At 69.2% G+C, this 55502-nt stretch carries 52 protein-coding genes and 1 pseudogene (1 of these 53 only partly in view); 32 read left to right on the forward strand and 21 right to left on the reverse strand.

The features are described from left to right. A protein-coding gene (locus RTA_RS12695) for an amidohydrolase family protein (RefSeq protein ID WP_013901810.1) crosses the window boundary here: on the reverse strand, positions 1-273 show its 5' portion. Its footprint begins 756 nt before the window's first position; the window shows 273 of its 1029 coding nt (coding positions 1-273); it begins with the start codon at positions 271-273; its stop codon lies beyond the left edge, outside the window. Between the two features lie 24 nt (positions 274-297). Then, entirely contained in the window at positions 298-957 is a 660-nt protein-coding gene (locus RTA_RS12700) for a substrate-binding domain-containing protein (protein ID WP_013901811.1), read from the reverse strand. A 130-nt stretch (positions 958-1087) separates the two neighbouring features. Here RTA_RS12700 and RTA_RS12705 point away from each other — a divergent pair, with 130 nt between their 5' ends. The 6 genes from RTA_RS12705 to RTA_RS12730 all read left to right on the forward strand — a co-directional run bounded on the left by RTA_RS12705 (position 1088) and on the right by RTA_RS12730 (position 6941). Further along, positions 1088-1993, forward strand: coding sequence for a LysR substrate-binding domain-containing protein (locus RTA_RS12705; RefSeq protein ID WP_041675510.1), 906 nt, complete (start codon positions 1088-1090; stop codon positions 1991-1993). Positions 1994-2169: 176 nt separating this feature from the next. After that, positions 2170-2943, forward strand: coding sequence for a glucose-1-phosphate cytidylyltransferase (rfbF, locus tag RTA_RS12710; protein WP_041675513.1), 774 nt, complete (start codon positions 2170-2172; stop codon positions 2941-2943). A 13-nt stretch (positions 2944-2956) separates the two neighbouring features. After that, positions 2957-3496, forward strand: a complete 540-nt coding sequence (gene rfbC / locus RTA_RS12715; RefSeq protein WP_013901814.1) for a dTDP-4-dehydrorhamnose 3,5-epimerase — start codon at positions 2957-2959, stop codon at positions 3494-3496. Next, complete coding sequence (locus RTA_RS12720; RefSeq protein WP_013901815.1) at positions 3493-4821, forward strand: NAD(P)H-dependent oxidoreductase; 1329 nt, start codon at positions 3493-3495, stop codon at positions 4819-4821. Before rfbC ends, RTA_RS12720 begins: the two co-directional genes overlap by 4 nt. Further along, the gene (locus RTA_RS12725; protein ID WP_013901816.1) at positions 4818-5855 is read left to right on the forward strand and encodes an NAD-dependent epimerase/dehydratase family protein; all 1038 of its coding nucleotides are present in this window, start codon (positions 4818-4820) and stop codon (positions 5853-5855) included. Before RTA_RS12720 ends, RTA_RS12725 begins: the two co-directional genes overlap by 4 nt. 33 nt (positions 5856-5888) lie before the next feature. Beyond that, positions 5889-6941 carry a core-2/I-branching beta-1,6-N-acetylglucosaminyltransferase family protein gene (locus RTA_RS12730; protein ID WP_041675515.1) on the forward strand — a complete coding sequence of 351 codons (1053 nt, stop codon included), beginning with the start codon at positions 5889-5891 and terminating at the stop codon, positions 6939-6941. On the opposite strand, the gene RTA_RS12735 is transcribed toward RTA_RS12730, so the two are convergent. Genes RTA_RS12735 through RTA_RS12755 form a run of 5 tightly spaced genes read right to left on the reverse strand, consistent with a single transcriptional unit; the run spans position 6938 to position 11674 of the window. Beyond that, a complete protein-coding gene (locus tag RTA_RS12735) occupies positions 6938-7891 on the reverse strand; it encodes an AEC family transporter (RefSeq protein WP_013901818.1) in 954 nt (317 codons plus the stop codon). The genes RTA_RS12730 and RTA_RS12735 overlap by 4 nt on opposite strands. Continuing rightward, positions 7891-8790 (reverse strand): NAD(P)-dependent oxidoreductase, encoded by a 900-nt coding sequence (locus tag RTA_RS12740; protein ID WP_013901819.1) that lies wholly within the window; start codon positions 8788-8790, stop codon positions 7891-7893. The genes RTA_RS12735 and RTA_RS12740 overlap by 1 nt, the downstream gene beginning before the upstream one ends. A gap of 16 nt (positions 8791-8806) precedes the next feature. Further along, a complete protein-coding gene (locus tag RTA_RS12745) occupies positions 8807-10132 on the reverse strand; it encodes a TRAP transporter large permease (protein WP_013901820.1) in 1326 nt (441 codons plus the stop codon). Then, on the reverse strand, positions 10129-10626 hold the full coding sequence (locus RTA_RS12750; RefSeq protein ID WP_013901821.1) for a TRAP transporter small permease: 498 nt from the start codon (positions 10624-10626) through the stop codon (positions 10129-10131). The genes RTA_RS12745 and RTA_RS12750 overlap by 4 nt, the downstream gene beginning before the upstream one ends. Positions 10627-10639: 13 nt before the next feature. Beyond that, positions 10640-11674: a TRAP transporter substrate-binding protein gene (locus RTA_RS12755; protein ID WP_013901822.1), complete on the reverse strand. Its 1035-nt coding sequence runs from the start codon at positions 11672-11674 to the stop codon at positions 10640-10642. A 145-nt stretch (positions 11675-11819) separates the two neighbouring features. On the opposite strand from RTA_RS12755, the gene RTA_RS12760 reads away from it, so the two are divergent. Together RTA_RS12760 and RTA_RS12765 are read left to right on the forward strand one after the other, a co-directional pair. After that, positions 11820-12932, forward strand: coding sequence for a 5-methyltetrahydropteroyltriglutamate--homocysteine S-methyltransferase (locus RTA_RS12760; RefSeq protein ID WP_013901823.1), 1113 nt, complete (start codon positions 11820-11822; stop codon positions 12930-12932). Then, a complete protein-coding gene (locus RTA_RS12765; RefSeq protein ID WP_013901824.1) occupies positions 12925-15027 on the forward strand; it encodes a GAF domain-containing hybrid sensor histidine kinase/response regulator in 2103 nt (700 codons plus the stop codon). Before RTA_RS12760 ends, RTA_RS12765 begins: the two co-directional genes overlap by 8 nt. A gap of 17 nt (positions 15028-15044) precedes the next feature. Here the strand turns inward: RTA_RS12765 and RTA_RS12770 are convergent, their stop codons facing one another. Genes RTA_RS12770 through RTA_RS12780 form a run of 3 tightly spaced genes read right to left on the reverse strand, consistent with a single transcriptional unit; the run spans position 15045 to position 19827 of the window. Continuing rightward, a complete protein-coding gene (locus tag RTA_RS12770) occupies positions 15045-16571 on the reverse strand; it encodes a SpoVR family protein (RefSeq protein WP_013901825.1) in 1527 nt (508 codons plus the stop codon). Position 16572: 1 nt separating this feature from the next. After that, complete coding sequence (locus RTA_RS12775) at positions 16573-17880, reverse strand: YeaH/YhbH family protein (protein ID WP_013901826.1); 1308 nt, start codon at positions 17878-17880, stop codon at positions 16573-16575. A 24-nt stretch (positions 17881-17904) separates the two neighbouring features. Continuing rightward, the gene (locus tag RTA_RS12780) at positions 17905-19827 is read right to left on the reverse strand and encodes a PrkA family serine protein kinase (protein ID WP_013901827.1); all 1923 of its coding nucleotides are present in this window, start codon (positions 19825-19827) and stop codon (positions 17905-17907) included. Between the two features lie 697 nt (positions 19828-20524). Here RTA_RS12780 and RTA_RS12785 point away from each other — a divergent pair. Beyond that, a complete protein-coding gene (locus tag RTA_RS12785; protein ID WP_013901828.1) occupies positions 20525-21703 on the forward strand; it encodes a sensor histidine kinase in 1179 nt (392 codons plus the stop codon). A 6-nt stretch (positions 21704-21709) separates the two neighbouring features. On the opposite strand, the gene RTA_RS12790 is transcribed toward RTA_RS12785, so the two are convergent. Next, entirely contained in the window at positions 21710-22570 is an 861-nt protein-coding gene (locus tag RTA_RS12790; protein ID WP_013901829.1) for a 4-hydroxyphenyl-beta-ketoacyl-CoA hydrolase, read from the reverse strand. A 93-nt stretch (positions 22571-22663) separates the two neighbouring features. On the opposite strand from RTA_RS12790, the gene RTA_RS12795 reads away from it, so the two are divergent. The 11 genes from RTA_RS12795 to RTA_RS12845 all read left to right on the forward strand — a co-directional run bounded on the left by RTA_RS12795 (position 22664) and on the right by RTA_RS12845 (position 33751). Further along, positions 22664-23449, forward strand: coding sequence for a crotonase/enoyl-CoA hydratase family protein (locus RTA_RS12795; protein ID WP_041675518.1), 786 nt, complete (start codon positions 22664-22666; stop codon positions 23447-23449). Continuing rightward, positions 23446-25326: a feruloyl-CoA synthase gene (locus RTA_RS12800; RefSeq protein WP_013901831.1), complete on the forward strand. Its 1881-nt coding sequence runs from the start codon at positions 23446-23448 to the stop codon at positions 25324-25326. Before RTA_RS12795 ends, RTA_RS12800 begins: the two co-directional genes overlap by 4 nt. A gap of 46 nt (positions 25327-25372) precedes the next feature. Continuing rightward, a complete protein-coding gene (locus RTA_RS12805; protein ID WP_013901832.1) occupies positions 25373-26362 on the forward strand; it encodes a Bug family tripartite tricarboxylate transporter substrate binding protein in 990 nt (329 codons plus the stop codon). Next, positions 26359-26892, forward strand: a complete 534-nt coding sequence (locus tag RTA_RS12810) for a MarR family winged helix-turn-helix transcriptional regulator (RefSeq protein WP_081466272.1) — start codon at positions 26359-26361, stop codon at positions 26890-26892. Before RTA_RS12805 ends, RTA_RS12810 begins: the two co-directional genes overlap by 4 nt. Before the next feature lie 163 nt (positions 26893-27055). Next, positions 27056-27364, forward strand: coding sequence for a winged helix-turn-helix transcriptional regulator (locus RTA_RS12815; protein ID WP_013901834.1), 309 nt, complete (start codon positions 27056-27058; stop codon positions 27362-27364). A gap of 13 nt (positions 27365-27377) precedes the next feature. Next, a complete protein-coding gene (locus RTA_RS12820; RefSeq protein WP_013901835.1) occupies positions 27378-28571 on the forward strand; it encodes a fumarylacetoacetate hydrolase family protein in 1194 nt (397 codons plus the stop codon). A 72-nt stretch (positions 28572-28643) separates the two neighbouring features. Further along, the gene (locus RTA_RS12825) at positions 28644-28994 is read left to right on the forward strand and encodes an FKBP-type peptidyl-prolyl cis-trans isomerase (RefSeq protein WP_013901836.1); all 351 of its coding nucleotides are present in this window, start codon (positions 28644-28646) and stop codon (positions 28992-28994) included. A gap of 188 nt (positions 28995-29182) precedes the next feature. After that, the gene (grpE, locus tag RTA_RS12830) at positions 29183-29776 is read left to right on the forward strand and encodes a nucleotide exchange factor GrpE (RefSeq protein WP_013901837.1); all 594 of its coding nucleotides are present in this window, start codon (positions 29183-29185) and stop codon (positions 29774-29776) included. A 91-nt stretch (positions 29777-29867) separates the two neighbouring features. Further along, positions 29868-31826: a molecular chaperone DnaK gene (dnaK, locus tag RTA_RS12835; protein WP_013901838.1), complete on the forward strand. Its 1959-nt coding sequence runs from the start codon at positions 29868-29870 to the stop codon at positions 31824-31826. Positions 31827-31922: 96 nt separating this feature from the next. Further along, entirely contained in the window at positions 31923-33068 is a 1146-nt protein-coding gene (gene dnaJ, locus RTA_RS12840; protein ID WP_041676396.1) for a molecular chaperone DnaJ, read from the forward strand. A gap of 110 nt (positions 33069-33178) precedes the next feature. Then, positions 33179-33751, forward strand: a complete 573-nt coding sequence (locus RTA_RS12845; RefSeq protein WP_013901840.1) for a phosphoethanolamine transferase domain-containing protein — start codon at positions 33179-33181, stop codon at positions 33749-33751. A 13-nt stretch (positions 33752-33764) separates the two neighbouring features. Here RTA_RS12845 and RTA_RS12850 read toward each other — a convergent pair whose 3' ends face one another. Then, entirely contained in the window at positions 33765-34844 is a 1080-nt protein-coding gene (locus tag RTA_RS12850) for a PA0069 family radical SAM protein (protein WP_013901841.1), read from the reverse strand. 121 nt (positions 34845-34965) lie between these two features. On the opposite strand from RTA_RS12850, the gene RTA_RS12855 reads away from it, so the two are divergent. The 4 genes from RTA_RS12855 to RTA_RS12870 all read left to right on the forward strand — a co-directional run bounded on the left by RTA_RS12855 (position 34966) and on the right by RTA_RS12870 (position 39291). Continuing rightward, the gene (locus tag RTA_RS12855) at positions 34966-36147 is read left to right on the forward strand and encodes an adenylate/guanylate cyclase domain-containing protein (protein WP_013901842.1); all 1182 of its coding nucleotides are present in this window, start codon (positions 34966-34968) and stop codon (positions 36145-36147) included. A gap of 68 nt (positions 36148-36215) precedes the next feature. Further along, complete coding sequence (locus RTA_RS12860) at positions 36216-36794, forward strand: GbsR/MarR family transcriptional regulator (RefSeq protein ID WP_013901843.1); 579 nt, start codon at positions 36216-36218, stop codon at positions 36792-36794. Positions 36795-36797: 3 nt separating this feature from the next. Next, entirely contained in the window at positions 36798-38225 is a 1428-nt protein-coding gene (locus RTA_RS12865) for a cytochrome ubiquinol oxidase subunit I (protein ID WP_013901844.1), read from the forward strand. 25 nt (positions 38226-38250) lie between these two features. Beyond that, the gene (locus RTA_RS12870) at positions 38251-39291 is read left to right on the forward strand and encodes a cytochrome d ubiquinol oxidase subunit II (protein WP_438865672.1); all 1041 of its coding nucleotides are present in this window, start codon (positions 38251-38253) and stop codon (positions 39289-39291) included. 651 nt (positions 39292-39942) lie between these two features. Here RTA_RS12870 and RTA_RS12875 read toward each other — a convergent pair. From RTA_RS12875 to RTA_RS12900, 6 genes are all read right to left on the reverse strand, one after another. After that, on the reverse strand, positions 39943-40902 hold the full coding sequence (locus RTA_RS12875) for an NAD(P)H-dependent flavin oxidoreductase (RefSeq protein WP_013901846.1): 960 nt from the start codon (positions 40900-40902) through the stop codon (positions 39943-39945). An 8-nt stretch (positions 40903-40910) separates the two neighbouring features. Next, positions 40911-42701, reverse strand: a complete 1791-nt coding sequence (locus RTA_RS12880; RefSeq protein WP_013901847.1) for an acyl-CoA dehydrogenase — start codon at positions 42699-42701, stop codon at positions 40911-40913. A gap of 46 nt (positions 42702-42747) precedes the next feature. Next, complete coding sequence (locus RTA_RS12885; RefSeq protein WP_013901848.1) at positions 42748-43680, reverse strand: electron transfer flavoprotein subunit alpha/FixB family protein; 933 nt, start codon at positions 43678-43680, stop codon at positions 42748-42750. Then, a complete protein-coding gene (locus RTA_RS12890; protein WP_013901849.1) occupies positions 43681-44430 on the reverse strand; it encodes an electron transfer flavoprotein subunit beta/FixA family protein in 750 nt (249 codons plus the stop codon). Positions 44431-44628: 198 nt separating this feature from the next. Then, positions 44629-45918: a mechanosensitive ion channel family protein gene (locus tag RTA_RS12895; RefSeq protein WP_013901850.1), complete on the reverse strand. Its 1290-nt coding sequence runs from the start codon at positions 45916-45918 to the stop codon at positions 44629-44631. Beyond that, the gene (locus tag RTA_RS12900) at positions 45918-46877 is read right to left on the reverse strand and encodes a histone deacetylase family protein (protein WP_041675522.1); all 960 of its coding nucleotides are present in this window, start codon (positions 46875-46877) and stop codon (positions 45918-45920) included. Before RTA_RS12900 ends, RTA_RS12895 begins: the two co-directional genes overlap by 1 nt. Positions 46878-46916: 39 nt before the next feature. On the opposite strand from RTA_RS12900, the gene RTA_RS12905 reads away from it, so the two are divergent. The 8 genes and pseudogenes from RTA_RS12905 (at position 46917) to RTA_RS12940 (ending at position 54442) form a co-directional block, all read left to right on the forward strand. Further along, the gene (locus tag RTA_RS12905; protein ID WP_041675524.1) at positions 46917-47837 is read left to right on the forward strand and encodes an AAA family ATPase; all 921 of its coding nucleotides are present in this window, start codon (positions 46917-46919) and stop codon (positions 47835-47837) included. Between the two features lie 2 nt (positions 47838-47839). Then, on the forward strand, positions 47840-48892 hold the full coding sequence (locus RTA_RS12910) for a DUF58 domain-containing protein (RefSeq protein ID WP_041676400.1): 1053 nt from the start codon (positions 47840-47842) through the stop codon (positions 48890-48892). A 17-nt stretch (positions 48893-48909) separates the two neighbouring features. Beyond that, a complete protein-coding gene (locus RTA_RS12915; protein ID WP_041676401.1) occupies positions 48910-50922 on the forward strand; it encodes a transglutaminase TgpA family protein in 2013 nt (670 codons plus the stop codon). Continuing rightward, a complete protein-coding gene (gene mltB, locus RTA_RS12920; protein WP_041675526.1) occupies positions 50922-51986 on the forward strand; it encodes a lytic murein transglycosylase B in 1065 nt (354 codons plus the stop codon). The genes RTA_RS12915 and mltB overlap by 1 nt, the downstream gene beginning before the upstream one ends. Before the next feature lie 53 nt (positions 51987-52039). Then, positions 52040-52210 (forward strand): hypothetical protein, encoded by a 171-nt coding sequence (locus RTA_RS21000; protein ID WP_013901856.1) that lies wholly within the window; start codon positions 52040-52042, stop codon positions 52208-52210. Positions 52211-52237: 27 nt separating this feature from the next. Continuing rightward, a pseudogene (locus RTA_RS20350) lies at positions 52238-52957 on the forward strand (cbb3-type cytochrome c oxidase subunit I); the annotation flags it as partial. Between the two features lie 196 nt (positions 52958-53153). Further along, positions 53154-53858 (forward strand): succinate dehydrogenase iron-sulfur subunit, encoded by a 705-nt coding sequence (locus RTA_RS12935; protein WP_013901857.1) that lies wholly within the window; start codon positions 53154-53156, stop codon positions 53856-53858. A gap of 116 nt (positions 53859-53974) precedes the next feature. Further along, entirely contained in the window at positions 53975-54442 is a 468-nt protein-coding gene (locus RTA_RS12940) for a DUF485 domain-containing protein (RefSeq protein WP_013901858.1), read from the forward strand. A gap of 19 nt (positions 54443-54461) precedes the next feature. Here RTA_RS12940 and RTA_RS12945 read toward each other — a convergent pair whose 3' ends face one another. The 3 genes from RTA_RS12945 to RTA_RS12955 form a co-directional block, all read right to left on the reverse strand. Continuing rightward, the gene (locus RTA_RS12945; protein WP_013901859.1) at positions 54462-54869 is read right to left on the reverse strand and encodes a PaaI family thioesterase; all 408 of its coding nucleotides are present in this window, start codon (positions 54867-54869) and stop codon (positions 54462-54464) included. Positions 54870-54897: 28 nt separating this feature from the next. Then, entirely contained in the window at positions 54898-55059 is a 162-nt protein-coding gene (locus RTA_RS21115; RefSeq protein WP_013901860.1) for a hypothetical protein, read from the reverse strand. Positions 55060-55234: 175 nt separating this feature from the next. After that, the gene (locus RTA_RS12955) at positions 55235-55489 is read right to left on the reverse strand and encodes a hypothetical protein (protein WP_041675530.1); all 255 of its coding nucleotides are present in this window, start codon (positions 55487-55489) and stop codon (positions 55235-55237) included. Positions 55490-55502: the final 13 nt, after the last annotated feature.

The raw sequence follows: 55502 nt of genomic DNA on the forward strand, positions 1-55502 counted from the left end.
GATCGCGGCCCAGGTGGACGAGACCTGGAAGTCGCCGATGTGGTGGGCCATGAAGCTGGCGCGCGGCGAGAACAGCGTCAGGTCGCTGCCGCGCTCCTTCATCAGCCGCAGCTGGTTGGCTTCGATGGATTCGCGCAGCTCGTCGTCGCTGATCCTCAGCTCGGCGGCCTTGGGCATGGCCGCCGGGTCCTGGATGCCGGCGATCTGGCGGTTGCGCCAGTTCTCCAGCGCCTTGGGGGCGGTGGTGTAGTGGCCGTGGCAGTCGATGATCATGGTGGCGGGTTCCTCGTTGTGTCTTCAGGCCGGTTCCATGCCGTGGCGGCGCTTGACCTGGTCGGCTTGCGGTGACGCCATGAAGTCCAGCATCCGCCGCACCGCCTCGGCCCGGGCCGAGCCGGCGCACACCGCGCCCGAAAAGATGGTGACGATCCGAAGCGGGCCGGGCATGGGGCCGAGCACCTCGATGCCGTCCAGGTGCATCAGTTCGCTGAGCTGCTGGAAGCCCAGCGCCACCTCGCCGCGCGCCACCAGCGTGCCCACCGGCACGCCGGGCGGCGCCTGCACCGTGCGCTGCCGCACCTCGGCCGCGATGCCCCAGCGATCGAACAGCTGCATCAGGGCCATGCCGCTGGGCCCGGTGGAATAGCCGACGCTGGCGGCGGCCTGCACGGCGCGGCGCAGGGCCGCCTCGGAGCCGATGTCGGGGCGCGGCGCACCGGCGCGCACGGCGATGGCCACGCCCGAGCGGACCAGGTCGACCCGGCTGCCGGCCACCGCATGGCCGCCAGCCACCAGCTTGTCGATGGCATCGGCGGCCAGCACCACCGCGTCGAACGGCTCGCCCCCCTGCACGCGGCGGGCCGCGTCCACGCCGCCCACGGACTCGATGGAAACAGTGCAGCCCGTCAGGCGCTGGTGCTCGGCAGCCAGCTCGGCCAGGAGCTGGCGCGTGGCCATGGATGAAATCGCCTTGATCACGCCGGCATTCTGCGGGCCGGCCGGTGCCAGCGGAAGGCCGGGGCTGCGCTACCAGCTAGAACAAACGCGCATAGCCGGGTGAATGCTATCCATCTACTTAGAATCCGGCATGGACCTGCGGCAGCTGGAGTATTTCGTCCGGGTGGCCGAGCTGGGCAGCTTCACGCGCGCCTCGGTGGCGCTGGACGTGGCGCAGCCCGCTCTCAGCCGGCAGGTACGCCTGCTGGAGGTGGAGCTGCGCCAGGCCCTGCTGGTGCGCAACGGCCGCGGCGCCGTCCCCACCGAAGCCGGCAAGTTGCTGCTGGAACACGGGCGCGGCATCCTGCACCAGGTCGAGCGCGCCCGCGAGGAACTGGGCCGCGTGCGCGGTTCGCTGGCCGGCCGGGTGGCCATCGGCCTGCCGCCCAGCATCGCCAAGGTGCTCGCCGTCCCGCTGATCCGGGCCTTCCGCGAGCAGCTGCCGCAAGCCAGCCTGTCGATCAGCGAGGGCCTGTCGGCCGGCATGCAGGAGTCGCTGATGCAGGGCCGGCTCGACATCGCCCTGCTCTACAACGCTGCCGCTTCCGCGGAGATCGAGCTGTCCGCCCTGCTCGAGGAAGAGCTATTCCTGGTACAGGCGCAGCGCAGTGCGCGGACTCCGGCAGCCAAGCGCCCGGTCAGCCTGCGCGAGCTGGCGGCCCTGCCCCTGGTCATCCCCAGCCGTCCCAACGCCATCCGCATGCTGGTCGAAGCCGAACTGGCCCGCCAGGGCCTGCGGGCGGACATCGCCTGGGAGGTCGACGGCGTCGCCGCCATCCTGGAGCTGGTGGCCGACGGCATGGGCAGCGCCGTGCTGTCGCGCAACGCGGTGCAAACCTCCGGGCGGCCCCTGGCCTTCACCATGCGGCCCATCGGTTCGCCGCGCCTGCGCAGCCAGCTGTCCATGGCGGTGAGCTCGCAGCGGCCGGCCACACTGACCCAGCAGGCAACGCTGGACCTGATCCGCTTTACCGCAGCGTCTTTCTTCACGGCATGAGGCACCCTGCGCAACGACCGTGTCCGCCTTGTCTGACAAAGCGGCGGGCAGCGCACCCACATCCGACTCCTCCCTGGTCGGGCGAAGATGTAAGCAAAGGGAACAGGAAAGGGTGGATGTGAACAATACTTTCTTCAAGAACCAGGCCGTGCGCCTTGCGCCAAGTGGCCGCTGACATGCAGGTCGTCATCCTCGCAGGCGGCTTCGGCACCCGCATCAGCGAAGAGAGCGCCGTGCGCCCCAAGCCCATGGTGGAGATCGGCGGCCGGCCGATCCTCTGGCACATCATGAAGATGTACTTGGCCCATGGGCTGAACGACTTCGTGATCTGCTGCGGCTACAAGGGCCACCTGATCAAGCAGTTCTTCCGCGACTACGCACTGGACGGGGCGGACGTGCGCTTCGACATGCGCGAGAACACCACCACGCTGCTGCGCACTTCCAGCGAACCGTGGCGGGTGACCCTGGTCGACACCGGGCTGGACGCGATGACCGGCGGGCGCATCCGCCAGGCGGCGCGCTACCTGAACGACGGCCCGTTCTGCTGCACCTATGGCGACGGCGTGAGCGACGTCGACATCACCCGGCTGCTGGAGTTCCACCGCGCGCACGGCAAGCGCGCCACGGTCACGGCGGTCCAGCCGCCCGGCCGCTTCGGCGCTTTCACCCTGCACGCCGACGATGTCCGGGTGCCCAGCTTCAAGGAAAAGCCCGGCGGCGACGGCGCCTGGATCAATGGCGGCTTCTTCGTGCTCGACCGCTCGGTGATCGACCTGATCCAGGACAACCAGACCGTCTGGGAGCGCGAGCCGCTGGAGGCGCTGGCCGCGTCGGGCGACCTCATGGCCTGGCGGCACGAAGGCTTCTGGCAACCCATGGACACCCTGCGCGACAAGCAGACGCTGGAAGGCCTGTGGGAGTCCGGCAAGGCCCCCTGGAAACAGTGGTAAAGGAAGCCCGTCCATGAAATTCACCCCCACCGAGCTGGCCGGCGCCTTCATCGTCGATCTGGAGCGCCGCCAGGACGAGCGCGGCTGGTTCGCCCGCACCTACTGCGCCAACGAATTCCAGGCACACGGCCTGCCCACCCACATGGTGCAGACCAATATGTCGCTGACCCGCCGCGCCGGCACCCTGCGCGGCATGCACTACCAGCTGGCCCCCCATGCCGAGGACAAGCTGGTGCGCTGCGTTCGCGGCGCCATCTGGGACGCCATCGTCGACATCCGTCCGCAGTCGCCCACCTACTGCCAATGGATCGGCGTGGAGCTGAGCGAGGAGAACGGCCGGGCGCTGCTGGTGCCGCAGGGCTTCGCCCACGGCTTCGTGACGCTGACCGACGACGCGGCCGTCACCTACCAGGTGTCGGCCTTCTACACCCCGGGTGCCGAGCGCGGCGCGCGCCACGACGATCCGGCCTTCGGCATCCGCTGGCCGGTGGCAGTGCAGGATCTGTCGGACAAGGACGCCGCATGGCCCGACTTCGTGAAGGAGGCGCGATGATCATCGTCGACACCGCCCTGGCCCGGCGCGCCGCCGAGGGCAAACCCATCCGCATCGGCCTGGTCGGGGCCGGCTTCATGGCCCGCGGCGTCGCGCTGCAGGTGGTGCAAAGCGTGCCCGGCATGCGCGTGGCGGCCATCGCCAACCGCACCCTGGCCAACGCCAGGCGGGCCTACCGCGAAGCCGGCCTGGAGGAGATGCGCACGGTGGAGTCACAGGCCCAGCTCGAGCAGGCCGTGGCGGCCGGCGTCCCGGCCGTGACCGAGGATGCGCTGCTGCTGTGCCGCGCCGAAGGCATAGACGCCATCGTGGAGGTCACCGGCACCATCGAGCTGGCGGCCGCCGTCACGCTGGAGGCGATCGCCCACGGCAAGCACGTGGTGCTGATGAACGCCGAGGTCGACGGCACCATCGGCCCCATCCTCAAGACCTACGCCGACCGCGCCGGCGTGGTGCTGACCAGCGCCGACGGCGACCAGCCCGGCGTGATGATGAACCTGTGGCGCTTCGTGCGCGGCATCGGCGTCAAACCGGTGCTGTGCGGCAACATCAAGGGCCTGCACGATCCCTACCGCAACCCGACCACGCAGGCCGGCTTCGCCAGGCAGTGGGGGCAGAACCCGCAGATGGTGACCTCGTTCGCCGACGGCACCAAGATCTCGTTCGAGAACGCCATCGTGGCCAACGGCACCGGCATGCGCGTCGGACAGCGCGGCATGTTCGGCCCCACCGTGCCGGCCGGCACGCCGATCCAGCAGGTGGCCAGCCTGTACCCCGTGGACGCGCTGCTCGAAGGGCCCGGCATCGTCGACTACGTGGTGGGCGCCATGCCCGGCCCCGGCGTGTACGTGCTGGGCACGCACGACCATCCGCAGCAGCGGCACTACCTCAACCTCTACAAGCTGGGCGAGGGGCCGCTGTACTGCTTCTACACGCCCTACCACCTGTGCCACTTCGAGGTGCCCAACACCGTTGCGCGCGCCGTGCTGTTCCAGGACGCCGCGCTGGCGCCGCTGGCCGGGCCGCTGGTCGAGGTCGTCGCGACCGCCAAGACCGACCTGAAGGCCGGCGACACCCTCGACGGGCTGGGCGGCTACCTGACCTACGGCCTGGCCGAGAACGCGCCCCTGGCCCGCGAGCAGGACCTGCTGCCCATCGGCCTGGCCGAGGGCTGCACGCTCAGGCGCGACGTCGCCAAGGACGCGGTGCTCACCTTCGCCGACGTCACGCTGCCGGCCGGCCGGCTGTGCGACCGCCTCTGGGCCGAGCAGATGCGGCGCTTCTGGCCCCGGCATTCCACCACCACCCAAGGACCCACGGCATGAAACTGCTCGTCACCGGCGTCGAAGGCTACATCGGCTGCCTGCTCGCCCCCTATCTGCAGCAACGCGGGCACGATCTCGTCGGCCTGGACACCGGCTACTACCGCGACGGCTGGCTGTTCAGCGACCGGGCGCTGGTCCCGGGCTTCCCGCGCACCGTCAACCGGGACATCCGGCAGATCGAGGCCAAGGACCTGGAGGGCGTGGACGCGGTGGTCCACATGGCCGAGCTGTCCAACGACCCGCTGGGCGAGAACGACCCCGACCTCACCTTCCAGATCAACCACCAGGCCTCGGTGCGGCTGGCGCAGCTGGCCAAGGAAGCCGGCGTCAGGCGCTTCGTCTACACCTCGTCGTGCAGCGTGTACGGCGTGGCCGACGGGGCCGAGCCGATGACCGAGCAGTCGCCCACCAACCCGCAGACCGCCTATGCCAAGTGCAAGACGCTGGTCGAGCGCGACGTCGCGCCCATGGCCTCGGCCGGCTTCTCGCCCACTTTCCTGCGCAACGCGACGGCCTACGGCGCGTCGCCGCGCATGCGCTTCGACATCGTGCTCAACAACCTGTGCGGCATCGCCGCCACCACCGGGCGCATCGTCATGACCAGCGACGGCACGCCCTGGCGCCCGCTGGTGCACGTGCTGGACATCTGCCAGGCCATTGCCTGCGCGCTCGAAGCGCCGCGCGACGCCGTCCACGGCGAGATCTTCAACGTGGGGCATGACGCCGACAACTACCAGGTGCGCGAGATCGCGCAGATCGTGGCCGGCGTCTACCCCGGCTGCGAGCTCAGCTTCGGCCAGGCCGGCGCCGACAACCGCAGCTACAAGGTGAGCTTCGCCAAGATCCGCGATCGGCTGCCGGGCTTCGCCTGCCAGTGGGACGCACGCAAGGGCGCCCGCCAGCTGCACGGCATCTTCGAGCGCATCGGGCTGGACGCGGCCGTGTTCGACGCCCGGCCCTTCACCCGGCTCAAGCAGCTGAAGTACCTCAGCGGCACCGGACAGCTGGACGAGCGGCTGTTCTGGACCTGCTGACGAATCGTGCGGCCCCGCATCGTTTTCGTCGTCATGTCGGCGGTGACCCCGCCGGAAACCGTGGACCAGCTGGCGCGCGCGCTGGCGCCGCACACCGTGCTGGTCCACCACGACTTCTCGCAGACACCCGACTTCCCCCTCACGTCGGGCAATGTGCGTTTCGTGCCCCATCCCGTGCGCACCGGTTGGGCCACCTTCGGCTTCGTCGAAGGCATCTTCCACGCCCTGGCGCATGCGCTGGAACGGCTGGAGTTCGACTACCTGCAGCTGCTCAGCCCCACCTGCCTGCCGATCAAGCCGATGGCGCAGTTCGAGGCGCATGTGACCGGGCCGGCGGAGGCGCACTTCAGCTGCATCGACCTGCTGGCCGACCCGGACTGCCTGATGTGGGTGGGCTACCGCGCCTTCACGCCCGACGGCTCGTTCCGGCATCGCGTGCTGCGCCGGCTGTCGACGGACTACTTCCGCGGGCTGACGGGGCGCCGTGACGAGGCCGGCGTCTGGCTGCGCAGCGGCCGAGGCCACGGGCTGCAGGCGCTGGCCGCGCGCGCCGTGGTGCGCGCGTTCTCCCAGCCCTGGATCGGCCGCCATCCTTTCGGCGAGGGATTCCGGCCTTACTACGGTTCGGTCTGGTTCGGCGCGCGGCGCCATGTGGTGCGCAAGCTGGTCGACGGCTTCCGGCAGCCGGGCGTGCGTGACTACTTCAGCCGCCTGCGCATCGCCGAGGAGTTCCTGGTGCCCACCCTGCTGATGCGGCACACCCGCACCCGCGGGCCGCTGAACCACTACATCAACCGTTTCATCGAGGCCCATCCCAGCAAGATCGACGTGGACGAGATTGGGCTGCTGCGCGCCATGCCGGCGTTCTTCGCGCGCAAGTTCCCGAACGAGCCGGAGCACCCGGCGCGGCTGCGGGTGCTGCACGAGCTGGTGCAGGGCGCCCCCGCCACACCGCCGACCGTGAGCACGGCCACGGCTGGGGAACCTGCCGTAAGGCCGGCGCCCGAGCTTGCCAGCGGTGTGGTGTTCACTGCGTCCATGGGGCTGCCGCCACTAAGCGCCACCCAAGGCCGGACCCGGCCCTAGCGCAGCACCCAGAGCAGGGCCGTCAACGTCACGAACGACGCGACGGTGGTGCCCAGCTGGGCCGCCGCCGCCATGGTGTCGTGCCCGTGCTTCTGCGCCAGGATGGGGTAGATGCCCAGCATGGGCACGGCGGCCATGATCACCACGGCGGTCTGCAGCTCGCGCGCCATGGGCGGCAGCAGCCACACCGCCGCCAGCACCGCCAGCGGATGCAGCAGCAGCTTGCCGGCCGCGACGGCGGTCACGTCGTGCGCCATGCCGCGCGCGGCGATGCCCACCAGCGAGCCGCCGATGACGAACAGCGAGATCGCCGCGCAGGAAGCCGCGAACAGGTTGACGGCCCGGGCCGCGGCCTCGGGCAGGCGCCAGCCCAGCAGGGCGAACAGGAAGCCGGCGGCGATGCCGTGGATCATGGGGTTGCGCACCACGCCGCGCAGCGACTGCGCCAGCGCCGTCCGCCAGCGCGCCGCCCGGCCCTGCGCGGCGGCGCCCTCGCCCAGGTCGCCGTCGGCGATGGCCAGGGCCAGCGGCAGCAGCAGGAAGTTCTCCACCACCATGGCCAGGGCCAGGCCCACCCCTGCCGTGCCCGCGCCAAATACCTGGGCCACCAGCGGGAAGCCGATGAAACCGCTGTTGGAGCAGGACATGCCCATGCCGACGATGGCGCTGGCCGACAGCGGCTTGCCGGCCACGCGCCGCGCCCACAGGATGCCGGCGGCCATGGCCACCAGCGAACCCAGCGCGTAGGCGGCCGCGAACACCGGGTTGAGCACCTCGGCCACGCTGCGCTGGGACAGCGCGTTGAACAGCAGCGCCGGCAGCGCCAGGTGGATCACGTACTTGCCGAACACCCGCATCTCGGCGCGGGAGAACAAACCCCAGCGGGTGGCCAGCCAGCCGGCGGCGATCACCAGGTAGATCGGGCCGGTGACGGCCAGCACCTGCAGCATCAGCGCCGGCGCGCGGCGACCAGCCGGTCGGCGTAGGCCTGCCAGGGCGCATCCTTGGGCAGCCCGTCGAACACGCCGGCAGCGGCCTGGTCGGCCACCCACTGCTGCTTGGCGGCGATGGCGGCGGCCATGAAGGGCTCGAAGCCGGCCTCGCGCACGGTATGGGCCGACTCGCGCATCTCCTCGGCGCGGCGCTTGCCGTGCTGCACCACGCGGCTGAAGAAGTAGGCGCCCTGCCGGGGCCAGTCGATGCCCGGGAAGGTCTCGGCCAGCGTGGGCAGCACCTGGTCCTCCACGCCGTACTGGCGTGCCGTGGCGTAGCTCTCGATCACCAGCGCCTCCAGGCCCTTGATCATCACGCTGCGGCACATCTTGATGGCGCTGGCCACGCCCAGCCGCTCGGACACGGGCTTGGCATCCATGCCCCAGGCCGCCAGCACCTGTGCCAGCGCGGCCGCCCGGGCGCCGCCCAGCAGCATGGGCACGCGGATGCCGTAGGGCGGCACCGAGGTCATGACGCCAGCCTCCACGTAGTGGGCGCCGCGGCCGTCCACCAGGGCGGCGGCCTGCTGCTTGGTGCCCGGCGAGGCGGAGTTGAGGTCCAGGAACAGCGTGCCGGGCTGCAGGTGCGCCGCGGCTTCCTGGGCGACGGCCAAGGTGTTGGAGGCGGTGACGGCCGAGATCACCAGGTCGCTGGCTTCGCACAGCGCCTGCATGGAGGGCTGCGGCGCGATGCCGGCGGCGCGCGCCTGCGCCGCCTCGCGCTCGCGCGTGGCGAGGTCGGCGAACCTGAGGTCCCAGGCGCTCACGGCGGTGACGCCCGGCTGGCCGAGCAGCCCGGCGCCGAAGATCCTGCCCACTTCCCCATGGCCGATCAGGCCGATGCGACGGATGTCCATCCCGTGCTTTCCCATCTCAAAAGAAAACGCCGACCAGCCACAGCGTGACGGCCGGGAAGAACAGCAGCAGCGTGACGCGCAGCACATCCCAGGCCAGGAAGGGGAACACGCCCTTGTAGGTCTCGGCCATGGGCACCTCGCGCGCCAGGTTGTTGACCACGTACACGTTCAGGCCCACCGGCGGCGCGATCAGGCCTATGCCCACGGTCACCAGCACCAGGATGCCGAACCAGATCGCCTTGAGGTCCGGCGGCAGGCCCCACAGGTCCAGCGCCATCACCGCCGGGAAGATGACGGGGATGGTGAGCAGCAGCATGGACAGCTCGTCCATGACGCAGCCCAGCACCACGTACAGCAGCAGCACCGCGGTGACGACGGCCAGCGGCGGCACCGGCAGCTGCGTCACCCAGTCCGCGATGCGCGCCGGCATCTCGGTCAGCGCCAGGGAGGCGTTCATCATGTCGGCGCCCAGGAAGATCATGAACACCATGGCGCTGGTCTCGGCGGTGGCCACCAGGGCCCGCGCCAGCCCGGCGCCACCCAGCTCGCCCCGCGCCAGCCCGACGCAGAAGGTGAGCAGCGCGCCGATGGCCGCGCCTTCGGTGGGCGAGAAGAGGCCGCCGTAGATGCCGCCGAACACCACGACGAAGATGCCGACGATGGGCCAGATGGCGGCCAGGGCCCGCAGGCGCGCGCCCCAGGGCACCGGCACGCTGGGCCTGGCGAACTCCGGGCGGGCGCGGCAGTACAGCGCAACCACGGCCAGGTAGCCGGCCGTGGCCAGCAGCCCCGGCACCATGGCCGCGGCGAACAGCTTGGCGATGTTCTGCTCGGTCAGGATGGCATACACCACCAGGGGCACCGAGGGCGGGATCAGGATGCCCAGCGTACCGCCGGTGGCCAGCGTCGCGGTCGACAGCCGCCCGTGGTAGCCGTGGGCCTTCATCTCCGGATAGGCCACCTGGGTGATGGTGGCCGAGGTGGCCACGGACGAGCCGCACACCGCGCCGAAGGCCGCCGCGCTCAGGATGGCCGCCATCGCCAGGCCGCCGCGGATGTGGCCGACCAGGGCCGCCGCTGCGCGGAACAGGTCGCGGCTGAGGCCGCCCTGGGTGGCGAACTGGCCCATCAGCAGGAACAGCGGGATCACGCTGAGCTCGTAGACCGTCAGGCGCGCGACGGCGCTGCCCTTGAGCAGGTTGAACAGCGAGCCGGCGTCGGTGATCGCGAGATAGCCCAGCGCCCCGGGGATGAACATGGCGGCCGCGATCGGCACCCGCAACGCCATCAGCGCCAGCATCGCGCCGAACATCGACAGGCCGACGGCGGTCGCCGGCGTCATGCCGCCCCCTCCAGGGCCGCCATCGGCCGCCGGGCCAGGTGCATCCAGGCCTGCACCAGCGCCACCAGCGCGGCCAGGCCCAGGCCCGGCGCCAGCGAGGCGTAGGCCCACCACATCGGCAGGCCCAGGATCATGGAGGTCTCGAACGCCTGCTTGACCGCGATGGCACCGGCCGCCGTGCGCCAGGCCAGCAAGGCGCACATCAGCGCCAGCAGCAGCGCGCCGGCGGCGTCCAGCAGGCGCCGGCGCGGCGGCGCCAGGCGCTGGGTGAAGAAGTCCACGACGATGTTGGCGCTGCGCAGCTGGCACCAAGGCAGGCACAGCGAGATGGCCAGGGCGATGCCGACCTGGGTGAGTTCCACGTCGCCCTGGATGGGCGACTTGAAGAAGGCCCGCCCCACCACGCTGACGGTGGTCATCAGGCCCACGCCCAGGGCCACGGTGGCGCCGGCGACGGCGAAGGCCCAGGTCAGGTGGCGCAGCAGTCTCAGCACGCGGCGCGCTGCCTCACTTGCGGTACTTGGCCAGCAGCTCGCGCGCTTCCTGCAGCATCTGCTTGCCGGGCAGGCCGCGCTTGTCCATCTCGGCCACCCACTCCTCGTGGATGCTGGCGCTGGCCTTGATCCAGTTGTCGGTGTCGGCGGGCGAGAGCTTGATGAAGGTATTGCCGCGGTCCTGCGCCGCCTTGCGGCCGGCGTCCTGGCTGTCGTCCCAGGTCTTGCCGATCTGGCGCGACAGCGCGGCGCCGGAGTTGGCGTCGATCACCTTCTTCAGGTCGGCCGGCAGGCTGTCGTACTTGGCCTGGTTCATCGCGAAGACGAAGCCGGCGCTGTACAGGGCCGGGCGCGACGGGTCGGTCTCGGTGTGGAACCTGGTCATCTCGTGCAGCTTGAACGCCGGGATCACCTCCCAAGGCAGCACGTAGCCGTCGATCGTGCCCTTGGACAGCGCGTCGGCCACGCCGGTGACCGGCATGCCCACCGGCGTGGCGCCCAGCTTGGCCAGCAGCTTGTTGGTCTGCCGCGTCGGCGCCCGCATCTTCAGGCCGCGGAAGTCCTCCAGCGACTTGATCGGCTTGGAGGCGGTGTGCACATAGCCTTCGTCGTGCACCCAGGCCGCCAGGATCCGGGTACCGGGGAATTCCTTGGCGCCGTATTTCTGCAGGTAGTCCCAGGAGGCCTGGGCGCCGGCCTCGGCCGAGTTGGTCATGAACGGCAGCTCGAACACCTCCATCGCGGGGAAGCGGCCGGCGGTGTAGCCGGGCAGCGTGATGGTCAGGTCGTCCACGCCATCCTTGACGCGGTCCACCAGCTGGGCGGGCGTGCCGCCGCCCGACATGGCCGGCAGCAGCTGGCAGCGCATGCGGTTCTTGGATTCGGCCGCTATCTTGTCGCACCAGGGCGCGATGACCTTGGTCGGCGCCATCGCCGCCGTGGGCCAGATGTGGTGGAACTTGAGCACGACCTCCTGCGCCGCGGCCGGCTGCAGGATGGCGGCCAGCGCCGCGGCGGCGCACAGCCGCAGGAAGGGGCGGGTTTTCATGGGCTTGTCTCCTTGGAACGGGCGAGAGGGTGACGCAGGCCGGGGCTTTGCACAAGTGGCACTTGCGTCAACTTGCTATGTCGGTTGGTTATACCGCAGCATGGCCTACCATGGCGCGTTCGCACACACGCCTAAGGAGACTCCCATGACCCAGCTCCCTGCCCGCTACGACCACGTCGGCAGCTTCCTTCGCCCCAAGTACCTGCTGGAGGCCCGCGAGCGCAAGGCGCGCGGCGAGATCACGCCCGAGCAGCTGCGCGCGGTGGAGGACCAGGCGATCGCGGAGATCGTCAAGTTCCAGCAGGACGTGGGCCTCAAGAGCATCACCGACGGCGAGTTCCGCCGCACCTACTTCCACATCGACTTCCTCGAGCAGCTGGGCGGCGTCAAGACCGACATCCCGGTGACGGTGCGCAAGCCCGACGGCACCGAGGAGCTGGCGCCCCCGGTGATCCGCGTGACCGGCAAGGTGCGCCACGCCAGGGATATCCAGCGCCGCGATTTCGAGTACCTGAAGTCCCAGGTGGCCGCCGGCCGCACGCCCAAGGTGACCATCCCCTCGCCCACCATGCTGCACTTCCGCGGCGGCCGCGCGGGCATCAGCAAGGAGGCCTATCCCGAGCTGGACCCGGCGTTCTACGACGACGTGGCCCAGGCCTATGGCGACGAGCTGCGCTCGCTGCACGAAGCCGGCTGCCACTACGTGCAGATGGACGACACCAACCTGGCCTACCTGTGCGACGAGAAGATGCGCGAGGCCGCCCGCCAGCGCGGCGACGATCCCAACGAGCTGCCGCACCGCTATGCCAGGTTCATCAACAAGGTGGTGGCCCGCAGGCCCCAGGGCATGCTGCTGGCCATGCACCTGTGCCGCGGCAACTTCAAGAGCACCCATGCGGCGGCCGGCAACTACGAGCCGGTGGCCGAGGCGCTGCTCAAGGAGATGGACATCGACGCGTACTTCATGGAGTACGACGACGAGCGCTCCGGCGACTTCCGCCCGCTGCGCTACCTGCCCAAGGGCAAGACCGTGGTGCTGGGCCTGGTGACCACCAAGTTCGGCCAGCTGGAAGGCAAGGACGCGCTCAAGCGCCGCATCGACGAGGCGGCGAAGCACGCGCCCATGGAGCAGCTGGCCCTGTCGCCGCAATGCGGCTTCTCCAGCACGGTGCACGGCAACAACATCGCGGTGGAAGCGCAGCGCAGCAAGCTGCGGCTGGTGATCGAGACGGCCCAGGAGATGTGGGGAAGTGCTTAGGGAGGCCGCCGGCGACCGACCCACCGCCCCCGGGGACGCCGAAAGCCGGCGGCTGGCGCGGCTGCGGTGCCTTGCCGTCCTGGACAGCGCGCCCGAGCCTGTGTTCGACGCGCTGGCGCGCAGCGCCGCCGCCGTGTGCGGCGCGCCCGTGGCCATGGTCAGCCTGGTGGCAGACACGCGGCAGTGGCCCAAGGCCCGGGTGGGCCTGCCGACCTTCGAAAGCATGCCCCGCCCGCTTTCCTTCTGCACCCATGCCATCGAGCAGGAGGGGTTGCTGGAGGTGCCGGACGCGCTGGCGGATGCGCGCTTCGCAGGCAACCCGCTGGTCACCCGCGAAGGCATCCGCTCCTATGCCGGCGTGCCGCTGGTGATGCCCGGCGGCGAGCGGGTGGGCACGCTGTGCGTGATGGACCGGCGGCCGCTGCACCTGTCCGAGGTGCAGCGTTGCGCGCTGCGCGACCTGGCGCTGGCAGTCCAGTGGGCGCTGCTCCAGCGCGAGCAGCTGCACGGGCTGGCCCTGCCCGACGTCCAGGAGCAGCTGGCCCGCGGCGCCGCCGCGCAGGCCGCGAACCGGACCAAGACCGAGTTCCTCAACACCATCAGCCACGAGATCCGCACGCCGCTCAACGGCGTGATCGGCATGACCCGGCTGCTGCTGGCCGAGCAGCAGCTCACCGCGCAGCAGCAGAGGTACGTGGCGCTGGCGGACGCCAGCGCGCAGTCGCTGCTGGCCCTGATGAACGACGTGCTGGACCTGGGCAAGACCGGGTTGGGCCGGCTGGAGCTGGAGCGCAGCGACTTCGACCTGCACCGGCTGGTGAACGATCTTGCCCGCCTGTACACGGTGCGCGCGCAGGACAAGGGCCTGGTGTTCCGCCTGCAGCTGGGCGCGGATGTGCCGCGGCACATCGGCGCGGACCGGGGCCGGCTGCGCCAGATCCTGGACAACCTGCTGTCCAACGCCCTCAAGTTCACCGCGGTGGGCGAGGTCGGCCTGACCGTGGGGGTCGCCGGCAGCGCACCGGGCCGCCTGCGCCTGACGGTCTGGGACACCGGCATCGGCATCTCCGCGCCGCTGCAAAGGCGGCTGTTCGAGCATTTCGTGCAGGCCGGCACCTCTCCCACCCGCGAGTGGGGCGGCACCGGCCTGGGCCTGGCCATCGTGCGCCAGCTGTGCCTGATGATGGCGGGCGACGTGGCCCTGGACAGCCAGCCCGGGCGCGGCTCCTCCTTCCATTGCGAGATCCCCTACGAGCCGGCGGCTGCCCCGGCCGGCGCGGCGCAAGGCGGGGCCGGCACGCCGGCCAACCCGCCCGGGCGGGCGCAGCGGCTGCTGGTGGCCGAGGACAACCCCACCAACCAGATCGTCATCCGCGGCCTGCTGGAACACGCGGGCTACCACGACGTCGTCCTCGTGGACGACGGGCTGAAGGCGCTGGACGCGGTCGGCCGCGGCCGTTTCGACGCCATCCTCATGGACTGCCGCATGCCTTTGATGGACGGCTACGAGGCCACCGAACGGCTGCGCGCCACGGGCTGCAGGACGCCCATCATCGCGCTGACGGCCAACGCCTCGCCCCTGGACCGCCAGCGCTGCCTGCGCAGCGGCATGGACGACTACCTCAGCAAGCCGCTGGACGCGGGGCTGCTGGCCGAGGTGGTGGCGCGCTGGACCGCGCGCGTCCCGGCCGGCGGCGCCAGCCGCCTGCGCCGCCTGGCGCCCGCCCTTGCGAAGCAGCAGCAGCAGCCGCAGGCGCATGCGACCTTCGGATGGCGGCAGGCACTGGAACGCATGGACGGCGACGAGGAACTCTTCCGAGTGATGCTGGCCTCCTTCCGCACGGATGCTTCCTGCGTAATGGAGCGTCTGCGCGCCGCCCTCGAGCAGGGCCAGGAGGCCGAGCTGCGGCGCCAGCTGCACTCGCTCAAGGGCTCCTCGTCCATGGCCGGCGCCGAGGCGCTGCACCTGGTGGCCGGGCTGCTGGAGGACCACGCCGCGTCGGGCAACCTGGTGGCGGTGGCACAGGGCCTGCCTGCCCTGAGCCGGCGGCTGGACGAGTTCATGGCCGCCAGCGCGGCGCCAGTCCTGCGGTAAGCCGCGCGCCGTCCGGTTCAGGCGTGCTGCGGCGCGGGCGTCACTTCCCAGTGCTGCAGCACCCGCTCGTGGCTGTCCACGCTCTCCAGCCGGACGCGGAAGCCCCACAGCCGGGCCACGTGCTTGACCACTTCCTCCGCACTGTTGTCCAGCGGACGGTCGTTGTGGCGGCTGTGGCGCAGGGTCAGCGACCGATCGCCGCGCAGGTTGACGTTCCAGACCTGGATGTTGGGCTCGCGCCAGTTCAGGTCGTACTGCTTGGACAGGGATTCGCGCACGCGCCGGTAACCCGTTTCGTCATGGATGGCCGAGACTTCCAGCTCCTTGCGGGCCGAGTCGTCGACGATGGAGAACAGGCGGAAATCGCGCATCAGCCTCGGCGAGAGGTACTGGCCGACGAAGCTCTCGTCCTTGAAGTGGCGCATCGCGTGGTCCAGCGTCTTGAGCCAATCGCTGCCCGCGATGTCGGGGAACCACTCGCGGTCCTCCTGCGTGGGGTGCTCGCAGATGCGCTTGATGTCGGTGAACATCGCGAAGCCCAGCGCGTAGGGGTTGATCCCGCTGTAGCGCGGATCGGTGACGGGCGGCTGGAACACCACGTTGGTGTGCGAGGACAGGCACTCCATCATGAAGCCGTCGGCCAGCAGCCCCTCGTCGTACATGGTGTTGAGCAGAGTGTAGTGCCAGAAGGTGGCCCAGCCCTCGTTCATCACCTGGGTCTGGCGCTGCGGGTAGAAGTACTGCGCCACCTTGCGCACGATGCGCACCACCTCGCGCTGCCAGGGCTCCAGCAGCGGCGCGTTCTTCTCGATGAAGTACAGCAGGTTCTCCTGCGGCTCCTCGGGGAAGCGCCGGCGCTCCTGCTTGGCCTGCTTGCCGGGCTGGCGGGGCAGCGTGCGCCACAGGTCGTTGATCTGCTGCTGCAGGTAGGCTTCGCGATCCTTGCGGCGCATCTCCTCCTCGACCATGCTGATCTTCTGCGGCCGGCGGTAGCGGTCCACGCCATAGTTCATCAGCGCGTGGCAGGCGTCCAGCATCTCCTCCACCGCTTCGAGGCCGTGCCGCTCCTCGCATTCGGCGATGTAGGCCTTGGCATAGACCAGGTAGTCGATGATGGACGAGGCATCCGTCCACATCCGGAACAGGTAGTTGCCCTTGAAGAAGGAGTTGTGGCCGAAGCAGGCATGCGCCATCACCAGCGCCTGCATGGGCAGGGTGTTCTCCTCCATCAGGTAGGCGATGCAGGGATCGGAGTTGATGACGATCTCGTAGGCCAGGCCCATGTGGCCGCGGCGGTAGTTCTTCTCGCTGGAGATGAACTGCTTGCCGAAGGACCAGTGCCGGTAGTTGACCGGCATGCCCACCGACGCATAGGCATCCAGCATCTGCTCGGCCGAGATCAGCTCCAGCTGCACCGGGTAGGTGTCCAGCTTGAAGCGTTCGGCCATGCGCCGGATCGCGTCGAAGTAGGTCTCGATCAGGTCGAACGTCCAGTCCGACGCCGCGGGAAGCCGGTTGGCTCCGCGCACCAGGGTCGTTTCCATATCAGGCAGTCCCCACCGGGTTTTTCTTGAACAGGTCGCGGAACACCGGGAAGATCTGCGCCGGCGTCACGATCTTCTGCATGGCGAAGTGGGGGTTCTCGTCCCGCACGCGGGTGTACTCCTCCCACAAGTTCTGGTCCTCGTCGGCCACCTGCACGTAGGCGAAGTAGCGGCACAGCGGCAGCAGCTTGTGGTTCAGGATCTCGCGGCACTTGCTCGAGTCCTGCTGCCAGTTGTCGCCGTCCGACGCCTGCGCGCCGTAGATGTTCCACTCCGAGCCCATGTAGCGCTGGCGGATGATCTCGTTCATAAGCGTGAGCGCGCTGGAGACCACCGTGCCCCCCGATTCCGTGGCGTGGAAGAACTCGTCCTCCGGCACCTCGGCGGCCTGGGTGTGGTGGCGGATGAAGATCACGTCGGTCTGCTTGTAGTGCCGGCTGAGGAACAGGTACAGCAAGATGAAGAAGCGCTTGGCCAGGTCCTTGCGGGCCTCGTCCATGGAGCCGGACACGTCCATCAGGCAGAACATCGCGGCCTTGCTGGTGGGCAGCGGCTCGCGCACCCGGTTGCGGTAGCGCAGGTCGAACGGGTCGATGAAGGGCACGCGCTTGAGGCGCTGGCGCAGCTCGGCGATCTCCTGCTTCAGCTTGGCGATCTCGGCCGGCAGGGCGTCACCGCGCGCCTCCATGGCCTCCAGCATCTCCTCGGCCCGGCGCAGCTGCGTGCGAGCCTCGCCTCCCATGGCGATGCGCCGCCCCAGCGCCACGCGCATGGAGCGCACCACGTGCAGGCTGGTGGGATTGCCTTCCGAGATAAAGCCGGCGCGGCGGCTCTTCCACTCCGGAGCGTCGGCCAGCAGCTGGGTGCGGATCAGCCGCGGCAGCGCCAGATCGTCGAAGAAGTAGTTCATGAACTCCTCCCGCGTGATGCGGAAGGTGAAGTCGTCCTCGCTGCTGCCGTCCGGGGAGGCGCTGCCGCTGCCGCCACCGCCGCCACCGCCGCGCGGGCGCGGGATCTTGTCGCCGCGCACGTACTCCTGGTTGCCTGGATGCACCATCTCGCGGCTGCCGCCCGCGCCGTGGTGGAAAACCGGCTCGGACACGTCGCGCCGCGGCAGCGAGATGTCCGCGCCGTCCTCGATGTTGTGGATGCTGCGGTCACCCACCGCCTTGCGCACCGAGTCGCGGATCTGCTCGCGGTAGCGGCGCAGGAATCGCTCGCGGTTGCCGATCGACTTGTTCTTGCCCGACAACCGCCGGTCGATGATCTGGTGGAGCGCTGAACGCCCCGATCGGTCATTGAGTGCCACGGGGTTTTACGCCTTCCGCCCTGGTCAGGAGCTCTTTCTCACCCGCAGGTACCACTCGCACAGCAGCCGCACCTGGCGGTGGGTGTAGCCCTTCTCCACCATGCGGTTGACGAAGTCCTCGTGCTTCTTCTGCTCGTCGGCGCTGGCCTTGGCGTTGAAGCTGATGACCGGCAGCAGGTCCTCGGTGTTGGAGAACATCTTCTTCTCGATCACCGTGCGCAGCTTCTCGTAGCTGGTCCACACCGGGTTCTTGCCGGCGTTGTTGGCGCGCGCGCGCAGCACGAAGTTGACGATCTCGTTGCGGAAGTCCTTGGGGTTGGACAGGCCGGCGGGCTTCTCGATCTTTTCCAGCTCGGCGTTGAGCGCCGCGCGGTCGAAGATCTCGCCCGTGTCGGTGTCGCGGTACTCCTGGTCCTGGATCCAGAAGTCGGCATAGGTGACGTAGCGGTCGAAGATGTTCTGGCCGTACTCGGAGTAGGACTCGAGGTAGGCCGTCTGGATCTCCTTGCCGATGAACTCGGCATACCGCGCCGACAGGTGCTCCTTGATGTACGACAGGTACTTCTGCTCGATCTCGGGCGGAAACTGCTCGCGCTCGATCTGCTGCTCCAGCACATACATCAGGTGCACCGGGTTGGCGGCGATCTCGTTGCTGTCGAAGTTGAAGACCTTGGAGACGATCTTGAACGCGAAGCGGGTCGAGATGCCGGTCATGCCCTCGTCCACCCCGGCGTAGTCGCGGTACTCCTGGTAGCTCTTGGCCTTGGGATCCGTGTCCTTGAGGTTCTCGCCGTCGTAGATCTGCATCTTGGAGAAGATGCTGGAGTTCTCCGGCTCCTTCAGCCGCGTGAGGACGGCGAACTGGGCCATCATCTTGAGCGTGCCCGGGGCGCACACCGCGTCCTTGAGCGAGGAGTTGCGGATCAGCTTGTCGTAGATCTTCACCTCCTCCGTCACCCGCAGGCAGTAAGGCACCTTGACGATGTAGATCCGGTCGAGGAAGGCCTCGTTGTTCTTGTTGTTGCGGAAGGCCTTCCACTCGCTTTCGTTGGAGTGGGCCATCACGATGCCGTCGAACGGGATCGCGCCGAAACCTTCGGTGCCCTTGAAGTTGCCTTCCTGGGTGGCCGTCAGCAGCGGGTGCAGCACCTTGATGGGCGCCTTGAACATCTCCACGAACTCCAGCAGGCCCTGGTTGGCCAGGCACAGGCCGCCGGAGTAGCTGTAGGCGTCCGGGTCGTCCTGCGCGTAGGTCTCCAGCTTGCGGATGTCGATCTTGCCGACCAGCGAGGAGATGTCCTGGTTGTTCTCGTCCCCCGGCTCGGTCTTGGCGATCGCGCACTGCTTGAGGATGGACGGGTAGCGCTTGACCACCCGGAACTTGCGGATGTCGCCGCCGAACTCCTGCAGCCGCTTGACGGCCCAGGGGGACATGATGCGCTGCGTGTAACGGCGCGGGATGCCGAACTGCTGCTCCAGCAGCGGGCTGTCCTCGTCGTTGCTGAACAGGCCCAGGGGCGATTCGTTGACCGGCGAGCCCTTGATGGCGTAGAAGGGCACCTGCTCCATCAGCTGCTTCAAGCGCTCGGCGATGGACGACTTGCCGCCGCCCACCGGCCCCAGCAGGTAGAGGATCTGCTTCTTCTCCTCCAGGCCTTGCGCCGCATGGCGGAAGTGGGAGACCACTTGCTCGATGGGCTCTTCGAGCCCGTAGAAATCCTTGAATGCGGGATAAATCCGCACCATCTTGTTGCCGAAGATGCGCGACAGGCGTGGATCATGCCGGGTATCGATCACCTCCGGCTCACCGATCGCGGCCAGCATCCGCTCGGCGGCCGTCGCATAGACGAGTGGATCGCGCTTGCACAGATCCAGGTACTCCTCCAGCGACATTTCTTCCTCGCGCGTCTGCTCGTAACGCGCCAGGAAATTGCGAACTACATCCATGGAACCTCCTTCCAACAACAGCAGCGGCAGGGACGGTGGCAACAGCTGTTCGCAACCACTTTAGCGCAGCAAGGTTTGCGCCCCGTCGGGTCCCTGTAGGCAAAGGCCTGCGTTCACTGTAGGTGAACCATAGACAAAAACAAGGGCTGAAAGTTTCTAGGGGAAAGCGCTTGTTCTGCTGTGCCGCGCCGGCACAACGCCTGCGCGCAACATGCCCAATGGATGCCTCACGACGCGGGCGCCGCGCAGGGAGAAAAGAAGCTCGCGCGCCGCGATGCGGACCAGCGCCGATGCGATGAGAGACCTCGAACGGCCTGGTGGAATGGGCCATGCCGAAGCCCCGCGCCGTTGTGGCCGTGACCGATGGGGCCGAGGGGCCCGCAAGTCGTCGCGACGCAGTGGATGGCACGCCTCCTCGGACCAGGTCTTCTCCAGTCGTGTGTGCAGGCCGGGCCCGCCGACCTGGGCGGCCTCGTGCAGCAATGTGCTTGCATGCCGCGCAGGCTGCTGCTCGGCATGCGAGAGGTGTGGGCACGTCACCAGTCAGCCGGGTGCCCGCCCAGCAGCTCAACAGTTAGCGCATTCCGGCAGAGGCTTAGGGGATTTGCCTAAGCCGGGTCGGGTTGGGCGTAAAGCTTCCACTGGTGCCCTGTGCGGCGGCAGAATGCGCATCCGCTGACGCAAGCAGGGAGGAACCATGATCGCGACCGAAGCGTTGCGCCGCTGGACGGGTGCGGCACCGCTGTCCACCGGCGGCGAGCACCCGTGGACCCTGCTCGAACTGGTCCAGGACGCCGCGGTGGTGCTGGCGCCGGACCAGACCGTGCGCTACTGGAACAGCGGGGCGCGCCGGATGTTCGGCGTGGACAGCGACGACGCGCTGGGACGCCGGTTCACGCAGCTGCTGGGAAGCGGCGCAGCGCCCAGCCCCGGCTGCCTGGCGCAATTGGCCGACACCGGCTCCTGGGAGGGCGAGGCCGAGTGGCTGATGCCCGAGGGCCAGGTGATCTGCGTGGAACGGCGCTGCGCCGCCTTGATGGGGGACGCCGGGCTGCAGGCCATCCTGCTGGTGGACACCGACGTGACCGAACGCCGCCGGGCGGCCAAGGAGATCGTGCTTCTCAACAACGTGCTGGAGCAGCGCATCCGCAGCCGTACGGCCGAACTCGAGGAGAGCAACGAGGACCTGCGCGGCTTCGCCCACTCCCTGGCGCACGACCTGCGCGGCCCCCTGTCCTCCATCGACGGTTTCAGCGCGCAGCTGCAACGCCGGCTGGACGGCCAGCTCGACGACCAGTGCCGCCACTACCTGGAGCGGCTGCGCGCCGGCGTCCAGCACATGGCCGGGCTCACCGACGCCCTGCTCGCCTTGGCCGAACTGTCGGGCGCGCGGCCGCACCTGGAGCAGGTGGACCTGTCAGCCCTGGCCCAGGCCAGCGTGGACCGGCTGCGCAGGCAGCCGGCGCAGCACCAGCCGGCGGTGGCGATCGAGCCGACCGCCCCGGTCCAGGGCGACCCGGAACTGCTGTCCATCGTCATGGACCAGCTGATCGGCAATGCCTGGAAATTCACCTCGACGGCGGGCCAGGGCGCCTGCATCGGTTTCAGCGGCAGTGCCCGGCCCGACGGCAGCTACGTGTACGAGGTCAAGGACAACGGCGTGGGGTTCGACCCGCGCTACGCGCGCAAGCTGTTCGGCCCTTTCCAGCGGCTGCATGCCGCCGGCGAGTTCGAAGGCAACGGCATCGGCCTGGCTATGGTGCGCAAGATCGTGCTGCGCCATGGCGGGCGCATCTGGGCCGACTCGCTGCCCGGCCAGGGCGCCAGCTTCAGCTTCACGCTGGCGCCGCCGCGCCATACGCGCACGCCGGCCTGAAGCAGGCTACAGCCCCAGCAGCCGCACCGCGTTGCCCTTGAGGATGCCGGGCATCACCTCGGGCTTGAAGCCGGCCTCCTCGAAATCCTTCATCCAGCGCTCCGGGGTGATCAGCGGGTAGTCGCTGCCGAACAGCACGCGGTCCTTGAGCAGCGTGTTGGCGTACTGGACCAGCTGCTTCGGGAAGTACTTGGGGCTCCAGCCCGACAGGTCGATCCAGACGTTGGGCTTGTGCGTGGCCACCGACAGCGCCTCGTCCTGCCAGGGGAAGCTGGGATGGGCCATGACGATCTGCATGTCGGGGAAGTCGATGGCCACGTCGTCCAGGTGCATGGGGTTGCTGTATTCCAGGCGCAGCCCGCCGCCGCAGCGCATGCCCGAGCCGATGCCGCTGTGCCCGGTGTGGAAGATGGCCGGCATCTTGTGGGCGGCGATCACCTCGTAGATCGGCCAGGCCATGCGGTCGTATGGGTGGTAGCCCTGCACCGTGGGGTGGAACTTGAAGCCCTTGACCCCCTCCTCCTTGATCAGCCGCTCGGCCTCGCGCGCGCCCATCCGCCCCTTGTGCGGGTCGATGCTGGCGAACGCCATCATCATGTCGCTGTTCTCGCGGGCGGCCTGGGCGATCTCCTCGTTGGGGATGCGCCGGCGGCCGAGCTTGGATTCGCTGTCCACGGTGAACATGACCAGGCCCAGCTTGCGCTCGCGGTAGTAGGCCACCGTCTCCGCGATGGTGGGCCGGCGGCTGGAGCGGAAGTACTTGTCGGCGGCCCGGTCGTACTCCTCGCCATAGCTGTCGAAAGGGTTCCAGCAGCTGACTTCGGCGTGGGTGTGGATGTCGATGGCGACGAGGTTGGCGTGGTCCATGGTCCTAGGGGTAAGTCCCAGCCTGCGGGCGGGCTCGGCGGCTTGAATTTGGTTATGCACGATAACAATAATCCGCGCAACCCGGCAAACTCCATGACCCCCTCCCCAGACCTCGACATCGACATCCGCGGCGCGGTCGCCGTGATCCGCCTCAACCGTCCGGCCAAGCGCAACGCCCTGTCGGACGCCCTGGTCCTGGCGGTGCGCGACGCGTTCGAGAACCTCCCCGCCACCGTGCGCGCCGCCGTGCTCGGCGGCTCGGGCGAGCACTTCTGCGCCGGCCTGGACCTGTCCGAGCTGAAGGAGCGCGATGCCGGCGCCGGCCTGCACCACTCGCGCATGTGGCACGCCGCGTTGGAGCGGGTGCAGTACGGCCCGGTGCCGGTGGTCGCCGCGCTGCACGGCGCCGTGGTCGGCGGCGGGCTGGAGCTGGCGGCGGCCTGCCACATCCGCGTGGCCGACGACACCGCCTTCTACGCGCTGCCCGAAGGCTCGCGCGGCATCTTCGTCGGCGGCGGCGGAGCAGTGCGCATCCCGCGCCTGATCGGCGCCGCCCGCATGACGGACATGATGCTCACTGGCCGGGTCTACAACGCCGAAGAGGGCGAGCGCGCCGGCTTCGCGCAGTACCGCGTGCCGGCGGGCCAGGCCTTCGACAAGGCGCTGGCCCTGGCGCAGCGGGTGGCGGAGAACGCCCCGCTCACCAACTACGCGCTGGTGCACGCGCTGCCGCGCATCGCCGAGCAGCCCGCCGACCAGGGCTTCCTGACCGAGGCGCTGATGGCGGCGATCGCGCAGAGCGCGCCCGAGGCCAAGGCACGCGTGCGCGCCTTCCTGGAAGGCCGTGCCGACAAGGTGAAGAAAGCGTCAGAGACATGAACCAGCCCGCGCCCCGCTACCGGCCCCTGACCTTCGGCGTGACCCGCGTGCTCGTGCGCGAAGGCGCCGGCGGGGTGCGCTACCTGCAGGCCGACCAGCCGCTGCAGCCCTGCGCCCGGCGCATGACCGACCGGCTGGTGCACTGGGCCGAGACCGCGCCGCAGCGCAGCTTCATGGCGCGCCGGGTGCGCCAGGCCGCCGGCAGCACCGGCGAATGGCGCCACCTGAGCTACCGCGAGGCGCTGGAGGGCGCCCGCGCCATCGCCCAGGCGCTGCTCGACCGCGGCCTGGACGCCGAGCGGCCGGTGGCCATCCTCAGCGAGAACAGCCTGGAACATGCGCTGCTGGCCCTGGGCTGCCTGTATGCCGGCATCCCTTTCTGTCCGGTCTCGCCGGCCTACTCCACCATCAGCCAGGATTACGACAAGCTGCGCCACGTGCTGGCCACGCTCACCCCGGGGCTGGTGTTCGCCTCGGACGCGGGACGCTATGGCAAGGCCATCGCCGCCGCGGTAGACCCCGCCACGGAGATCGTGCTGGCCGAAGGCGCACTGGACGGCCGCCGCGTCACGCCCTTCGCCGAGCTGCTCGCCACCCGCCCCAGCCCGGCGGTGGATGCCGCGATGCAGGCGACCGGGCCGGAGACCATCGCCAAGTTCCTGTTCACCTCGGGCTCGACCAAGCTGCCCAAGGCGGTGATCAACACCCACGGCATGTGGTGCTCCAACCAGCAGCAGATGCGCCAGTCCATGCCGGTGCTGGCCGAGCAGGAGGCCCAAGGCGGGCCGGTGCTGGTGGACTGGCTGCCCTGGAACCACACCTTCGGCGGCAACCACAACTTCGGCCTGACGCTGTACAACGGCGGCACGCTCTACATCGACGACGGCAAGCCGGTGCCGCAGCTCATGGGCGAGACGCTGCGCAACCTGCGCGAGATCGCGCCCACGGTGTATTTCAACGTGCCCACCGGCTTCGAGGCGATCGCCCAGGCCATGAAGACCGATGACGCGCTGCGGCGCAACCTGCTGTCGCGGGTGCGCATGTTCTTCTACGCCGGCGCGGCGCTGGCCCAGCCGGTGTGGGACGCGCTGCACGAGTGCCAGGAGCGGGAGATCGGCGAGCGCATCGTGATGGGCACCGGCCTGGGCATGACCGAGTCGGGCCCGTTCGGCCTGTTCGTCACCCATCCGCAGGTCAAGGCCGGCTACCTGGGCCTGCCCACGCCCGGCCTGCAGCTCAAGCTGGTGCCGATGGAAGGCAAGACCGAGGTGCGCTACCGCGGCCCCAACATCACGCCCGGATACTGGCGCAACGACGAGGCCACCCGCGAGTGCTTCGACGAGGAGGGCTTCTTCTGCACCGGCGATGCGGTGCTGTGGATCGCCGAGGACGACGTGCACCAGGGGCTGAAGTTCGACGGCCGCATTGCCGAGGACTTCAAGCTCGCCACCGGCACCTTCGTCAGCGTGGGGCCGCTGCGCGCCAGGATCATCGCGGCCGGGGCCCCCTACGTGCAGGACGCGGTGATCACCGGCCTCAACCGCAATGAAGTAGGCGCGCTGATCTTCCCCGCGGCCGCGGTGCGCAGGCTCGCCGGCCTGCCGGAAACCACCGCCCTGAAGGACGTGCTCGAGAGCGCGCCGGTGCAGGCCCACTTCCAGAACGTGGTGGACGATCTCTCGGCCGGCGCCACCGGCAGCGCCACGCGGGTCGCCCGCCTGCACCTGATGCACGAGCCCCCCTCCATCGACAAGGGCGAGGTCACCGACAAGGGCTCGATCAACCAGCGCGCCGTGCTCAAGCACCGCGAGGCGCTGGTCGCCGCGCTGCACGACGGCGGCCTGCCGTTCACGCTGGCACCGCGGCAGGGCCGCTGACCGATCCGATCAGCCCCCACCGCCCGAACACCCCAGGAGACCTGCCATGACCCACCGCCGCCGCTTCGTCCAGTCCGCCGCCTCGCTGGTGGCGCTCGGCGCCTTCCCCCTGGCCGCCCGCGCCCAGGCGTTCGAGTCGGTCAGGATCATCAACGGCTTTCCGGCCGGCGGCACCGCCGACAGCACCAGCCGCCGCGTGGCCGAGCGCCTGGGCGGCACCGCGTATTCCAAGAACGCCGCGGTGGTGGAGAACAAGCCCGGCGCGGGCGGCCGCATCGCCTGCGAGACGGTCAAGGCCGCCGCGCCGGACGGCTCGACCCTGCTGCTGACGCCCTACTCCTGCACGGCGATTTACCCGCACATCTACAGGAGCCTGAGCTATGACCCGTTCCGGGATTTCGTGCCGGTGTCCATGGCCGCGGTGATGACGCATGCGCTCACCGTCGGTCCCCAGGTGCCGGCCAGCGTCAAGACGGTGAGGGACTTCCTGGCCTGGGCCAAGGCCAACCCCGACAAGGCCAACTACGGCTCGCCGGCGGCCGGCTCCACGCCCCATTTCCTGGCGGCGCTGCTGGGCATCAATACCGGCGTCGAGCTCAAGCACGTGCCCTACCGCGGCTCGCTGCCGGCAGTGGCCGACATGATCGGCGGCACCTTGGCTTCCACTTCCACCCCCACCGGCGACGCGCTGGCCAACCACAAGGCCGGCAAGATCCGCATCATCGCCACCTCGGGGGCGCAGCGCACGCCCTTTACGCCCGAGGTCGCGACCTATGCCGAGCAGGGCTTCCCCGACCTGACCACCGAGGAGTGGTTCGGCTTCTACGCGCCGGCGCGCACCCCCGCCGGCGTGGTCGCCAACGCCAACGCCGCCATCAACGCCGCGCTGCGGGACAAGGGCGTGATCGACTCGCTGGCGCTGATGGGCCTGGTGGCCCAGGGCTCCTCGGCCGCCGAGATGGACAAGAGCCAGCGCGACGAGCACACCCGCTGGGCGCCGCTGGTCAAGCGCATCGGCTTCACCGCTGAATCATGACCCACCCCCGAAGCCGCTTGCAGCGGCCTCCCCCTCAAGGGGGCGCCACCAGCGGCCCGGCAAAGCCGGTTCCGCGGTGGCATGCGAAGGAAGACCCGTTCGTCGATCAGGTCGACACCACCTACCTGGAAAGCCTGCTGGGCTACAACGCCCGGCGCGCGGCGCTGGCGGTGATCGAGGTCTTCCTCGAACGCATGGCCCGCTACCAGCTGCGGCCGGTGGACTTCTCGGTGCTGTCCCTGATCACGCACAATCCGGGCATCACCTCGCGCCAGCTGTGCGCCGCCCTGGGCATCCTGCCGCCCAACCTGGTGGGCATGGTCGGCGCGCTGGAAAAGCGCGAACTGATCGTCCGCAAGCCCCATCCGCGGGATGGCCGCGCGATGGGCTTGCACCTCACGCCAGCCGGGCAGAAACTGATGCAGGGCGCCGAGCGCACTGCGGCCGAGCTGGAGGGCGAGGTCGCCACCCGGCTCTCGCCGGCTGAGCAGAAGACGCTCATCCGATTGCTCAAGAAGATCTATCTTTGAAGCTCGGGCTGGCGCAGGCCGCACCAATGCTTGCCATGTAGCTAGCAAATTCGCAGCAACCTCGTTGCGGGGTTGTTACGCTGCTATTGTTTGTATAGCAAGATATGGCTACACTGCCCAGGCCGCCGGGTGCCCGCCTGCGGGCCCAGGAGACTCCCCCCACATGAATTCCAAGGACAACGCCGCCATCAGCCAGCTGCTGGGTCTGCTGGAAGCGCGCTATGCGCTGCGCGTGCTGTGGGCGTTGCGCGATGGCCATGCCCAGACCTTCCGCCTGCTGCAGGACAGCGTGGGAGGCATCACCCCGAACACGCTCAACACCCGCATCAAGCAGCTGCGCGAGGCCGGGCTGGTGAGCCACGGCAGCGACGGCTACAGCCTCACCCCTGTCGGCGCCGACCTGATCAAGCGCATGAGCGACCTGCAGGCGTTCGCGGCCAAGTGGGCGATGAGCAGCGCCCGGAAAAAATAAGCCGACCTCCACCATGACACCGACCGACCTGCTGCTTCCCGCCACCGCCTTGCCGTCCGACGCCGGCCAGGCCCTGCTGATCGGCCGCGTCTGGCTGCCTGGCCAGGGGCCGGTGCTGGTGCAGGTGCGGCCCGACGGGGTGTACGACCTGTCGGCGCTGGCGCCCACCTGCAGCCAGCTGCTGGAGCTGCCCGACGCGGCGGCCGCCGTGCGCGCCGCCCGGCCCGTCAGGCTGGCCGACACCGCGGCCGTGCTGGCCAACAGCGAGGCGGGACGGCGCGATCCGGCGCAGCCCGGGCTGCTGGCCCCCTGCGACCTGCAGGCCATCAAGGCCGCGGGCGTGACCTTCGTGGCCTCCATGCTGGAGCGCGTCATCGAGGAACAGGCCCGCGGCGACGCCAGCCGCGCCGAGTCGGTGCGCCGCGCGGTCACGGCCGTCATCGGCGAGGACCTGAGCGCCGTGCGCCCGGGCTCGCCGGAGGCGGCGCGCCTGAAGGAAGCGCTGATCGCCCAGGGTGCCTGGTCGCAGTACCTGGAGGTGGGCATCGGGCCGGACGCGGAGATCTTCACCAAAGCGCAACCGATGAGCGCCGTGGGCACGGGCGCCGACATCGGCCTGCACCCGGCCAGCCGCTGGAACAACCCCGAGCCCGAGGTGGTGCTGGCGGTCAACAGCCGCGGCGAGACGGTGGGCGCGGCGCTGGGCAACGACGTCAACCTGCGCGACATCGAGGGCCGCAGCGCGCTGCTGCTGGGCAAGGCCAAGGACAACAACGGCAGCTGCGCCATCGGCCCCTTCATCCGCCTGTTCGACGGGCATTTCGGCATCGACGACGTGCGGCGCTGCGAACTCACGATGGAGGTGCGCGGCGAACACGGCTTCGTGATGCGGGGCAGCAGCTCGCTGGCCCGCATCAGCCGCGATCCGCTGGCCCTGGTGGAGCAGGCGATGGGCCCGCCGGCGGCGCGCACCCACCAGTACCCGGATGGTTTCATGCTGTTCCTGGGCACCATGTTCGCGCCCACCCAGGACCGCCATGGCCCGGGCCAGGGCTTCACGCACGAGGTCGGCGACGTGGTGGCCATCGCCACGCCGCGGCTGGGTACACTGGGCAATCGTGTCGACACCAGCGACCGCATCGCGCCGTGGAGCTATGGCACGGCCGCATTGATGCGGGACCTGGCGCGCCGGGGCTTGCTGCCCTGAGACGCGCTCGCCGGCAAAAAATGCTGCTCGCGCTGGCGCCGGCAGCTCCTCCATTCACAGCAAAGGAAGTCCATGATCACCACCCCCTCCGGCCTGCAATACGAAGACAGCACCGTGGGCCAGGGCGCCGAGGCGCGCGCCGGCCAGCATGTGCACGTGCACTACACCGGCTGGCTGTTCAACAACGGCCAGCAGGGTGCGAAGTTCGACTCCAGCGTGGACCGCAACGACCCGTTCGCCTTCTCGCTGGGCGCCGGCATGGTGATCAAGGGCTGGGACGAGGGCGTGGCCGGCATGAAGGTAGGCGGCAAGCGCACGCTCATCATCCCGCCCCAGCTGGGCTATGGCGCGCGCGGCGCCGGCGGCGTGATCCCGCCGAACGCGACGCTGAAGTTCGACGTCGAGCTGCTCGACGCGCACTGATCGGGGCTCAGCCCCGTCGCACGCGGTCATCCCGATCGCGAAGCGCATGCAGGGACGGCATGCGGCGGAATAACGGTTGAGCTGCAGCGGCAGGCTCGTCTTTTTCGGATCGGGCCCATTTCCCTGCCTTGAAAAGGGCTTCCCAGCCCCAAGGTGCTGCGCAGCCCGTTTTGCCTCAACCACTTACCATGTCCGAGAACCGAACCGAACCCTCGTTCGACCCGTCCTGGCCCGAAGAAAAGGCAGAGCTGCCGGGCACGCCTGTCGACGCCAGTCCCGAAGAGAAAGAGGCGGCCCAGGCCGCCAACGAAGCGGAGGCCGCGCAGCTGCAGTCCGAGCTGGCGGCGCTGCAGGCCAAGAACACCGAACTGAACGAGCAGTACCTGCGGGCCCAGGCCGAGATGCAGAACATCCGCCGGCGCGCCGACGAAGAGATATCCAAGGCGCGCAAGTTCGCCGTGGACAGCTTCGCCGAGAGCCTGCTGCCGGTGGCCGACAGCCTGGAAGCGGGCCTGGCCATCAAGGAGGCCACGCCCCAGCAGATCCGTGAAGGCGCCGAGGCGACGCTGCGCCAGCTCAAGAGCGCGCTGGAGCGCAACAAGGTGCTGGAGATCAGCCCCGCGGCCGGCGCCAAGTTCGACCCGCACCAGCACCAGGCGATCTCCGTGGTGCCGGCCCTCGGCCAGGAAGCCAACACCGTGGTGAGCGTGCTGCAAAAGGGCTATTCGATCGCCGAGCGCGTGCTGCGGCCCGCCCTGGTGACGGTGGCCGCACCGCAGTGACCGCGTGCGCCTTGAAACGGCAGCCGTTATCCACAAGTTAGCGCCAAGCTTTGAATCGGCCCACGCAGGCCAGCAGACATAGGAGAACCACATGGGAAAGATCATCGGCATCGACCTCGGCACGACCAACTCGTGCGTCGCCGTGATGGAGGGCAACACCCCCAAAGTCATCGAGAACAGCGAGGGCGCGCGCACCACGCCGTCCATCGTCGCCTACCAGGAGGACGGCGAGATCCTGGTCGGCGCCTCGGCCAAGCGCCAGGCGGTCACCAATCCGCGCAACACCCTGTATGCGGTCAAGCGCCTGATCGGCCGCAAGTTCGAGGAGAAGGAAGTCCAGAAGGACATCCACCTCATGCCCTACACCATCACCCGCGCCGACAACGGCGACGCCTGGGTGGAGGTGCGCGGCAAGAAGCTGGCCCCGCCGCAGGTCAGCGCCGAAGTGCTGCGCAAGATGAAGAAGACCGCCGAGGATTACCTGGGCGAGCCCGTCACCGAAGCCGTGATCACGGTGCCGGCCTACTTCAACGACGCCCAGCGCCAGGCCACCAAGGACGCCGGCCGCATCGCCGGCCTGGAGGTCAAGCGCATCATCAACGAGCCCACCGCGGCGGCCCTGGCCTTCGGCCTGGACAAGCAGGAAAAGGGCGACCGCAAGATCGCCGTCTATGACCTGGGCGGCGGCACCTTCGACATCTCGATCATCGAGATCGCCGACGTCGAGGGCGAGAAGCAGTTCGAGGTGCTGTCCACCAACGGCGACACCTTCCTGGGCGGCGAGGACTTCGACCAGCGCATCATCGACTACATCATCGGCGAGTTCAAGAAGGAGCAAGGCGTCGACCTGTCCAAGGACGTGCTGGCCCTGCAGCGCCTGAAGGAAGCCGCCGAAAAGGCCAAGATCGAGCTGTCCAACAGCTCGCAGACCGACATCAACCTGCCGTACATCACGGCCGATGCCACCGGTCCCAAGCACCTGAACATCAAGCTCACCCGCGCCAAGCTGGAGAGCCTGGTCGACGAGCTGATCGAGCGCACCATCGCCCCCTGCCGGACCGCCATCAAGGACGCGGGCGTGAGCGTGGGCGAGATCCACGACGTGATCCTGGTGGGCGGCATGACCCGCATGCCCAAGGTGCAGGAGAAGGTCAAGGAGTTCTTCGGCAAGGAGCCGCGCAAGGACGTCAACCCCGATGAAGCCGTCGCCGTGGGCGCGGCCATCCAGGGCCAGGTGCTGGGCGGCGACCGCAAGGACGTGCTGCTGCTGGACGTCACCCCGCTGTCGCTGGGCATCGAGACCCTGGGCGGCGTGATGACCAAGATGATCGCCAAGAACACCACCATCCCGACCAAGTTCGCCCAGACCTTCTCCACCGCCGACGACAACCAGCCGGCCGTGACCATCAAGGTGTTCCAGGGCGAGCGTGAGATCGCCAGCGGCAACAAGCTGCTGGGCGAGTTCAACCTGGAAGGCATCCCGCCGGCCCCGCGCGGCCTGCCCCAGATCGAGGTGAGCTTCGACATCGACGCCAACGGCATCCTGCACGTGGGCGCCCGAGACAAGGGCACGGGCAAGGAGAACAAGATCACCATCAAGGCGAACTCGGGCCTGTCGGAGGACGAGATCCAGAAGATGGTGAAGGACGCCGAGCTCAACGCCACCGAGGACAAGAAGAAGCTGGAGCTGGTGCAGGCGCGCAACCAGGGCGAGGCCCTGATGCACAGCGTGCGCAAGAGCCTGGGCGAGTACGGCGACAAGCTGGAGGCCGGCGAGAAGGAGAAGATCGAGGCGGCGCTCAAGGACGTCGAGCAGGCGCTCAAGGGCGAGGACAAGGCGCAGATCGACGAGAAGACCAACGCCCTGATGACGGCCAGCCAGAAGCTGGGCGAGAAGATGTACGCCGACATGCAGGCCGCCCAGGCGGCGCAGGCGGCGGGCGCCGGCGCCGGCCCCGAAGCGGCGGGCGGGCCGTCGGCGGCGTCCTCCGCACGGCAGGACGACGACAACGTCGTCGACGCCGAAGTGAAGGAAGTCAAGAAAGGCTGACCGCGCAGGCGATGCGCCGCACCAGACCGCCGCGTTCGACGCTACCCTCAGGGGGAGACGTCAACGCGGCGTTTTGACTGAGCAACTGGACTATTGATGGCCACGAAACGCGATTACTACGACGTGCTGGGCGTGCCCAAGAACGCATCCGAGGACGAGATCAAGAAGGCTTATCGCAAGCTGGCGATGAAGTACCACCCCGACCGCAACCAGGGTGACGCCGCCAAGGACGCAGAGGTCAAGTTCAAGGAGGCCAAGGAAGCCTACGAGATGCTGTCGGACGGCGACAAGCGCTCCGCCTACGACCAGTACGGCCATGCCGGCGTGGACCCCAACATGCGCGGCGGCGGCGGCCCGGGCCAGGAAGGCTTCGGCGGCTTCGCCGAGGCGTTCGGCGACATCTTCGGCGACATCTTCGGCCAGCAGCGCGGCGGCGCCCGCGGCGGGCGCCAGGTGTTTCGCGGCAGCGACCTGTCCTATGCGATGGAGATCACCCTGGAGGAGGCCGCCAGCGGCAAGGAAGCGCAGATCCGCATCCCGACCTGGGAGTCGTGCGACGTGTGCCACGGCAGCGGGGCGCGGCCGGGCACCCAGGCCAAGACCTGCGGCTCGTGCAACGGCGCGGGCGTGATGCAAATGCGCCAGGGCTTCTTCTCCGTGCAGCAGACCTGCCCGCAATGCCGCGGGGCCGGACGCATCATCCCCGAGCCCTGCCCCAACTGCAGCGGGCAGGGCAAGGTCAAGAAGCAGAAGACGCTGGAGGTGAAGATCCCGGCCGGCATCGACGACGGCATGCGCATCCGCAGCGCCGGCAACGGCGAGCCGGGCCACAACGGCGGCCCGCCGGGCGACCTGTACATCGAGATCCGTCTCAAGAAGCACGAGATCTTCGAGCGGGACGGGGACGACCTGCACTGCGTGGTGCCGATCAGCATCACCCGGGCGGCGCTGGGCGGCGAGATCGAGGTGCCGACCCTGGCCGGCAAGGCCGCGATCGACATCCCCGAGGGCACGCAGAACGGCAAGCAGTTCCGGCTGCGCGGCAAAGGGATCAAGGGCGTGCGTTCCAGCTACCCCGGCGACCTTTACTGCCACATCAGCGTGGAGGTGCCGGTCAAGCTGTCCGAGCACCAGCGCAAGCTGCTCAAGGAGCTGGACGAGTCGCTCAAGAAGGGCGGCCCCAGGCATTCGCCCGGCGAGGAGAGCTGGTCGGACAAACTTCGCGGATTTTTCAGCACCTAGCGAAGCGGCGTCGCGTTTAGGTTGAACGCCCGGACTTCCTGCGGCCCAACCGGGGCTGCAGGCTTGTCCCCTCCGGTGCGGCCGGTAACAATGCGGGCAGGAGAGAGAGCATGCTGCGCAACCCCTCGCTCAAACTGTTCCGTTCGACCGGTTACGAGTCCATCCTGGCGCCGGGCGAGACGCGGATGGCCCTGCACCCGGGATGGATGATCCTGGCCGTCAGTGCCTGGGTCGGGTTCGCCTGCAACGTGGCGCTCTGGCGCGCCCTGGCCACCGGCACCGGCCTGTCCTGGGCCATGGCGACCGGCACCCTGGTGGCGGCCGCCGTCGGCACCTTCCTCAGCCTGTTCGGCTGGCGCCGCACCCTCAAGCCCGTCGCCTCGCTGATGGTGCTGCTGGCCGCCACGCTGGCCTGCGGCATCTGGACCCAGTCGCTGCCGGTCAACGGGCAGCTCATGGGCAAGGGCGCGAGCGCCCTGTTGCCCGAGTGGACATCTCTGCTGAGCTGGCAGGCGCCCACCCTGCTGGTGGTGCTGGCGCTGCTGCCGTTGCTGTGGGTATGGCAGAAGCAGCTGCGCCGGCTGCCGGGTCCGACCCAGCTGGCGGCCAACATCACGGGCATGGTCACCGGCGCCTGCGTGCTGGCCGGCATAGCCTTCCTGCTGGCCGTCCGGCCCCTCTGACCGCCCACGGCGATCAGAACAGCCTGCCTTGCCCGTGCAAGGCAGGCGGCTGGAACCGGGTGGTGTCGAAGCCGGGGCGTTCGCGGTTGAACCCCAGGCGGTCCGCCGCGCGGCGGAAACGCTGGCCGATCAGCTCGGCCCACGGGCCCCTGCCCTTCATGCGCGAGGCGAAATCGCTGTCGTAGTCCTTGCCGCCGCGCATGTCGTGGATGCGCGCCATCACCCGCGCCGCCCGCTGCGGGTAATGCAGCTCCAGCCACTGGCGGAACAGCGGGCTGACCTCCCAGGGCAGGCGCAGCACGTGATAGAACGCGCTGCGCGCGCCGGCCTCCCAGGCCGCTTCCAGCACCTGCTCCATGTCTTCGTTGAGGAAGGGAATCTGAGGCGCCAGGCTCACCCCGCAGGGCACGCCGTGTTCGGCCAGGGTGCGCAGGATCCGCAGCCGCCGATGCGGGGCGGCGGCGCGCGGCTCGAGCCGGCGGGCCAGCTGCGGGTCCAGCGTGGTGATCGTGACGTACACGGCGGCCAGGCGGCGCTGCGCCATCGGGACGATCAGGTCCAGGTCGCGTTCCACGCCGCTGGACTTGGTCACCAGGGAGAACGGGTGCGAGGTCTCGTGCATCAGCTCGATGACGGCGCGCGTGAGCCGCAGCTCGCGCTCGACCGGCTGGTAGCAGTCGGTAGCCGTGCCGATGGCCACCATCTCCGGGCGGTAGGCCTTGCGGCCCAGCTCCGACCGCAGCACCGGGGCGATATTGCGCTTGGCGATGATCCTGGTTTCGAAGTCCAGGCCGGGAGACAGGTTGAGGTAGCTGTGCGTGGGCCGTGCGTAGCAGTAGATGCAGCCGTGCTCGCAGCCCCGGTAGGGATTGATGCCCCGGTCGAAGTACACGTCGGGTGAATCGTTCGTGGTGAGGACGCTGCGTGCGTCTTCCCAGATCACTTCGGTGGGAGGCGGTCCCCCGTCCTGCGCTTCCAGCGTGCCCCAGCCGTCATCGAAGGCCTGGCGCCGGTCGCGCTCGAAGCGGTGGGCCAGGCGGGTGGCAGCGCCGCGGCCGCGCACGGCTTCGAGGGGGACATGGACTTCCGTCATCTGTATGAATATACAGTAAGACGAGAAAGTGGCGGGTTAGGACATCCGCCTAAGCACGGCGGGCGTATCACATAACCTGAACAGCTCCAGGAGTGGTGTGATGGCTGGTTACGGAGGATCCATGTCGAAAAGTCCCGCCCGCATCCTCATCGTCGATGATTCGGATGACAACCTTTACCTCATGAGTGCGCTGCTGGCGGACAGCTACGAGGTGGTGACGGCCTCCGGTGGCCTCCAGGCACTGCAAATCGCCCGCTCGGCGCAGCCGCCCGACCTCATATTGCTGGACATCCTGATGCCCGACATGGACGGCTACGAGGTGCTGCGCCGCCTCAAGGCCGACCCGTGCAGCGCGGGCATCCCCGTGATCTTCCTGACGGCGCTGACCAGCGTCCCGCAGGAGCAGCTCGGCCTGGACCTGGGCGCGGTGGACTACATCACCAAGCCGATCAGCCCGCCGGTCCTGCTGGCCCGCACCAAGTCGCACCTGGAGCGCAGCGTCAACGCGCGGCAGCTCGAAGCGCTGTCGGCCCAGCTGGGCCGCTACCTGGCGCCGCAGGTGGTGCAGTCGCTGCTGGATGGTTCCCAGCAGGCCGAGATCCGGGCCCAGCGCAAGAAGCTCACGGTGTTCTTTTCGGACATCAAGGACTTCACCGTCGCCACCGCCCGCTGGGAGCCGGAGGACGTGCGCTTCATGCTCAACAGCTACTTCTCCGAGATGTCCAAGGTGGTGGACGAGTACGGCGGCACGCTGGACAAGTTCATCGGCGACGCGATGATGGTCTTCTTCGGCGACCCGCACAGCCGGGGGCCGAAAGAGGACGCGTTGCAATGCGTGCGGATGGCGCTGGCCATGCAGCGCCGCATGGATCGGCTGTGCCGCCAATGGCAGGCCATGGGCAACCGCAAGGCTTTCCAGATCCGCTGCGGCATCAACACCGGTTACTGCGACGTCGGCAACTTCGGCAGCGACCGCCGCATGGACTACACCATCATCGGGCCCGAGGTGAACCTGGCGGCCCGGCTGGAAAAGGCCGCGGCGCCCGGCAGCGTGCTGATCTCGCACTCGACCTGGCAGCTGGTGAGCGGCGCCATCGAGGCGCTGGAGCAGCCGCCCATCGCGGCCAAGGGCTTCGCCCAGCCGGTGCGTGCCCATGCCGTGCTGGGCGAGGCCCAGGCGTTCTTCGCGCCCACACAGCCCGGCGCGCTGGACATGGAGGTGCCTATGAACGCCAACTGGTTCGCCCCCACCGATCTGGGCGAACTGCGCCCGGGCGGCGTGCGCAGCGACCGGCTCCAGTGAACCCCTACACGTTCTGCTGAATTTTCAGAAATTACTGAAGTTGCAATAGGGATTGGCATAATGCAGCCATGTCGCTGCAAGACCGCCTTCCTCCCCTCAGCCGCGAGTTCGTGGCCCATTTCGGCGAGATGGGCAGCCGCTGGGGCATCAACCGCACGGTCGGCCAGATCTATGCGCTGATCTTCATCTCGCCGCGGCCGCTGAACGCCGACGAGATCGCCGAGACGCTGGAGTTCTCGCGCTCCAATGTGAGCATGGGCCTGAAGGAGCTGCAGTCCTGGCGCTTGGTGCGGCTCAAGCACCTGCCGGGCGACCGCCGCGAGTACTTCGAGGCGCCCTCGGACGTGTGGGAGATCTTCCGCGTGCTGGCCGAGGAACGCCGGCGCCGTGAAATCGAACCCACCCTGTCGATGCTGCGCATGGCGCTGCTGAGCGAGCCGGCCAGCGAAGCCGACCGGCACGCCCAGCAGCGCATGCGCCAGATGCACGAGCTGATCGAGCGGCTGACCACCTGGTTCGACGACGTGCAGAAACTGGCGCCCGAGACCGCCCTGCAGCTGATGGGCATGGGCGCCACCGTGACCAAGGTCCTGGAGTTCAAGGACCGCATGACGGGGCGTGGCCCCGGCAAAACCAAGGAGAACTGACCCATGGACGCCCTGCTGCTGTCGCGCATCCAGTTCGCGGCGAACATCAGCTTCCACATCCTGTTTCCCACCATCAACATCGCCCTGTGCTGGTTCCTGGTGTACTTCCGGCTGCGGCACAGCGGCGCGACCAGCGCCGCCGACAAGCAGGCGTGGGAAGAGTCGTACTACCTGTGGACCAAGGTGTTCGCGCTCAGCTTCGCGCTGGGCGTGGTGTCAGGCATCACCATGAGCTTCCAGTTCGGCACCAACTGGCCGGGCTACATGGAAAGGGCCGGCAACATCGCCGGGCCGCTGCTGGGTTACGAGGTGCTCACGGCCTTCTTCCTGGAAGCCACCTTCCTGGGGATCATGCTGTTCGGCCGCGGCCGGGTGTCGGACCGGGTGCACCTGTTCGCCACGCTGATGGTGGCCCTGGGCACCACCTTGTCGGCCTTCTGGATCCTGAGCCTGAACTCCTGGATGCAGACGCCGGCCGGCTACAAGGTCATCGACGGCGTGATGCACGCCGAGAGCTGGTGGGCCATCGTCTTCAACCCCTCCTTCCCCTACCGGCTCACGCACAAGCTGCTGGCCTCGACCTTGACCGCGGCCTTCCTGATCGCCGGCCTGTCGGCCTGGCAGATCCTGCGCAAGACCGACAACGCCGGCACCCACAAGGCCTTGCGTGCCGGCGTGATCGCGGCGGCCGTGGCCATCCCGCTGCAGATGCTGGCCGGCGACATGCACGGGCTGAACACGCTGGAGCACCAGCCGGCCAAGATCGCAGCGATCGAGGGCCTGTGGGAAACCGAGAAGAGCGCCGGCCTGACGCTGTTCGGCCTGCCCAACGAGAAGGAAGGCGTCACGCATTACGCCGTCAAGATCCCCAAGCTCGCCAGCCTGATCCTGGCGCACGACATCAACGCCGAGCTCAAGGGGCTGGACCAGTTCCCCGGCGAGCACCCGCCAGTGGCACCGGTGTTCTGGAGCTTCCGCGTGATGGTGGGGATGGGCGTGCTGATGCTAGGGGTGTCCTGGTGGGCGGCCTTCACCCTGTGGCGGCGGCGCCGGCAGGCGCGGCGGGAACAGCCCGCCGAGCAGGGTCGGCCCTCGGCGCCCGTCAAGACGGTGCCCTTCTCGCGCTGGCAGCTGCGCCTGCTGGCCGGCATGACCTTCTCCGGCTGGGTGGCCACGCTGGCCGGCTGGTACGTCACCGAGATCGGCCGACAGCCCTACATCGTCTACGGCCTGCTGCGCACCGCGGACGTGGTCGCGCCGCATGCGCCCGGCATGGTGCTGGCCACCCTGATCGGCTACCTGGCGGTGTACGCCTTCCTGCTGGTGGCCTATATCCTGGTCCTGATGTACATGGCCCAGCACCCGGCCATGCCCACGCCGGAGGCGCCGCAGGCGCCCAAGGCTGCCGAGCCCGTCGGCGGCCCGGCCTGACACGCGAGGAGCATCCGAGATGGAGATGAACTGGACCACCTTCCTGCCCCTGGTCTTCATGGCGGTGATGGGCCTGTCGCTGTTGGCCTACGTGGTGCTGGACGGCTACGACCTGGGCGTGGGCATCCTGCTGCCTTTCGCCACCGACGACGAGAAGGACGTCATGGTCTCCAGCATCGGCCCGTTCTGGGACGCCAACGAGACCTGGCTGGTGCTGGGCATCGGCGTGCTGCTGGTGGCCTTCCCCAAGGCGCACGGGCTGGTGCTGACGGCGCTGTACCTGCCGGTGGCCGTGATGCTGATCGGCCTGATCCTGCGCGGCGTCTCCTTCGATTTCCGGGTCAAGGCCCGGGCCGCGCGCAAGGGCATGTGGAACGCCTTCTTCGCCCTGGGCTCGCTGATGGCGGCCATGGCCCAGGGCTGGATGCTGGGCGCCTGGCTCACCGGCTTCGACACCGGCCGCTGGTCGCTGCTGTTCGCCGCCGGCATCGCCCTGACCCTGCCCACGGCCTACGCCATGCTGGGCGCGGGCTGGCTGATCATGAAGACCGGGGACGAGCTGCAACGAAAGGCGGTGGCGTGGGCCCGCAAGGTGCTCTGGCCCATGGGCGTGGCGCTGGTGGGCATCTCGCTGGCCACGCCGCTGGTGAGCAGCACGGTGTTCGACAAGTGGTTCGCCATGCCGCAGTTCCTGGGCCTGCTGCCTATACCCGTGGCCTGCGCAGCGGCCTTCTTCGCCGCTTTCCACGTGATCGGCAAACCCCAGGTGGTGGCGGCCGGCTACGGCTGGGTGGTGTTCGCCAGCACGGTGCTGATCTTCGTCCTGGCCTTCCTGGGCCTGGCGTACAGCATCTACCCCTACATCGTGATCGACAAGCTCACCGTGTGGCAGGCGGCCAGCGCGCACGAGTCGCTGGTGGTGATCTTCGTCGGCGTTGCCGTCACGCTGCCGGCCATCATCGCCTACACCATCTTCATGTACCGGGTGTTCTGGGGTCGCGCCACGCCGCTGAGTTACATGGGGCCGGCGCAGAAAACGCCGCTGGTGGGTGGCAAGGAGTACTAGCAGGCCCGCCGCCCTCAACTGGCGTTGCCTGGCATCAAAGGCGGCCAGCACAGGTACCGCCGCGCAGGGCGCCAGGCGCTCCCCGCCAGGGGCTCATACTGTGTCGGTGCGTGCTGGCGCACGCACTTCGCTGCGCTGTACCGGGCCTGGGCTTGCACCGCATAACTCACTACGCGCCTTGAAGGGCGCTCCGTTCAGACAGATGCGGTGGGCATGAGGACGAAGCACGCCGCACTGGCGGCGTGCACAAGCCCAGGCCCAGTCCATCGCAGCCGCCCCAGAAATCGCCCCCGCCGGGGAGCGCCTGGCGCCCAGAGACCAGGTTGGCGCGCTGCGGTTTTGAGAAGTAACGCCTCAGCGCGGCAGGCGGTGCCCGGCCGGGGCGATTTCTGGGGCGGCGGGACGGCTCTTCGGCCTGGGGCTGCGCGCCGCCGGTGCGGCGCGCCTCGTGATCTGACTCGCGGCATCTGTCTGAACGCAGCGCCCTTCGGGGCGCGCAGTGAGTTATGCCGCGGCCCCAGGCCGAAGAGAACGGCCCGCGAAGTCCGTGCGCCAGCACGGACCGCCACAGTATGAGCCCCGGCCGGGCACCGCCTGCCGCGCCGCGCGGACCTATGCCTTGCCTACTGCGCTAGAAAAAGAGGAAGCAGGTCAGAGCAAACGCGCCTTCGTCTCTCGGTACTCGCGCGCCAGCCGGGCCACCAGCTCGGCGGTGCTGGTCACCCCCGTCACGGCGCCTATGCCCTGGCCGCAGCCCCAGATGTCCTTCCAGGCCTTGGACTTGCTGCCCTCGCCGCCGCCGAAGTTCATCTTGGTCGGATCGCTCTCGGGCAGGTTGTCCGGGTCCAGGCCGGCCGCGCGGATGGACGGCTTGAGGTAGTTGCCGTGCACGCCGGTGAACAGGTTGGAGTAGACGATGTCGTCGCTGCTGCCGTCGACGATGGCCTGCTTGTAGGCGTCCGAGGCGCGGGCCTCGTGCGTGGCGATGAAGGCCGAGCCTATGTAGGCGAAATCGGCGCCCATGGCCTGCGCCGCCAGCACCGCGCCGCCGGTGGCGATGGCGCCGGACAGCGCCACCGGTCCGTCGAACCACTGGCGGATCTCTTGGACCAGGGCGAACGGGCTCTTGACGCCCGCGTGGCCCCCGGCGCCGGCCGCCACCGCGACCAGCCCGTCGGCGCCCTTCTCGATCGCCTTGCGCGCGAACGTGTTGTTGATGATGTCGTGCAGCACCACGCCGCCGTAGCCGTGGATCGCGTCGTTCACGTCGGTGCGCGCGCCCAGGCTGGTGATGATCACCGGCACTTTCCACTTCACCGCCATCTCCATGTCGTGCTCGAGCCGGTCATTGCTCTTGTGCACGATCTGGTTGATGGCGAACGGAGCCGCGGGCCGCTCCGGGTGGGCGCGGTCGTGGGCCGCCAGCGCCTCCGTGATCTCGTGCAGCCACTCGTCCAGCTGCGAGGCCGGCCGCGCGTTGAGCGCCGGCATGGCGCCGACGATGCCAGCCTTGCACTGCTCGATCACCAGCTTGGGGTTGCTGATGATGAACAGCGGCGAGCCGATGATGGGCAGCGGCAGGTTCTGCAGCGTCGCGGGCAGCTTGGACATGGTGGTCCTCAAAACGCTTCCAGCGCCATCGCCGTCACGCTGTCGGCGCCTTCGACGATGCTGTCGCGGATGCCGGGCGCCTTGGCCAGGATGTGGTCGGCGTAGAAGCGGGCGGTCGCCACCTTGGCCTTCATGAAGTCCAAGTCCTCGCCCTGCCCGGCCAGCTGCTCGGCCGCCAGCAGCGAGCGCGCCAGCTGCCAGCCGGCCACCAGGTTGCCGGCCAGCATCAGGTAGGGCACCGAACCGGCGAACACCGCGTTGGGCGCGGCCTTGGTCTGGCCGGCCACGAAGTCCACCACGTCCAGGAAGGCCCGACGCGCGGCCGCCAGGCGCTTGTGCACCGCCTTGGCGGCCACGCTGCCCTGCCGGGCCAGCTCGCCTTCGGTCTTCTCGATCTGCGCAGCGATGGCGCGTGCAGTCTGGCCACCGTCGCGCGCGGTCTTGCGGCCCACCAGGTCGTTGGCCTGGATCGCGGTCGTGCCTTCGTAGATGGTCAGGATCTTGGCGTCGCGGTAGTACTGCGCGGCGCCGGTCTCCTCGATGAAACCCATGCCGCCGTGCACCTGCACGCCCAGCGAGGTGACTTCCAGGCTCATCTCGGTGCTGTAGCCCTTGACCAGGGGCACCATGAACTCGTAGAAGGCCTGGTTCTGTTTGCGCACCTCGCCGTCGGGGTGGTGGTGGGCCGCGTCGTAGGCGGCCGCCGCCACCGCCGCCATGGCGCGGCAGCCCTCGGTGTAGGCGCGCATGGTCATCAGCATGCGCTTGACGTCGGGGTGGTGGATGATGGGCGCGCTGCCGGCCAGGGAGCCGTCCACCGGCCGCGACTGCACCCGCTCGCGCGCATAGGCCACGGCCTTCTGGTAGGCCCGCTCGGCCACCGCGATGCCCTGCACGCCCACCGCGTAGCGGGCCGCGTTCATCATGATGAACATGTACTCCAGGCCGCGGTTCTCCTGGCCCACCAGGTAGCCGACAGCGCCGCCCTTGTCGCCGTACTGCAGGACCGCCGTCGGCGAGGCCTTGATGCCCAGCTTGTGCTCGATGCTCACGCAATGCACGTCGTTGCGCGCGCCCAGCGAGCCGTCCTTGTCCACCATGAACTTGGGCACCACGAACAGGCTGATGCCCTTGACGCCCTCGGGCGCGCCCTGCACCCGCGCCAGCACCAGGTGGACGATGTTGTCCGCCATGTCGTGCTCGCCGTAGGTGATGTAGATCTTGGTGCCGAAGATTCTGTAGGCGCCGTCCGGCCGGGGCTCGGCGCGGGTGCGCACCAGCGCCAGGTCGCTGCCGGCCTGCGGCTCGGTCAGGTTCATGGTGCCGGTCCACTCGCCGCTGACCAGCCTGTGCAGGTAGGTGGCCTTGAGCTCGTCCGAGCCGGCCGTCAGCAGCGCCTCGATCGCGCCGTCGGTCAGCAGCGGGCACAGCGCGAAGCTGAGGTTGGCCGAGTTCAGCATCTCGCCGCAGGCCGCGCCTATGGTCTTGGGCAGGCCCTGGCCGCCGAACTCGGTGGGATGCTGCAGCCCCTGCCAGCCGCCCTCGGCGTACTGGCGGTAAGCCTCCCTGAAGCCGGGCGTGGTGAGGACCTCGCCACCGCGTAGGCGCGAGGGCTGCTGGTCGCCGGTCCAGTTCAAGGGCGCGACCACCTCCTCGTTGAACCTGGCGCACTCCTCCAGCACGGCCTGGGCCGTGTCGAAGCCCGCTTCCTCGAAGCCGGGGATCCTGGCGATCTGGTCGATGCCCGCCAGGTGACGGATGTCGAACAGCATGTCTTTGACGGGAGCTCGATAGGTCATGGCGTGTCTCCGTTTTGCTCCTTCCCCGCTGGGGGAGGGAGCAGGGTCACAGGGCTTTCACAAGCTCGGGCACGGCCTGGAACAGGTCGGCCTCCAGCCCGTAGTCGGCCACCGAGAAGATGGGGGCTTCCGGGTCCTTGTTGATCGCCACGATCACCTTGGAATCCTTCATGCCCGCCAGGTGCTGGATGGCGCCGGAGATGCCCGCGGCCACGTACAGCTGGGGCGCCACGATCTTGCCGGTCTGGCCGACCTGCCAGTCGTTGGGCGCGTAGCCGGCGTCCACCGCGGCTCGGCTGGCGCCCAGGGCGGCGCCCAGCTTGTCCGCCAGCGGCGTCATCACCTCGTTGAACTTCTCGGCCGAGCCCAGGGCCCGGCCACCGGAGACGATGACCTTGGCCGCCGTCAGCTCGGGCCGGTCGCTTTTGGCGATCTCCTGGCCGACGAAGCGGCTCTTGCCGCTGTCGCCCACGGCCTGCGCCGTCTCCACCGGCGCGCTGCCGCCGGTCGCCGGCGCGGCGTCGAAGCCGGTGGTGCGCACGGTGATCACCTTGACCTTGTCCTGGCTCTGCACGGTGGCGATGGCGTTGCCGGCGTAGATGGGACGCTCGAAGGTGTCCGGGCTGTCGACCTTGGTGATGTCGGAGACCTGGCCCACGTCCAGCTTGGCAGCCACGCGCGGGGCGGTGTTCTTGCCGCTGGCGGTGGCCGGGAACAGGATGTGGCTGTAGTTGCCCGCGATGGCCAGCACCTGGGCTGCGAGGTTCTCGGCCAGCCCGTGCGCGAACTGCGCGCCGTCGGCGTGGATCACCTTGCTCACGCCGGCGATCTGGGCCGCGGCCCGGGCGGCCGCCCCGGCGTCCTGGCCGGCCACCAGCACATGCACCTCGCCGCCACAGGCCTTGGCCGCGGTGACGGTGTTGAGCGTGGCGCCCTTGATGGAGGCGTTGTCGTGTTCAGCGATGACGAGAGCTGCCATTCAGATCACCTTGGCTTCGTTCTTGAGTTTGTTGACCAGCGTCGCCACGTCCGGCACCTTGATGCCGGCCGAGCGCTTGGGCGGCTCGGTGACCTTCAGGGTCTTGAGGCGCGGCTTCACGTCCACGCCCAGGTCCTCGGGCTTGACGGTCTCCAGCGGCTTCTTCTTGGCCTTCATGATGTTGGGCAGGGTCACGTAGCGCGGCTCGTTCAGGCGCAGGTCGGTCGTGACCACGGCCGGCAGCGACACCGACAGCGTCTCCAGGCCGCCGTCGACCTCGCGCGTCACCGTGGCCTTGCCATCGGCGACCTCGACCTTGCTGGCGAAGGTGGCCTGCGGCAGGTCGGCCAGGGCGGCCAGCATCTGGCCGGTCTGGTTGCAGTCGTCGTCGATGGCCTGCTTGCCCAGGATCACCAGGCCGGGCTGCTCCTTGTCCACCAGCGCCTTCAGGATCTTGGCCACGGCCAGCGGCTGCAGTTCCTCCTCGGTCTGCACCAGGATGGCGCGGTCGGCGCCGATGGCCATGGCCGTGCGCAGCGTCTCCTGGCACTGGGCCGGGCCGCAGGAGACGGCGATCACCTCGGTGGCCGCGCCCTTCTCCTTCAGCCGCACCGCCTCCTCGACGGCGATCTCGTCAAAGGGGTTCATGCTCATCTTGACGTTGGCGATGTCCACACCGGTGTTGTCCGACTTGACCCGGACCTTCACGTTGTAGTCCACCACGCGCTTGACCGGTACCAGGACCTTCATGCTGGGCGCTCCTAAAGAATGCGAATAAGGGTGGGAATTGACGTTTACGTAAACTGGAATTCTATGCGTCGGCCGCGGGGCGGCCGCCGGCAGCGCCGGGCGCCCCGCAGGGAGCTCGGCAAAAAAAGAACGACCGTTCGATTATAGGAACCGGCGGACCCGGACCGCGTCCGGCACGCGACATTTCGCCGCTGCAACTCAGCCTGCGGCCGATGCCGGGGAAGCCGGCGCGGAGGATGCAGCGCCGCCGGGCTGCGGCAGCACGCGCACCACCCGTTGCGGGAACGGAATGTCGACCCCCGCCTCGCGCAGGCCCTGGAGGATGCGCAGGTTGATCTCCGAGCGGACGTTGAGCTGGCCGTTGGCCGGGTCGTTGATCCAGAACAGCAGGCTGAACTCCAGCCCGTCGGCTCCGAACTTGGCCAGCCGCGCAGCGGGCGCCGGGTCCTTCAGCACCCGTTCCACGCCCAGCGCCGCCTCGACCAGGATGCGCTGCACCTGGGCCACGTCGCTGTCGTAGCCCACCGCCACCTCGGTGGTCACCAGCACCTTGGGATCGGCCAGCGACAGGTTCTCGATGCGCTCGGTGATCAGCTTCTCGTTGGGCACGATGGACTCGCGGCCGTTGGCGGCGCGGATCAGCGTGTAGCGCGTCTTGATGTCCAGCACCTGGCCCTCGAAGCCGTCCACCCGCACCGTGTCGCCGATGCGCAGCGAGCGCTCGAACAGGATCACGAAGCCGCTGACGTAGTTGGACGCCAGCTTCTGCAGGCCGAAGCCCAGGCCCACGCCCAGGGCGCCGCCCAGCACCGACAGCGCCGTCAGGTCCACGCCCACGGCCGACAGCGCGAACAGCAGGCCGACGAACAGCAGCAGCGCGCGGATCGCGTTGGCCGCCACCTTGCGCAGCGACAGGTCGTGCACCGCCTGGCGCAGCACCTTCTTCTCGAGCGCGGCCGAGATCCACAGGGCCAGCATCAGCACCGCCCCGCCCGACAGCACGCCCTCGATGATGTTGAGCACGCTGATGCGCGACTTGCCGAAGGTGAAGCGGACCGCGTCCAGCTGCGCCTTGACCTCCGGCAGCAGGCCCACGATCCACAGCACGGCGGCGATCCAGGCCAGCCAGGAGAACACCCGCTCCACCAGCCGCGCTGCCCCGGAGCTCGGGAACACCACGGTGAGCACGCGCGCCACGAAGCGGATGCCCGCCAGCGACACCAGCACCGGCACGGCCACCATGAACACCACCACGCTGCGGAAGGGCGACAGCAGGAAGATGGCGCCGTAGGTCAGCGCCAGCGCGAGCACGGGGAACAGCAGGCCGTCGAAGTAGAAGCGGCCGAACCAGACCGAATCGTTGCCCCTGCGCCGGCCGGCCAGCCAGCAGATGCCGTAGGCGGCCGCCACGCAGCCCAGCAGCACGGTGATCTCCCAGGCCATGTCCGGGTGGCCCAACTCGCGGACCAGGGCCTCGAGCTTGCCCATCACAGGTCCGCCAGCGCGCGCACGTGCGCTTCCACGCTGCGGCCCAGTGCGTCGAGGTTGTAACCCCCCTCCAGCGCGGAGACGATGCGCCCCCGGGCATGCCGGCGCGCCACCTCGCGCACCCGCCAGGTGATCCAGCCGTAGTCGTTCTCGGTCAGCCCGAGCTGGCCCAGGTCGTCCTCGCGGTGCGCGTCGAAGCCCGCGCTGATGAACACCATCTGGGGCTTGAAGGCCTCCAGCCGGGGGATCCACGCATCCTCGATCATTTCGCGGATCTCCATGCCACGGGTGTAGGCGGGCACGGGCAGGTTGAGCATGTTGGCTGCGCGCGGCGTGTCGCCGCTGTAGGGATAGAAGGGATGCTGGAAGAAGCCCACCATGAGCACGCGCGGGTCGCCCGCCAGGATGTCCTCGGTGCCGTTGCCGTGGTGCACGTCGAAGTCGACCACGGCAACGCGCTGCAGGCGGTGCCGCTCCAGCGCATAGCGCGCGGCGATCGCCACGTTGTTGAAGAAGCAAAAGCCCATGGCGCGGTCGCGGCAGGCATGGTGGCCCGGCGGCCGCACCGCGCAGAAGGCGTTCTCCAGCTCGCCGGCCATCACGGCGTCGACCGCGGCCAGCGCGGCGCCGGCGGCGCGCAGGCTGGCGCCCCAGGTGTGCGGGTTCATGGCCGTGTCGGGATCGATCTGCGCGTACGGCGGGCCGCCGGCCTCGATCTGCTCGGCCAGCTCCAGGCCCAGGCCGCGGATGGCGGCCACGTGCATCCTGTCGTGGGCCAGTTCGATGTCGGCCACCGAGGCGGCCGGCGCCTCGCGCCGCTCCAGCGCGTCGGCCACCCCGGTCGCCAGCAGCCGGTCGTCGATCGCGTCCAGCCGCTCGGGGCATTCGGGGTGGCCGGGTCCCATGTCGTGCCGATGGCAATCAGGGTGGGTGAAATACCCGGTTTTGGGCACGCTCATCGTTCTGGGGCAATCGAAATCGGATAACGTCACGCCCTTATGCAAGCACAACAACAACTCGCGGCGCTCCTGGCCCAGCTTAACACGGTGATCGTCGGCAAGGCCGCGCAGGTGCGCGACTGCGTGGCCTGCCTGTTGGCCGGCGGCCACCTGCTGATCGAGGACGTCCCGGGGGTGGGCAAGACCACCCTGGCCCATGCCCTGGCGCGCTCGTTCGGCCTGCAGTTCTCGCGCGTGCAGTTCACCGCCGACCTGATGCCCAGCGACCTGTCCGGCGTCTCCATCTACGAGCGCGGCAAGGAAGCCTTCGTGTTCCACCCGGGCCCGGTGTTCGCCCAGGTGCTGCTGGCCGACGAGATCAACCGCGCCAGCCCCAAGACGCAAAGCGCGCTGCTGGAGGCGATGGAGGAGAAACAGGTCACCATCGAAGGCGCGACGCGGGCCCTGCCCTCGCCCTTCTTCGTCATCGCCACCCAGAACCCGCAGGACCAGCTGGGCACCTTCGCCCTGCCCGAGTCGCAGCTGGACCGCTTCCTGATGCGCATCTCGCTGGGCTACCCGGACCGCGCCGCCGAGCGCGAGCTGCTGCGCGGCCGGGACCGGCGTGACATGGTGGAGTCGCTGCCCGGCACGCTGACCCCGGCGACGCTGGAGGCGCTGCAGCAGCAGGTGCTGGCCGTGCACACCGCCGACCCCCTGCTCAATTACGTGCAGGACCTGGTGGCTGCCACCCGCTCGGGCCGCTGGTTCCTGCAGGGCCTGTCGCCGCGCGCCGCCATCGCGGTGGTGCGGGCGGCCAAGGCGCAGGCCCTGCTGAGCGGGCGTGACTACGTGGCGCCCGACGACGTGCAATCCATCCTGCCGCAGACCGTCGCGCACCGCCTGGTGCCGGTAGGCGACGCCGGCCGCGGGCCGGTGGAGCAGGTGCGCGCCATGCTGGACGCAGTACCCTTGCCATGAGCCTGGCATCCGCCCACCCCGAGCCGATCGCCGGGTCCGCCGCGCGCGAGGCGGCGGCCCGTCCGGCGCGGACGCCCGTGCTCGATCCGTTCGCGTTCGTCCGCCGGCGCTTCCGCCAGTGGTGGCAGGCCAGGCTGCCGCTGGCCGACACGATGACGCTGACGCAGCGCAATGTCTACATCCTGCCGACGCGCGCCGGCTGGATGCTGGGCGCCACTCTGCTGGTGCTGCTGGTCGCCTCCATCAACTACCAGCTCAACCTGGGCTACCTGCTCACCTTCCTGCTGGCCGGCAGCGCCCTGGTGGGCATGCACCTGTGCCATGCCACGCTGCGCGGCCTGACGCTGAGCCTGGCGCCGCCCAGCCCCCAGTTCGCCGGCGCCGCGGCCGCCTTCGGCGTGGTGCTGACCAACGAGCGCGCCTCGGTGCGCTACGCCATCGGACTGGCGGTTCTGGACGACACGCAGGCCGGCCGGCGCAGCGCGGGATGGGTGTGGACCGACGTGCCGGCGCAGGGCAGCAGCCGTGTCGAGGTGGCTTTCCGGCCGGAGCGCCGCGGCCTGCACCGGCTGCCGGTGCTCACGGCCGAGACCCGCTTTCCGCTCGGCACTTTCCGGGTCTGGACCGTGTGGCGGCCGGCCGCGCAGGTGCTGATCTATCCCACGCCGGAAGCCTTTCCGCCGCCGCTGCCGCCGGGCGAGCCCCGCGCGGGCGCGGGCGGCGCGGGCCGTCCGCAGAGCACCGGAGAGTTCGACGGCGTGCGCGCCTACCGCCGCGGCGACGCGCTCAAGACGGTGGTCTGGAAGAAAGTCGCCAAGGCTGACGAGCTGGTCAGCCGCGACGCGCAGCAGGCCCAGCGCCACGAGCTGTGGCTGGACCACGCGCAGGCCGGCATCGCCGACAAGGAGCAGCGCCTGTCCCGCCTGGCGGCCTGGGTGCTGCAGGCCGACAAGCTGGGGGTGGATTTCGGCCTGCGCCTGCCCGGGCTGGAGCTGCGCCCGGGCAGCGGCGAGGCGCACAAGCGCCGCTGCCTGGAGGCCTTGGCGCTGTGCTGACCGCGCTGCGCAGCTCCATGGCGACCCGGCTGTCCGCGCTGCCGCGCGACAGCCGCGACACGCTGTTCCTGCTGGTGGTGATCGCCTGGGTGGTGCTGCCGCAGGCCGGCAACCTGCCGCTGTGGTGCAGCCTGCTGGCCGTGGGCGTGCTGCTGTGGCGGGCGCGGCTGGCGCTGGCCGGCGCGGCGCTGCCGGGCAAGTGGTGGCTGCTGGGCCTGCTCGCAGCCACTGTCGCCGCCACCCTGTTCACGCACCGCACCCTGCTGGGGCGCGACGCGGGCGTCACCATGATCGTGGTGCTGCTGGCGCTCAAGACGCTGGAGCTGCGCGCGCGGCGCGACGCCTTCGTCATTTTCTTCCTGAGCTTCTTCACGATGCTCACCAACTTCTTCTTCTCGCAGTCGCTGGCCACCGCCGCCGCCATGCTGGTGGCGCTGCTCGGGCTGCTGACGGCGCTGGTCAACGCCCACATGCCGGTGGGCCGGCCGCCGCTGCGGGTGGCGGCGCGCACCGCCGGCCGGATGGCGCTGCTGGGCGCGCCCATCATGGCCGTGCTGTTCGTGCTGTTCCCGCGCTTCGCGCCGCTGTGGGGCATCCCCGGCGACGCCATGACGGGCCGCAGCGGCCTGTCGGCCAGCATGGAAGTGGGCAACGTCGCCAGCCTGGCGCTGGACGACAGCATCGCCATGCGGGTGCGCTTCGAAGGCGCGCCGCCGCCCCAGGCCGACCTGTACTTCCGCGGACCGGTGCTCTCCAGCTTCGACGGCCGGCAGTGGCGGCCGCTCTACCCCCGCCTGGGCCAGCGGCCGCCCACCGTGCGCCAGGGCCCGGGCCAGCTGCAGGTGTTCGGCGCGCCGGTGCGCTACCAGGTGACGCTGGAGCCGAGCAGCCGCCCCTGGCTGCTGGTCCTGGACGCCGCGGCCCAGCCGCCCGCGGTGCCCGGCTTCGAGGTCTTCGCCACCGGCGAGCTGCAGTGGGTGCTGAACCGGCCGGTCACCGACCTGCTGCGCTACAGCGCCGAGAGCCATCCGCAATACCGCCATGGCCCGCCCGGCAGCGCGGCGGCGCTGCCGCCGGACTACCGCGAGCTGCCGCCCGGCTTCAATCCACGCACGCTGCAGCTGGCCACCGACCTGATGCGCGAGAGCAAGGCGCCGCCCGAGGACAAGGCGGCCCTGGTCAGTGCCGCCCTGAACCGGCTGCGCACCGGCGGCTATACCTACACCCTGGAGCCCGGGGTTTACGGCGAGCACACGGCCGACGAGTTCTGGTTCGACCGCAAGGCCGGTTTTTGCGAGCACATCGCCTCGGCCTTCGCGGTGCTGATGCGCGCCATGGACATCCCGGCACGCATCGTCACCGGCTACCAGGGCGGGGAGGTGAACGGCATCGACGACTACTGGGTGGTGCGCCAGTCCGATGCCCACGCCTGGACCGAGGTGTGGCTGGCCGGCCGCGGCTGGATCCGGGTGGACCCGACCTCCGCCGTCGCGCCCGGGCGCGTCGGCGCCTTCCAGCGCCTGCAGGCGCCGCGCGGCATCTTCGCCGAAGCGATCGCCAACGTGAACCCCGGCCTGGCCCTGAACCTGCGCGCCGCCTGGGAGGCCATGAACAACCGTTGGAACCAGTGGGTGCTGAACTACACCCAGAGCAAACAGCTGAACCTGCTGAAGAACCTGGGCTTCGCCTCGCCCAGCTGGGAGGACTTGGGCCTGTTGCTGATCGCGCTGCTGGTGGCCGGCGCGTCCCTGGGCGCGGCCTGGGCCTGGTGGGAGCGCAGCCAGCACGACCCCTGGCTGCGGCTGCTGGCCCGGGTGCGCAAGCGCCTGGAAGACCAGGCCGGCCTGCAGCTTCCCGCCAGCTGCGGTCCCCGCCACATGGCAACGCAGGTTACCGCGCGTTTCGGGCCGCAGGGCCGCGGCTTGGCAGACTGGCTGCTCCAGCTGGAAGCGCAACGCTACGCACGCGTGCAGCGCGCCAGCCTGGCCGCGCTGCAGCGCGACCTGCAACGACTCGCCTGGCCCACCTGATGCTCCGCCTCTTCCTTCTCGCCTTCTTCCTGATCACAGCCGCCGCCCACCCCCCGCGTGCCGAGGCGCAAAAACCCCCGCAGCGCAAGGCCCCGGCGCGCCAGGGCATTCCTTACGCGGGCCGTGAGGACGCGATGCGCTTCGCCGACGAGGTGGCCGAACGCCGCGGCCTGGACGTTGAGTGGACGCGCCGCGCCATCGGCCAGGCCCAGCAGCTGGGCGTGGTGCAGCGGCTGATGCAGCCCAGCCCGCCCGGCACGCGCAGGAACTGGGCCGCCTACCGCGGCCGCTTCATCGACCCCGTGCGCATCGCCGCCGGCGTGCGCTTCTGGCAAGAGCACGGCGAGGCGCTCACGCGCGCCGAGCAGGAATACGGCGTGCCGGCCGAGATCATCGTCGGCATCATCGGCGTCGAGACCATCTACGGGCAGCAGATGGGCGACTTCCGCGTGATCGACGCGCTGGCCACCCTGGCCTTCAACCACCCGCCCGAGCATCCGCGCGCGGCCGATCGCATCGCCTACTTCCGCGGCGAGCTGGAGCAGTTTCTGTCGATGCAGAACCGCCGCGAGCAGGACCCGCTGCAGCCGCTGGGCAGCTACGCCGGCGCCATGGGCATGCCGCAGTTCATGCCCAGCAGCCAAGTACGCTGGGCCGTCGACTTCGATGCCGACGGCAAGGTCGACATCGTCGGCAGCGCGGCCGACGCCATCGGCTCGGTGGCCAGCTACTTCAAGGGCCACGGCTGGCACACCGGCATGCCCACGCACTACCCGGTGCAGCTGGACGCCGCGCCGGAGGACCTTGCGGCCCTGCTGGCGCCCGACATCCTGCCCACCTTCAGCGTGTTCGACTTCACCGGCAGGGGCGCGCTGCTGGACGGCGAGGCGCTGGAGCATGCGGGCCCGCTGGCCCTGGTCGAGCTGCAGAACGGCGACGCGCCTTCCAGCTACGTGGCCGGCACCGAGAACTTCTACGTCATCACCCGCTACAACCAGTCCAGCAATTACGCCATGGCGGTGATCGAGCTGGGGCGTGAAGTGAAGCAGGCACGGCAGCGCTGAAGCAGGAACACTGATTGCCGTGGCCCGGGCACCCTCGCAAAGAGTGCCCGGCCATGAACCACCACCACCGCTGGCTGACCGCCCTGCTGGCCATCATCGCGGCGCTCGGCGCCGGCGTGCTGTGGCGGCACAGCGAAGACATGGGCTGGCTGTGGCTGCCGCTGGCCCTGGGCTATGCCCTGTGCCTGATGCCGCTGCTCCCGCTCCTGACGCGCAGGGATTGACCGCCCCACCACGATCCAGGAGCCTGCATGAGCGCTGTCATCCATCCCAGCGGCGATTCCACCCGCCACCTGCCCGGCGCCGACGGGCTGGCGCACCACGACGACCATCACGTGCCCACCGGGTGGCGGCGCTGGGTGTACGCGACCAACCACAAGGACATCGGCACGCTTTACCTGCTGTTCGCCTTCACCATGCTCATGGTCGGCGGCGTGCTGGCGCTGCTGATCCGCGCCGAGCTGTTCCAGCCGGGGCTGCAGCTCGTCAACCCGCAGCTGTTCAACCAGTTCACCACCATGCACGGCCTGATCATGGTGTTCGGCGCCATCATGCCGGCCTTCGTCGGCTTCGCGAACTGGATGATCCCGCTGCAGATCGGCGCCTCCGACATGGCGTTCGCGCGCCTGAACAACTTCAGCTTCTGGCTGATGGTGCCGGCGGCCGCGCTGCTGGTGGCCTCGTTCTTCATGCCCGGCGGCGCGCCTGCCACCGGCTGGACCATGTATGCGCCGCTGACCTACCAGATGGGCCCGTCCATGGACCTGGCCATCTTCGGCCTGCACCTGCTGGGCGCCAGCTCCATCATGGGCTCGATCAACATCATCGTGACCATCCTCAACATGCGCGCGCCGGGCATGTACCTGATGCGCATGCCCATGTTCTGCTGGAACTGGCTGATCACCGCCTACCTGCTGATCGCCGTGATGCCGGTGCTGGCCGGCGCCATCACCATGACCCTCACCGGCCGGCGCCGCAGCGCCCCTGGAACGATACCGACGGCAAGGGCGCCGAAGGGCTGGAATGGGCCGTCCCCTCGCCGGCGCCCTTCCACACCTTCGAGGTCCCGCCCCGGCTGGACCCCAGCGGCACCCGCGTGCTGGACTCGCTGCCGCACAGCATCAACCCCAACGCCGGCACCGCCGCCGGCAACCCCTGAAAACCGCCATGGAACAGCGCACCTTCCAAATCTACCGCTACGACCCCGACCGCGACAGCCGGCCGCGCATGCAGACCGTCCAGGCGGTGCTCGACGGCAGCGAGCGCATGCTGCTCGACGCCCTGATGAAGCTCAAGGCCCAGGATCCCACGCTGTCGTTCCGCCGCTCCTGCCGCGAGGGTGTGTGCGGCTCGGATTCGATGAACATCAACGGCAAGAACGGCCTGGCCTGCCTGACCAACATGCGCACGCTCAAGGACCCGATCGTGCTCAAGCCGCTGCCCGGCCTGCCCGTGATCCGCGACCTGATCGTGGACATGACCGACTTCTTCAGGCAGTACCACTCGATCAAGCCCTACGTCATCGACGAGCGCATCCCGCCGGAGACCGAACGCCTGCAGTCGCCCGAGGAGCGCGACGAGCTCAACGGGCTGTACGAGTGCATCCTGTGCGCCTGCTGCTCCTCCAGCTGCCCCAGCTTCTGGTGGAACCCGGACAAGTTCGTCGGCCCGGCCGGCCTGCTGCAGGCCTACCGCTTCATCGCCGACAGCCGCGACCAGGCCACCTCGGAACGGCTGGACAACCTGGAGGACCCCTACCGGCTGTTCCGCTGCCGCACCATCATGAACTGCGCCGACGTGTGCCCCAAGGGGCTGAACCCGGCGGCGGCCATCGGCAAGATCCGGGACATGCTGGTGCTGCGGGCGGTCTGAGGCCCAGTGTTGCGGCGACGTCATGGCGCCACCGGTTCTGGCTGTTCAAACGCGGATGAGCATGCCAGACTACCCGTCGGGTCGAGGCGGAGTCCCGCCCCGACGCGGAGGAAACCATGACGAACTGGAACTGGATAGCCAAATACATCGCCGTCGTTGTCGCGGCATTGCTGCTGGGAGTCATCCTCAGCAGCTTCCCCTTGTTCAAGACGGCGACACTCGGCACGCCCAAGCTGACGGCCGCGCTGCTGGTGCAATTCATCGCCCATGTGGCGGCGCTCGTGATGCTGTCCATCCTGGGCTGGCGCGTGGCCGAGCAGATGCGCCATTCAGACGATCGCCTGAATGCGGTGGCGGCCATCGTGATGGCACTCGTCACGCTGGTCGTCACGGCCGTCGGCTACGTGGTGCTCTCCGGCTTCATGTGGCCCTTCGTCGGCAAGGAGATCAAGGGGGTGGTGAACTGGATCTTCATCCTCGGCGTCGTCGCCGCAGCCACCTGGCTGATCTATGCCATCTTCGCCGGCGCCGACGAGATGGTCGCCGCACTGCGCCACGATTCTTCGGACAGAAGCCCCGCCTGAGGCGCCGGCCGGCGCGGCATCAGCGCCGCGGCGGGATCGCGTAGGTGCCCGTCACATGGGCCACCATCTGGTCGTCGCCCCGGGAGTACAGGCTGACCTCGCCGACGGCCAGCGTCTTGCCGAGCTTGAGCAGCTTGCACACGCCCACGATGTCGCGGTCGGCCGAGGGCTTGCGCATGAAATTGATGTTCAGGCTGGTCGTCACCGCCAGCGGCACCATGCCGATCTCGCCCAGGATGGCGACGTAGAGCGCCACGTCGGCCGTGGTCATGAGCACCGGGCCCGATACCGTGCCGCCGGGGCGCAGCTCCGCCATGCCCACCGGATGGACGACCGTGGCGCCGCGGCCGCCCACCGCCTCCACGGTGACCTTGTTCTGCGGGAACTCGGCCTTCAGGAAGGCCGCGATGTCTTCTTTGGTGGGCACGCGGGATTGTGATCCTGGCCGCGCCGCTTCAGCAACGGCCCTTCTTGGCCTGGCCGGGCGGGCAGAAATTGCCCTTCCCCTCCTTGGCGACGGGCTGGGGGTCCACCACCACGCTTCCACCGGGCGTGTACACGGCGCAGCCCGAGAACAGCACCACAGCGGCGAACAGGCACAAAAGTTTGCTACTCATTCCGTCTTCTCCTCGATTCAGATGAACATCGTTCGCATGCATCGGCCGGTGGCTCACGAAGCAATGGCCTGGCTGACACAGCTGGATGCATCCTAGCAAGGGCCAGCCGCCCCTCCGCGGTGCGCGCGCGATCGTCCGGCCAAACAGGCCGTGTTCGTGGGCTCGCTGCGACAGGCTACTGCCCTGCGAGGGAAGCGGCTGCCATGGAAGCAGCGATCGCATGCTCCCAGGCGTCGATGTGCGGCGGTTTGGTCCACGCGAGGGGGCCGATCACGTCTGCCGGCCGCACGGTCAGCGAGGCTTTCTTGAACTTCATCTTCACCCACACCTCGGCGTGCCGCTGCTCCCCCAGGAAGAAGGAATGGCAGAAATAGGCGCACTTGTCATCCGCGTAGGCGAGGACCGTTTCCACCCGCACGCGCTTGAACATCCCCACGGGCTTG

It is taken from the genome of Ramlibacter tataouinensis TTB310 (assembly GCF_000215705.1).
GTDB lineage: Bacteria > Pseudomonadota > Gammaproteobacteria > Burkholderiales > Burkholderiaceae_C > Ramlibacter > Ramlibacter tataouinensis.

Bases quoted from the DNA above. Each gene is read 5' to 3' on its own strand.
- RTA_RS12880 (WP_013901847.1), bottom strand. From the start codon at position 42,701: ATGACCTATCGAGCTCCCGTCAAAGACATGCTGTTCGACATCCGTCAC.
- RTA_RS12780 (WP_013901827.1), bottom strand. From the start codon at position 19,827: ATGGATGTAGTTCGCAATTTCCTGGCGCGTTACGAGCAGACGCGCGAG.
- RTA_RS12890 (WP_013901849.1), bottom strand. From the start codon at position 44,430: ATGAAGGTCCTGGTACCGGTCAAGCGCGTGGTGGACTACAACGTGAAG.
- RTA_RS12705 (WP_041675510.1), top strand. From the start codon at position 1,088: ATGGACCTGCGGCAGCTGGAGTATTTCGTCCGGGTGGCCGAGCTGGGC.
- RTA_RS12895 (WP_013901850.1), bottom strand. From the start codon at position 45,918: ATGGGCAAGCTCGAGGCCCTGGTCCGCGAGTTGGGCCACCCGGACATG.
- RTA_RS12885 (WP_013901848.1), bottom strand. From the start codon at position 43,680: ATGGCAGCTCTCGTCATCGCTGAACACGACAACGCCTCCATCAAGGGC.
- RTA_RS21115 (WP_013901860.1), bottom strand. From the start codon at position 55,059: ATGAGTAGCAAACTTTTGTGCCTGTTCGCCGCTGTGGTGCTGTTCTCG.
- RTA_RS12800 (WP_013901831.1), top strand. From the start codon at position 23,446: ATGAACCAGCCCGCGCCCCGCTACCGGCCCCTGACCTTCGGCGTGACC.
- RTA_RS12955 (WP_041675530.1), bottom strand. From the start codon at position 55,489: ATGTTCAAGCGCGTGCGGGTGGAAACGGTCCTCGCCTACGCGGATGAC.
- RTA_RS12730 (WP_041675515.1), top strand. From the start codon at position 5,889: ATGTCGGCGGTGACCCCGCCGGAAACCGTGGACCAGCTGGCGCGCGCG.
- RTA_RS12870 (WP_438865672.1), top strand. From the start codon at position 38,251: ATGAACTGGACCACCTTCCTGCCCCTGGTCTTCATGGCGGTGATGGGC.
- RTA_RS12815 (WP_013901834.1), top strand. From the start codon at position 27,056: ATGAATTCCAAGGACAACGCCGCCATCAGCCAGCTGCTGGGTCTGCTG.
- RTA_RS12725 (WP_013901816.1), top strand. From the start codon at position 4,818: ATGAAACTGCTCGTCACCGGCGTCGAAGGCTACATCGGCTGCCTGCTC.
- RTA_RS21000 (WP_013901856.1), top strand. From the start codon at position 52,040: ATGAACCACCACCACCGCTGGCTGACCGCCCTGCTGGCCATCATCGCG.
- RTA_RS12855 (WP_013901842.1), top strand. From the start codon at position 34,966: ATGTCGAAAAGTCCCGCCCGCATCCTCATCGTCGATGATTCGGATGAC.
- RTA_RS12700 (WP_013901811.1), bottom strand. From the start codon at position 957: ATGGCCACGCGCCAGCTCCTGGCCGAGCTGGCTGCCGAGCACCAGCGC.
- RTA_RS12760 (WP_013901823.1), top strand. From the start codon at position 11,820: ATGACCCAGCTCCCTGCCCGCTACGACCACGTCGGCAGCTTCCTTCGC.
- mltB (WP_041675526.1), top strand. From the start codon at position 50,922: ATGCTCCGCCTCTTCCTTCTCGCCTTCTTCCTGATCACAGCCGCCGCC.
- RTA_RS12785 (WP_013901828.1), top strand. From the start codon at position 20,525: ATGATCGCGACCGAAGCGTTGCGCCGCTGGACGGGTGCGGCACCGCTG.
- RTA_RS12905 (WP_041675524.1), top strand. From the start codon at position 46,917: ATGCAAGCACAACAACAACTCGCGGCGCTCCTGGCCCAGCTTAACACG.
- RTA_RS12740 (WP_013901819.1), bottom strand. From the start codon at position 8,790: ATGGACATCCGTCGCATCGGCCTGATCGGCCATGGGGAAGTGGGCAGG.
- RTA_RS12820 (WP_013901835.1), top strand. From the start codon at position 27,378: ATGACACCGACCGACCTGCTGCTTCCCGCCACCGCCTTGCCGTCCGAC.
- grpE (WP_013901837.1), top strand. From the start codon at position 29,183: ATGTCCGAGAACCGAACCGAACCCTCGTTCGACCCGTCCTGGCCCGAA.
- RTA_RS12900 (WP_041675522.1), bottom strand. From the start codon at position 46,877: ATGAGCGTGCCCAAAACCGGGTATTTCACCCACCCTGATTGCCATCGG.
- RTA_RS12755 (WP_013901822.1), bottom strand. From the start codon at position 11,674: ATGAAAACCCGCCCCTTCCTGCGGCTGTGCGCCGCCGCGGCGCTGGCC.
- RTA_RS12865 (WP_013901844.1), top strand. From the start codon at position 36,798: ATGGACGCCCTGCTGCTGTCGCGCATCCAGTTCGCGGCGAACATCAGC.
- rfbF (WP_041675513.1), top strand. From the start codon at position 2,170: ATGCAGGTCGTCATCCTCGCAGGCGGCTTCGGCACCCGCATCAGCGAA.
- RTA_RS12860 (WP_013901843.1), top strand. From the start codon at position 36,216: ATGTCGCTGCAAGACCGCCTTCCTCCCCTCAGCCGCGAGTTCGTGGCC.
- RTA_RS12875 (WP_013901846.1), bottom strand. From the start codon at position 40,902: ATGTCCAAGCTGCCCGCGACGCTGCAGAACCTGCCGCTGCCCATCATC.
- RTA_RS12790 (WP_013901829.1), bottom strand. From the start codon at position 22,570: ATGGACCACGCCAACCTCGTCGCCATCGACATCCACACCCACGCCGAA.
- RTA_RS12795 (WP_041675518.1), top strand. From the start codon at position 22,664: ATGACCCCCTCCCCAGACCTCGACATCGACATCCGCGGCGCGGTCGCC.
- RTA_RS12735 (WP_013901818.1), bottom strand. From the start codon at position 7,891: ATGCTGCAGGTGCTGGCCGTCACCGGCCCGATCTACCTGGTGATCGCC.
- dnaJ (WP_041676396.1), top strand. From the start codon at position 31,923: ATGGCCACGAAACGCGATTACTACGACGTGCTGGGCGTGCCCAAGAAC.
- RTA_RS12825 (WP_013901836.1), top strand. From the start codon at position 28,644: ATGATCACCACCCCCTCCGGCCTGCAATACGAAGACAGCACCGTGGGC.
- RTA_RS12805 (WP_013901832.1), top strand. From the start codon at position 25,373: ATGACCCACCGCCGCCGCTTCGTCCAGTCCGCCGCCTCGCTGGTGGCG.
- rfbC (WP_013901814.1), top strand. From the start codon at position 2,957: ATGAAATTCACCCCCACCGAGCTGGCCGGCGCCTTCATCGTCGATCTG.
- dnaK (WP_013901838.1), top strand. From the start codon at position 29,868: ATGGGAAAGATCATCGGCATCGACCTCGGCACGACCAACTCGTGCGTC.
- RTA_RS12935 (WP_013901857.1), top strand. From the start codon at position 53,154: ATGGAACAGCGCACCTTCCAAATCTACCGCTACGACCCCGACCGCGAC.
- RTA_RS12745 (WP_013901820.1), bottom strand. From the start codon at position 10,132: ATGACGCCGGCGACCGCCGTCGGCCTGTCGATGTTCGGCGCGATGCTG.
- RTA_RS12940 (WP_013901858.1), top strand. From the start codon at position 53,975: ATGACGAACTGGAACTGGATAGCCAAATACATCGCCGTCGTTGTCGCG.
- RTA_RS12810 (WP_081466272.1), top strand. From the start codon at position 26,359: ATGACCCACCCCCGAAGCCGCTTGCAGCGGCCTCCCCCTCAAGGGGGC.
- RTA_RS12845 (WP_013901840.1), top strand. From the start codon at position 33,179: ATGCTGCGCAACCCCTCGCTCAAACTGTTCCGTTCGACCGGTTACGAG.
- RTA_RS12850 (WP_013901841.1), bottom strand. From the start codon at position 34,844: ATGACGGAAGTCCATGTCCCCCTCGAAGCCGTGCGCGGCCGCGGCGCT.
- RTA_RS12915 (WP_041676401.1), top strand. From the start codon at position 48,910: ATGGCGACCCGGCTGTCCGCGCTGCCGCGCGACAGCCGCGACACGCTG.
- RTA_RS12720 (WP_013901815.1), top strand. From the start codon at position 3,493: ATGATCATCGTCGACACCGCCCTGGCCCGGCGCGCCGCCGAGGGCAAA.
- RTA_RS12770 (WP_013901825.1), bottom strand. From the start codon at position 16,571: ATGGAAACGACCCTGGTGCGCGGAGCCAACCGGCTTCCCGCGGCGTCG.